At 60.4% G+C, this 57671-nt stretch carries 60 protein-coding genes and 1 pseudogene (1 of these 61 running past the window's edge); 1 reads left to right on the top strand and 60 read right to left on the bottom strand.

Annotated elements, in window-relative coordinates:
* From C6W55_RS04510 to codY, 60 genes are all read right to left on the bottom strand, one after another.
* Positions 1-287: the 5' portion of a polysaccharide deacetylase family protein gene (locus C6W55_RS04510; RefSeq protein ID WP_286891687.1), read on the bottom strand. The gene continues 721 nt to the left of window position 1, outside the view; only the first 287 of its 1008 coding nucleotides appear in the window; its start codon is at positions 285-287; its stop codon lies beyond the left edge, outside the window.
* 156 nt (positions 288-443) lie between these two features.
* Entirely contained in the window at positions 444-2543 is a 2100-nt protein-coding gene (pnp, locus tag C6W55_RS04505) for a polyribonucleotide nucleotidyltransferase (RefSeq protein ID WP_015254918.1), read from the bottom strand.
* A 124-nt stretch (positions 2544-2667) separates the two neighbouring features.
* The gene (rpsO, locus tag C6W55_RS04500) at positions 2668-2937 is read right to left on the bottom strand and encodes a 30S ribosomal protein S15 (RefSeq protein WP_015254919.1); all 270 of its coding nucleotides are present in this window, start codon (positions 2935-2937) and stop codon (positions 2668-2670) included.
* Positions 2938-3084: 147 nt separating this feature from the next.
* A complete protein-coding gene (locus tag C6W55_RS04495) occupies positions 3085-4041 on the bottom strand; it encodes a bifunctional riboflavin kinase/FAD synthetase (RefSeq protein ID WP_015254920.1) in 957 nt (318 codons plus the stop codon).
* Positions 4042-4104: 63 nt separating this feature from the next.
* Complete coding sequence (gene truB, locus C6W55_RS04490) at positions 4105-5025, bottom strand: tRNA pseudouridine(55) synthase TruB (protein ID WP_286891685.1); 921 nt, start codon at positions 5023-5025, stop codon at positions 4105-4107.
* A 26-nt stretch (positions 5026-5051) separates the two neighbouring features.
* Positions 5052-6041 carry a DHH family phosphoesterase gene (locus tag C6W55_RS04485; protein WP_015254922.1) on the bottom strand — a complete coding sequence of 330 codons (990 nt, stop codon included), beginning with the start codon at positions 6039-6041 and terminating at the stop codon, positions 5052-5054.
* A 1-nt stretch (position 6042) separates the two neighbouring features.
* Complete coding sequence (gene rbfA / locus C6W55_RS04480) at positions 6043-6396, bottom strand: 30S ribosome-binding factor RbfA (RefSeq protein WP_015254923.1); 354 nt, start codon at positions 6394-6396, stop codon at positions 6043-6045.
* Between the two features lie 6 nt (positions 6397-6402).
* Positions 6403-9012 carry a translation initiation factor IF-2 gene (gene infB, locus C6W55_RS04475; RefSeq protein WP_015254924.1) on the bottom strand — a complete coding sequence of 870 codons (2610 nt, stop codon included), beginning with the start codon at positions 9010-9012 and terminating at the stop codon, positions 6403-6405.
* Positions 9005-9337, bottom strand: coding sequence for a L7Ae/L30e/S12e/Gadd45 family ribosomal protein (locus tag C6W55_RS04470; protein WP_157373709.1), 333 nt, complete (start codon positions 9335-9337; stop codon positions 9005-9007). Before C6W55_RS04470 ends, infB begins: the two co-directional genes overlap by 8 nt.
* Positions 9330-9638: an RNase P modulator RnpM gene (rnpM, locus tag C6W55_RS04465; protein ID WP_015254926.1), complete on the bottom strand. Its 309-nt coding sequence runs from the start codon at positions 9636-9638 to the stop codon at positions 9330-9332. The genes C6W55_RS04470 and rnpM overlap by 8 nt, the downstream gene beginning before the upstream one ends.
* Before the next feature lie 39 nt (positions 9639-9677).
* Complete coding sequence (gene nusA / locus C6W55_RS04460) at positions 9678-10778, bottom strand: transcription termination factor NusA (RefSeq protein ID WP_015254927.1); 1101 nt, start codon at positions 10776-10778, stop codon at positions 9678-9680.
* A 35-nt stretch (positions 10779-10813) separates the two neighbouring features.
* Positions 10814-11284 (bottom strand): ribosome maturation factor RimP, encoded by a 471-nt coding sequence (gene rimP / locus C6W55_RS04455; protein WP_015254928.1) that lies wholly within the window; start codon positions 11282-11284, stop codon positions 10814-10816.
* Between the two features lie 161 nt (positions 11285-11445).
* Entirely contained in the window at positions 11446-15753 is a 4308-nt protein-coding gene (locus C6W55_RS04450) for a PolC-type DNA polymerase III (RefSeq protein WP_286891684.1), read from the bottom strand.
* Positions 15754-15850: 97 nt separating this feature from the next.
* Positions 15851-17299 carry a proline--tRNA ligase gene (proS, locus tag C6W55_RS04445; protein ID WP_015254930.1) on the bottom strand — a complete coding sequence of 483 codons (1449 nt, stop codon included), beginning with the start codon at positions 17297-17299 and terminating at the stop codon, positions 15851-15853.
* A gap of 31 nt (positions 17300-17330) precedes the next feature.
* Positions 17331-18608, bottom strand: coding sequence for an RIP metalloprotease RseP (gene rseP / locus C6W55_RS04440; protein WP_015254931.1), 1278 nt, complete (start codon positions 18606-18608; stop codon positions 17331-17333).
* A gap of 421 nt (positions 18609-19029) precedes the next feature.
* A complete protein-coding gene (locus C6W55_RS04435) occupies positions 19030-20172 on the bottom strand; it encodes a 1-deoxy-D-xylulose-5-phosphate reductoisomerase (RefSeq protein ID WP_286891680.1) in 1143 nt (380 codons plus the stop codon).
* Between the two features lie 46 nt (positions 20173-20218).
* A complete protein-coding gene (locus C6W55_RS04430) occupies positions 20219-21016 on the bottom strand; it encodes a phosphatidate cytidylyltransferase (protein ID WP_015254933.1) in 798 nt (265 codons plus the stop codon).
* A gap of 19 nt (positions 21017-21035) precedes the next feature.
* Positions 21036-21797 (bottom strand): undecaprenyl pyrophosphate synthase, encoded by a 762-nt coding sequence (locus C6W55_RS04425; RefSeq protein WP_015254934.1) that lies wholly within the window; start codon positions 21795-21797, stop codon positions 21036-21038.
* A 91-nt stretch (positions 21798-21888) separates the two neighbouring features.
* A complete protein-coding gene (gene frr, locus C6W55_RS04420; protein WP_015254935.1) occupies positions 21889-22443 on the bottom strand; it encodes a ribosome recycling factor in 555 nt (184 codons plus the stop codon).
* Positions 22443-23171: a UMP kinase gene (pyrH, locus tag C6W55_RS04415; protein ID WP_015254936.1), complete on the bottom strand. Its 729-nt coding sequence runs from the start codon at positions 23169-23171 to the stop codon at positions 22443-22445. Before pyrH ends, frr begins: the two co-directional genes overlap by 1 nt.
* Positions 23172-23270: 99 nt before the next feature.
* Positions 23271-23921 carry a translation elongation factor Ts gene (tsf, locus tag C6W55_RS04410; protein ID WP_015254937.1) on the bottom strand — a complete coding sequence of 217 codons (651 nt, stop codon included), beginning with the start codon at positions 23919-23921 and terminating at the stop codon, positions 23271-23273.
* Between the two features lie 226 nt (positions 23922-24147).
* Entirely contained in the window at positions 24148-24846 is a 699-nt protein-coding gene (gene rpsB / locus C6W55_RS04405; RefSeq protein WP_015254938.1) for a 30S ribosomal protein S2, read from the bottom strand.
* A 171-nt stretch (positions 24847-25017) separates the two neighbouring features.
* On the bottom strand, positions 25018-25632 hold the full coding sequence (locus C6W55_RS04400; protein WP_015254939.1) for a periplasmic solute-binding protein: 615 nt from the start codon (positions 25630-25632) through the stop codon (positions 25018-25020).
* Positions 25625-26185 (bottom strand): hypothetical protein, encoded by a 561-nt coding sequence (locus C6W55_RS04395; protein WP_286891677.1) that lies wholly within the window; start codon positions 26183-26185, stop codon positions 25625-25627. Before C6W55_RS04395 ends, C6W55_RS04400 begins: the two co-directional genes overlap by 8 nt.
* Positions 26186-26208: 23 nt before the next feature.
* A complete protein-coding gene (locus C6W55_RS04390) occupies positions 26209-26526 on the bottom strand; it encodes a hypothetical protein (RefSeq protein WP_015254941.1) in 318 nt (105 codons plus the stop codon).
* 56 nt (positions 26527-26582) lie between these two features.
* Positions 26583-27986, bottom strand: coding sequence for a flagellar assembly protein A (locus C6W55_RS04385; protein WP_015254942.1), 1404 nt, complete (start codon positions 27984-27986; stop codon positions 26583-26585).
* A 22-nt stretch (positions 27987-28008) separates the two neighbouring features.
* Positions 28009-28794, bottom strand: a complete 786-nt coding sequence (locus C6W55_RS04380; RefSeq protein WP_015254943.1) for a FliA/WhiG family RNA polymerase sigma factor — start codon at positions 28792-28794, stop codon at positions 28009-28011.
* Between the two features lie 188 nt (positions 28795-28982).
* Positions 28983-29417: a hypothetical protein gene (locus tag C6W55_RS04375; protein ID WP_015254944.1), complete on the bottom strand. Its 435-nt coding sequence runs from the start codon at positions 29415-29417 to the stop codon at positions 28983-28985.
* Position 29418: 1 nt separating this feature from the next.
* Positions 29419-29904, bottom strand: a complete 486-nt coding sequence (locus C6W55_RS04370; RefSeq protein WP_015254945.1) for a chemotaxis protein CheD — start codon at positions 29902-29904, stop codon at positions 29419-29421.
* Positions 29901-30521 carry a chemotaxis protein CheC gene (locus tag C6W55_RS04365; protein ID WP_015254946.1) on the bottom strand — a complete coding sequence of 207 codons (621 nt, stop codon included), beginning with the start codon at positions 30519-30521 and terminating at the stop codon, positions 29901-29903. The genes C6W55_RS04370 and C6W55_RS04365 overlap by 4 nt, the downstream gene beginning before the upstream one ends.
* A gap of 3 nt (positions 30522-30524) precedes the next feature.
* Positions 30525-30986, bottom strand: a complete 462-nt coding sequence (locus C6W55_RS04360) for a chemotaxis protein CheW (RefSeq protein ID WP_015254947.1) — start codon at positions 30984-30986, stop codon at positions 30525-30527.
* Between the two features lie 46 nt (positions 30987-31032).
* Positions 31033-33075, bottom strand: a complete 2043-nt coding sequence (locus tag C6W55_RS04355) for a chemotaxis protein CheA (protein WP_015254948.1) — start codon at positions 33073-33075, stop codon at positions 31033-31035.
* A gap of 51 nt (positions 33076-33126) precedes the next feature.
* A complete protein-coding gene (locus C6W55_RS04350) occupies positions 33127-34398 on the bottom strand; it encodes a protein-glutamate methylesterase/protein-glutamine glutaminase (protein WP_015254949.1) in 1272 nt (423 codons plus the stop codon).
* A gap of 28 nt (positions 34399-34426) precedes the next feature.
* A complete protein-coding gene (locus tag C6W55_RS04345) occupies positions 34427-35299 on the bottom strand; it encodes a MinD/ParA family protein (protein WP_286891673.1) in 873 nt (290 codons plus the stop codon).
* A complete protein-coding gene (flhF, locus tag C6W55_RS04340) occupies positions 35292-36605 on the bottom strand; it encodes a flagellar biosynthesis GTPase FlhF (protein ID WP_286891671.1) in 1314 nt (437 codons plus the stop codon). Before flhF ends, C6W55_RS04345 begins: the two co-directional genes overlap by 8 nt.
* Entirely contained in the window at positions 36602-38635 is a 2034-nt protein-coding gene (gene flhA / locus C6W55_RS04335) for a flagellar biosynthesis protein FlhA (RefSeq protein WP_286891670.1), read from the bottom strand. Before flhA ends, flhF begins: the two co-directional genes overlap by 4 nt.
* Positions 38636-38655: 20 nt before the next feature.
* Positions 38656-39753 (bottom strand): flagellar biosynthesis protein FlhB, encoded by a 1098-nt coding sequence (gene flhB / locus C6W55_RS04330; protein ID WP_286891669.1) that lies wholly within the window; start codon positions 39751-39753, stop codon positions 38656-38658.
* Positions 39754-39774: 21 nt separating this feature from the next.
* A complete protein-coding gene (gene fliR / locus C6W55_RS04325; RefSeq protein WP_286891667.1) occupies positions 39775-40554 on the bottom strand; it encodes a flagellar biosynthetic protein FliR in 780 nt (259 codons plus the stop codon).
* A gap of 12 nt (positions 40555-40566) precedes the next feature.
* Positions 40567-40836 carry a flagellar biosynthesis protein FliQ gene (fliQ, locus tag C6W55_RS04320; RefSeq protein WP_286891665.1) on the bottom strand — a complete coding sequence of 90 codons (270 nt, stop codon included), beginning with the start codon at positions 40834-40836 and terminating at the stop codon, positions 40567-40569.
* A gap of 26 nt (positions 40837-40862) precedes the next feature.
* Positions 40863-41615: a flagellar type III secretion system pore protein FliP gene (fliP, locus tag C6W55_RS04315; protein ID WP_286891664.1), complete on the bottom strand. Its 753-nt coding sequence runs from the start codon at positions 41613-41615 to the stop codon at positions 40863-40865.
* Positions 41612-42241: a flagellar biosynthetic protein FliO gene (locus C6W55_RS04310; protein ID WP_286891662.1), complete on the bottom strand. Its 630-nt coding sequence runs from the start codon at positions 42239-42241 to the stop codon at positions 41612-41614. Before C6W55_RS04310 ends, fliP begins: the two co-directional genes overlap by 4 nt.
* Positions 42242-42245: 4 nt before the next feature.
* Positions 42246-42608 carry a response regulator gene (locus C6W55_RS04305; protein ID WP_015254958.1) on the bottom strand — a complete coding sequence of 121 codons (363 nt, stop codon included), beginning with the start codon at positions 42606-42608 and terminating at the stop codon, positions 42246-42248.
* A gap of 25 nt (positions 42609-42633) precedes the next feature.
* A complete protein-coding gene (gene fliY / locus C6W55_RS04300; RefSeq protein ID WP_286891660.1) occupies positions 42634-43857 on the bottom strand; it encodes a flagellar motor switch phosphatase FliY in 1224 nt (407 codons plus the stop codon).
* The gene (gene fliM, locus C6W55_RS04295; protein WP_286891659.1) at positions 43847-44842 is read right to left on the bottom strand and encodes a flagellar motor switch protein FliM; all 996 of its coding nucleotides are present in this window, start codon (positions 44840-44842) and stop codon (positions 43847-43849) included. Before fliM ends, fliY begins: the two co-directional genes overlap by 11 nt.
* A gap of 44 nt (positions 44843-44886) precedes the next feature.
* Positions 44887-45363 (bottom strand): flagellar basal body-associated FliL family protein, encoded by a 477-nt coding sequence (locus C6W55_RS04290; RefSeq protein WP_286891657.1) that lies wholly within the window; start codon positions 45361-45363, stop codon positions 44887-44889.
* Complete coding sequence (locus tag C6W55_RS04285) at positions 45360-45587, bottom strand: flagellar FlbD family protein (protein WP_213483241.1); 228 nt, start codon at positions 45585-45587, stop codon at positions 45360-45362. Before C6W55_RS04285 ends, C6W55_RS04290 begins: the two co-directional genes overlap by 4 nt.
* Positions 45588-45660: 73 nt before the next feature.
* Positions 45661-46482 carry a flagellar basal body rod protein FlgG gene (flgG, locus tag C6W55_RS04280; protein WP_286891654.1) on the bottom strand — a complete coding sequence of 274 codons (822 nt, stop codon included), beginning with the start codon at positions 46480-46482 and terminating at the stop codon, positions 45661-45663.
* 89 nt (positions 46483-46571) lie between these two features.
* Positions 46572-46961, bottom strand: coding sequence for a TIGR02530 family flagellar biosynthesis protein (locus C6W55_RS04275; RefSeq protein WP_286891653.1), 390 nt, complete (start codon positions 46959-46961; stop codon positions 46572-46574).
* Positions 46954-47397 (bottom strand): flagellar hook capping FlgD N-terminal domain-containing protein, encoded by a 444-nt coding sequence (locus C6W55_RS04270; RefSeq protein ID WP_286891652.1) that lies wholly within the window; start codon positions 47395-47397, stop codon positions 46954-46956. The genes C6W55_RS04275 and C6W55_RS04270 overlap by 8 nt, the downstream gene beginning before the upstream one ends.
* 38 nt (positions 47398-47435) lie before the next feature.
* Positions 47436-48911 carry a flagellar hook-length control protein FliK gene (locus tag C6W55_RS04265; RefSeq protein WP_286891650.1) on the bottom strand — a complete coding sequence of 492 codons (1476 nt, stop codon included), beginning with the start codon at positions 48909-48911 and terminating at the stop codon, positions 47436-47438.
* A gap of 56 nt (positions 48912-48967) precedes the next feature.
* Positions 48968-49855 (bottom strand): MotE family protein, encoded by an 888-nt coding sequence (locus C6W55_RS04260; protein ID WP_232427800.1) that lies wholly within the window; start codon positions 49853-49855, stop codon positions 48968-48970.
* Positions 49856-49897: 42 nt separating this feature from the next.
* A complete protein-coding gene (gene fliJ / locus C6W55_RS04255; RefSeq protein ID WP_015254968.1) occupies positions 49898-50344 on the bottom strand; it encodes a flagellar export protein FliJ in 447 nt (148 codons plus the stop codon).
* A gap of 8 nt (positions 50345-50352) precedes the next feature.
* The gene (fliI, locus tag C6W55_RS04250) at positions 50353-51678 is read right to left on the bottom strand and encodes a flagellar protein export ATPase FliI (RefSeq protein ID WP_015254969.1); all 1326 of its coding nucleotides are present in this window, start codon (positions 51676-51678) and stop codon (positions 50353-50355) included.
* On the bottom strand, positions 51659-52492 hold the full coding sequence (gene fliH / locus C6W55_RS04245) for a flagellar assembly protein FliH (protein ID WP_015254970.1): 834 nt from the start codon (positions 52490-52492) through the stop codon (positions 51659-51661). The genes fliI and fliH overlap by 20 nt, the downstream gene beginning before the upstream one ends.
* Complete coding sequence (gene fliG / locus C6W55_RS04240) at positions 52485-53504, bottom strand: flagellar motor switch protein FliG (RefSeq protein WP_015254971.1); 1020 nt, start codon at positions 53502-53504, stop codon at positions 52485-52487. The genes fliH and fliG overlap by 8 nt, the downstream gene beginning before the upstream one ends.
* A 10-nt stretch (positions 53505-53514) precedes the next feature.
* Positions 53515-55092 (bottom strand): flagellar basal-body MS-ring/collar protein FliF, encoded by a 1578-nt coding sequence (fliF, locus tag C6W55_RS04235; protein WP_286891647.1) that lies wholly within the window; start codon positions 55090-55092, stop codon positions 53515-53517.
* A gap of 43 nt (positions 55093-55135) precedes the next feature.
* Positions 55136-55432 (bottom strand): flagellar hook-basal body complex protein FliE, encoded by a 297-nt coding sequence (fliE, locus tag C6W55_RS04230; RefSeq protein ID WP_015254973.1) that lies wholly within the window; start codon positions 55430-55432, stop codon positions 55136-55138.
* Between the two features lie 24 nt (positions 55433-55456).
* Complete coding sequence (gene flgC, locus C6W55_RS04225; protein ID WP_015254974.1) at positions 55457-55915, bottom strand: flagellar basal body rod protein FlgC; 459 nt, start codon at positions 55913-55915, stop codon at positions 55457-55459.
* Positions 55916-55920: 5 nt separating this feature from the next.
* On the bottom strand, positions 55921-56328 hold the full coding sequence (gene flgB / locus C6W55_RS04220; RefSeq protein WP_015254975.1) for a flagellar basal body rod protein FlgB: 408 nt from the start codon (positions 56326-56328) through the stop codon (positions 55921-55923).
* A 274-nt stretch (positions 56329-56602) separates the two neighbouring features.
* Positions 56603-57349: a GTP-sensing pleiotropic transcriptional regulator CodY gene (gene codY, locus C6W55_RS04215; RefSeq protein WP_483316349.1), complete on the bottom strand. Its 747-nt coding sequence runs from the start codon at positions 57347-57349 to the stop codon at positions 56603-56605.
* 179 nt (positions 57350-57528) lie between these two features.
* Between codY and C6W55_RS04210 the strand changes: the two are divergent.
* Positions 57529-57671 (top strand): annotated as a pseudogene (locus C6W55_RS04210) (ISNCY family transposase); the annotation flags it as partial.

Below are 57671 nucleotides of genomic sequence, written 5' to 3'. Positions count from 1 at the left end.
TCAATATCCAGTTCGACCCCATTGTATCCGGGGATCGCATGCCAAACGCGGTCGACGACCGCATCGACGGGCGGTTCCGCATACTGCGGCGCAGCCGCTTTGATCCGTTCAAGCAGCGCATCGGCCTTGCCATCCGCCGCCGCTTGCGGAGCGGCATACGTGCGCACGCCGGCCCCGGCCTGCGCCTTGACCGCCTGAACGTAGTCGGCCATCGCCCTGACCGAAGCCGCAAGTCCCCAGACGGCGGCCGCGCACAGGGCGGCAGCCGCCAGCTTCTTCCATTTCATGACCGCGCTCCTTCGCCTTTAGTCTCCACCATTGTATGTAAAGCGGGACAAGAATATAACGCGCGGCATTCCTCAGTCCCGGGCCCCTGTGCCGCATAACGGCATAAAAAAAGAGACAGACGGTAATCTGGCTCTTTCTTGGGGCTTTGCCTAAGCTCATCGTTTCGCGCCTTGCGCGACGAGCACCGCTTTGCGGGACAGGTTGATCCGGCCCATCTGGTCGATCTCGGTGACTTTGACCGTAATCTTGTCGCCGATCTTCACGACGTCTTCCGTCTTGGCGACCCGTTCGGTCGACAGCTGCGAGATGTGCACCAGCCCTTCCTTGTTCGGCAGAATCTCGACGAAGGCGCCGAATTTTTCGATCCGTCGGACTGTTCCGACGTAGATTTCGCCGACGACAACATCCTTGACGATCCCCTCGATGATCTGGCGTGCTTTTTCGTTCGCCGCTTCATCCGCCGAAGCGATGTACACCTTGCCGTCCTGCTCGATGTCGATCTTGACGCCGGTATCTTCGATGATCTTGTTGATAATTTTGCCGCCGGCCCCGATCACATCGCGGATCTTGTCCGGGTTGATCTGCATGATAATGATCTTCGGCGCGTAAGGCGACAGCTGCTTGCGCGGCTCCTTGATGACCTCGAGCATCTTGCCAAGGATGTACATCCGGCCTTCGCGGGCCTGCTCCAGCGCCTGGGACAGAATTTCGCGGTCTATGCCGTCGATCTTGATGTCCATCTGGATCGCGGTAACGCCCTTCGCCGTCCCGGCCACCTTGAAGTCCATGTCGCCGAGGTGGTCTTCCATGCCCTGGATGTCCGACAGGATGGAGAACTGGTCGCCGTCCTTGATAAGCCCCATTGCAATGCCGGCCACCGGGGCCTTGATCGGAACGCCCGCATCCATCATGGCCAGCGTGCTGGCGCAGATCGAAGCCTGCGACGTCGAACCGTTCGATTCCAGCACTTCGGACACGAGCCGGATCGTGTACGGGAACTCGGATTCCGGCGGAATGACCTTCGCCAGCGCCCGTTCGCCGAGCGCGCCGTGTCCGATTTCGCGCCGTCCCGGAGCCCGGAGCGGTCTCGCTTCCCCGACGCTGAATGGCGGGAAGTTGTAGTGGTGCATGAACCGCTTCGACTCTTCGAGATCGATGCCGTCGAGAATCTGGACATCGCCGAGCGCGCCGAGCGTGCAGATGCTGAGCGCCTGCGTCTGACCGCGCGTGAACAGTCCGGAGCCGTGGGTGCGCGGCAGCAGCCCGACCTCGCATTCGATCGGACGGATCTCGTTCAAGGCGCGTCCGTCCGGACGAATCTTCTCGTGGGTGATCAGCCGGCGAACTTCTTCCTTGACGATGTCATGGAGCACTTCTTTCACATCGGCCATTTTCTCCGGCGTCTCGGCATAGACCTCTTCAAAATAGGCAATGGCGTCGGCGTTCACGGCGTCGATCGCATCCTGCCGCGCCTGCTTCTCCGGCACGCGGATCGCTTCGATCAGCCGCGCGCTTGCGAATTCGCGGACGGCGCGATTGACTTCCTCGTCCACCGCGTGCAGCTGCACTTCCATCTTCGGCTTGCCGGCGACGCTCACCAGTTCTTCGATCATGTCGACGATTTTCTTGATTTCCTCGTGGCCGAACATGATCGCTTCGAGGATGACCTCTTCCGGCACTTCATCGGCTTCCGCTTCGACCATCATGATCGCGTCCCGCGTGCCGGCGACGACGACGTAAATGTCCGACCGTTCCTCCTGCTCGACCGTCGGGTTGATGACGAATTCACCGTCCACGCGGCCGACGATGACGCCGCCGATCGGACCGTTGAACGGAATGTCGGAGATGGAAAGTGCCGCGGATGTGCCGATCATCGCGGAAATCTCCGGCGAGCAGTCCTGGTCGACGCTCATGACGAGGTCAACGATCTGCACTTCATTCCGGAAGCCCTCCGGAAACAGCGGCCGGATCGGACGGTCGGTCAGCCGGCTTGCCAGAATCGCTTTCTCGCTCGGACGGCCTTCGCGCTTGATGAATCCGCCCGGAATTTTGCCGACGGAATAGAGCCGCTCTTCAAAGTTCACCGTGAGCGGAAAGAAACCCAGATCCTTCGGCTCCTTCGATGCGGTCGCCGTACACAGGACGACCGTGTCGCCGTAGCGTACCGTCACGGCGGCGTTCGCCTGTTTCGCCAGCCGGCCGGTCTCCAGCACGAGCGGACGACCGCCGAGCTGCATCTCGACTCGATGTACCATTTAACTCCTCCTTCATAGCCTTACAGCACAATGCGCCTGCCTGTCCAATGGCAAAAAGCAACCAGACGCCGACGTCCGTCCCGCGGGACGGCTCGGGCAGCCGGTTGCTTTCTTACCGCTTGCGTTATCGGCGCAAGCCGAGTTTTTCGATCAACGCGCTGTACCGATTGATATCCTTCTTCTTGAGATACGCAAGCAGCTTTCTGCGCTTGCCGACCATCTTGAGAAGTCCGCGACGGGAATGATGGTCTTTCTTGTGTACCCGAAGATGCTCGGTCAGATTCGCGATGTTCTCGGTCAGGATAGCGATCTGAACTTCCGGAGAACCGGTGTCGGAAGCGTGCGTCTTGTGCGCTTCGATCACTTCGTTCTTCCGTTCTTGCGTAATGGCCATCCCTGTTCACCTCCTTATGAAAATCGCCGACAGCCTCGCCGCCGATGGTGAGGTCGCACAGCCAAGCTGCGGTTCAACAAGTTGCGGCGCTCCGGCCGCAACGACAACAAGTATAGCATATGCGCAGGATGAAAGTAAACTGTCGGATTATTGCCGGACGAAGGCGAGAAGCCGCCGCGCCTGCTCCGCGTCTTCCCGGATCTGTGCGGTCAGTTCGGCGACGCCGTCAAACCGCAGCTCCGGCCGGATGAAGGCGACGAAGTCCACGGCGAGCCGCTCGCCGTACAGATCGCCGGAGAAGTCGAGCAGATGCGCCTCCAGCTTCGGCGTTCCGCCCGTGCCGTAGAACGTCGGCGCGACGCCGACATTCATGACGGCCGGATAAGATGCGTCGCCCCGGCGCACATTCACCGCATACACGCCATGCCGCGGCAGCACATAGCGGCCGTCGGGCTCGATGTTCGCCGTCGGGAAGCCGATCGTCCGGCCGCGGGCCGCGCCGTGCACGACCGCCCCGGAAATCCGGTAAGGCCGTCTGAGCAGGCCGGCGGCAAGCGCCACATCGCCCAGTTCCAGCGCTTCCCGGATGCGCGAGCTGCTGACTTTGGCTCCGGCCGCCGCCACCGGCTCGACCGTATGGACGGCGAGATCCGGCGCGCCGAGTTCCGCGAGGACGGCGGGATTGCCCGCGCCGCCGCGGCCGAACGTAAAGTCGAACCCGACGACCGCATCGGACACGTTCAGGCGTTCGATCAGCAGTCTGCGGACGAACGTTTCGGGCTCGAGGCTGGAAAATTCATGGTCAAATACGGCCACATACACGATGTCGACACCGAGCTCGCCGAGCAGCCGGATTTTCTCCGGCAGCGGTGTCAGCGATGCGGCATACGCCTCTCCGTGCCCGAAGAACGCGCGCGGGTGCGGATCGAAGGTCATGACGGAAGCCTGCTTCCCCGCCGCGCGCGCCAGTTCGACCGCTTTGCGGATGACGGCCTGATGGCCCGGGTGAACGCCGTCGAAGTAGCCGATGGCCATCGTCTTCGGCAGCCGGTCTTCCGGCGCCCCGGGCTCATCGGACGGGTAACGCAACGTGATCGTGATCAAGGCATTGCACCTGCATTTCCTCTCAATTTGCGGGTCGGAAGTTCACTTGAGCAGAATGCTTCGTCAGAATTCGTCCGCGGAAGCGAACACCTTCACCGGCCGAAGCACGCCCGCATCGCCATCCGCTTCGAACAGGCCGACGAATCGGCCCGCGCCGTACAATCGGACAAGCCCTTCTTGTTGCGGGGATGCCGGCTTGACCCGCTGCCCCCGCACCGCTCGGGCCGCCGCCGCCGCTCCCACATCGATGCGCGGGTAATGGCCCAGCGCCCGGTCGACCGGCAGCAGCGCATCGGCCAGTTCGCCGGATGCGGCCAGCGCTTCGATCCGCTCCATCGTCAGACAGTCGGATTCACCGAGTCCGGCGGACATCGTTCGCACGAGCGATTCCATCGCGGCGGGAACCCCCAGCGCGCGGCCGATGTCGACGCACAGCGTGCGGATGTAGGTGCCCTTGGAACAGACCGCCCCAAAGCCGATGCGCGGCCGCGGCACGCCGAGCTCGGCGAACCTGAGCTCCAGCGAATGAATCGTCACCTTGCGGGCCTTGCGCTCGACGGTCTTGCCTTCGCGGGCCAGCTCGTACAACTTGCGTCCGCCGACCTTCACGGCCGAATACATCGGCGGCACCTGTTCGATCTCGCCGATGAACCGCGCGAGCGCCTCCCGCAACATCGCCTCGGTCACATGCGACGCGTCCGACGTATCAAGCACCGTACCGGTCAAATCTTCGGTATCGGTCGCGACGCCGAGCTGCATGACCGTTTCATACGCTTTCGGCAGTTCCTGCATGTATTCGACGACGCGCGTCGCGCGGCCGAGACAAAGCGGAAGGACGCCGGTCACCTGCGGGTCCAGGGTGCCGGCGTGCCCGATGCGCCGCATGCGCGTCCATCGCCTCACCTTCGCCACGACGTCGTGCGACGTCCAGCCGGCCGGCTTCCATACGGCGAGAATACCTTCCAGTTCCTTAGATTGCTCCATTTGTTGTAGCCAACGCCTTTCCTGCATTACAACGAACGGCGCACCGTGTCCACGACGAGCGGCATCGCCTGATCCAGCGGCATGGACATCCGGCACCCGGCCGCCCGGATGTGGCCGCCGCCGCCGAACTGCTGCGCGATGGCAGCGACATCCGCCTTGCCGGCGGAGCGGAAGCTCACCTTCACGGAGCCGTCGTCCATCCCCTTGAACAGCATGCCGACTTCCACGCCGTCGATGTTTCGGGCGTAATTGACCAGCCCTTCCAGATCTTCGCTGGACGCCCCGGTCTCCTCAAGATCCTTCGGCTCGATGTACAGCCAGCCGACCCTCCCGTCTTCCGTGAACCGGAGGCGGGAAAGTCCCCGCTGGAGAATCTTCAGCTGCGGCATCGTCATCCGCTCGAGCAGCCGGTCCGCCAGCTGGTAGGCGTCCACGCCCGCGGTCAACAGCTTCGAGGCGGCGGTCATCACGTTCGGGCTCGTGTTCGAATAGCGAAAGCCCCCCGTATCCGTCAACAGGCCGGTGTAGATCACGGTTGCCGCATCCTTGTCGAACGCGAGGCCGGCATGTTCAATCAGTTCAAACAGAATTTCGGCCGTCGCCGCCGCATCCTGGCGAAGCAGATTCACGGTGCCGAAGCCGTCGTTCGTCGGATGATGATCGATATTGAGCAGTTCGCAAGGTTCTTCGAACAGTTCGCGGACAAGGCCGATCCGGGAGAAATCGGCGCAATCGACCGCGACGACGGCTCGGAATTTGCGGTCCGGCTTCCGTTCACCGTAATTGACGATTTCCCCGGCATGCGGCAGAAACTCCAGGCGGGACGGAATCCACCCTTCATTAATCATGAGCGACCGCTTGCCCAGACGGTCAAGCAGCCAGCGGACGGCGATGGTCGAACTGATCGCATCGCCGTCCGGCTGCACATGCGAAACAATCAGAAAGTCGTCGTGTTCACGCAGGAAGCGGAGCGCCTCGTCGAGCCGGGTTCTGTATTGATCGCCGACGGACGCCATCTTACGTCTCCTGCTCCCGGTTGAGCTGCTCCAGCAATTGTTCGATGCGGCTGCCGTATTCGATGCTGGAGTCGAACTTGAAGGCCAGTTCCGGCACATGGCGCAGCTGGATGCGCCGTCCGATTTCGGTGCGGATGAACCCGCGGGCTTTGCCGAGCGCCGCAAGCGTCGCTTCCTTCTGTTCGTCATTCCCGAGGACGCTCAGATAGACCGTTGCCTGCGACAGATCGTTCGTCACGTCGACACCGGTGACGGTTACGAAGCCGATGCGCGGATCCTTCAGCTCCTGCTGCAGAATCTGGCTCATCTCCTGTTTGATTCGTTCCGCGACGCGGCTGACGCGGACTCTGGCCATCTTCGATCACCTCTCAACGGTTTCCATCACGTACGCTTCGATCGTGTCGCCTTCCTGAATGTCGCTCACGCCGTCGATCATCAGGCCGCACTCGTACCCTTGCGCCACTTCGCGGACGTCGTCCTTGAACCGTTTGAGCGAGCCGATCTTGCCCTGGTGGACGACGATGCCGTCGCGGATAAGCCGCGCTTCGGCCGTCCGGGTGATCTTGCCCGACGTCACCATGCAGCCTGCAATCGTGCCGACCTTGCTGACCCGGAACACGTTCCGCACTTCCGCGTGGCCGATGACAACTTCGCGGACGACCGGATCGAGCATGCCTTTCATGGCCTGTTCGATCTCGTCCGTCACGTTGTAGATGATGTTATGCAGCCGGATGTCGACGCCTTCCTGTTCGGCGGTCGCTTTCGCCTGCGTCTCAGGCCGGACGTTGAAGCCGATGATGATCGCGTTCGACGCGGATGCGAGCGCGACGTCCGATTCGGTTATGGCGCCGACGCCGGAGTGAATGATCTTCACCCGCACGCCTTCGACGTCGATCTTGAGCAGCGAGCCTTTGAGCGCCTCGACGGAGCCCTGAACATCCGCTTTGATGATGACGTTCAGATCCTTGATCTCGCCTTCCTTGATCTGCTTGTACAGATCATCCAGCGTTACGCGGGCGTTCGCGCCGCGTTCGGACTCGCGCGCCTTGGCGGCGCGGCGCTCCGCGATGGCGCGCGCCTTGCGCTCGTCTTCGAACACCATGAACGGATCGCCGGCTTGCGGCACTTCCGTCAGACCCGTGATCTCGACCGGCGTCGACGGCCCCGCTTCCTTGAGCCGGCGGCCGCGGTCGTTCACCATCGCCCGGACGCGGCCGAAGCAGTTGCCCGCCACGAAGGCGTCGCCGACATGGAGCGTGCCGTGCTGGACGAGCACCCGCGCGACCGGACCTTTGCCCTTGTCGAGTTCCGCCTCGATGACGGTGCCGCGCGCCCGTTTGTCCGGGTTGGCCTTGTAGTCGTTCACTTCCGCGACGAGCAGGATCATCTCGAGCAGCTCTTCCAGGTTGATCCGCTGTTTCGCCGAAATGTTGACGTAGATCGTGTCGCCGCCCCATGCTTCCGGCACCAGGCCGTACTCGGTCAGCTCCTGCATGATCCGGTCCGGGTTGGCGGTCGGCTTGTCGATCTTGTTCACCGCGACGATGATCGGCACGTTCGCCGCTTTCGCGTGGTTGATCGCTTCGACCGTCTGCGGCATGACGCCGTCGTCCGCAGCGACGACGAGCACGGTGATGTCGGTCACCTGCGCGCCGCGGGCGCGCATCGTCGTGAACGCTTCGTGGCCCGGCGTGTCGAGGAAGGTGATCTTCTTGCCATTCACTTCCACCTGATAAGCGCCGATGTGCTGCGTAATGCCGCCCGCTTCGCCGCTCGTCACGTTCGTATGGCGGATTGCGTCAAGCAGCGTCGTCTTCCCGTGGTCGACGTGGCCCATGATCGTGACGACCGGAGGACGCGGTTTCAGATCCGCCGGGTCGTCCTGTTCTTCAACCGTCTCGAAGGCGTCTTCGTCCACCGGCAGCTTGATCTCGACTTCGACGCCGTATTCGCCGGCGACGAGCTGGATGGCGTCGAGATCGAGCACCTGGTTGATCGTCGCGAGCACGCCGAGGAACATCAGCTTCTTGATAACGTCGGAGACGTCCTTGTGCAACAGTTTCGCCAGTTCGCCGACGGTCATTTCGCCGCGGACGATGATCTTTTTCGGCGTGTTGTCGACCTTCTCGCGGCGTTCCTGACCTTTCTTGCCGCCCTTGCCGGCATTCAGCTTGCCCTTGAAGCCGCCGCGCGGCTCTTCGAATTTCCGGCTGTTCTCGCCGTTCTTGTTGCGGCGATCCTTGTCCTTGTCTTTGCCCGAGCCCTTCTTCCGGTCGGGTTGCGGCGGTGCCGCCGGTGCCAGCGCCGCGCCGCGGAAACCGCCGCCCGCGCCGCCGCGCATGCCGCCACCGCCTTGCGGACGGCCGCCCTGCGGACGATCGCCCCGGCCGCCTTGCGGACGGTCGTTCCGGCCGCCTTGCGGACGGTCGTTCCGGCCTCCGCCATGAGCCTGGCCGCTCTGCGGGCGGTCGCCGCGGCGATCACCCTGCCCGCCTTGCGGACGACCTCCTTGCGGGCGATCGTTCCGTCCCCCCTGCGGACGGTCGCCCCGTCGTTCACCCTGACCGGCTTGCGGACGGTCGCTCCGGCCGCCGCCCTGAGCGTTCTGGCCGCTCTGCGGGCGGTCGCCGCGGCGCTGCGCGCCGGCCGCATTCGTCTGCGGCGCCGCGTTCACCGTCGCCGGCCGGTTCGCGGACGGCGCACCTTGCTGCCGCGGCGCTTCCTGCGCCTTCGCCTGCCGCTGCTGAGCAGCCTGCAGTTCCTGCTGCGCCCGCTTCGCCGCCGCGTTCTCCTTGATGCTGCGGAAGAAACCTTCCACTTTCTCCACCATGTGGTCTTCCATGACGCTCATATGATTGTTGACTTGCAGGCCGAGCCGTTTCAATATGGTCAGGATCTCCTTGCTGCTCATGTTTTGGGATTTGGCATATTCATATACGCGAAGTTTGTCCTTGTTCTCCTGTTTACTCAATATCTTCCACCTCCGATAGTTCGCCGAGCCGGTCCGCGACGAGCGCCGCCAGCCCCGCATCCAGCACGGCAACGACGACGCGTTCCGCCTTGCCGATGGCGGCGCCAAGCGTCCGGCGGTCGAACGCCTCGATGCGCCTCACACCGTAAGCCCTGCATTTGTCCCCGTACTTCTTCTTCGCCTTGTCCGACGCGTCGGCCGCCACGACGACGAGCTTCGCTTTCCCGCTGCGGATTGCGCGCAGCACCGTCTCGTCGCCCGAAGCCAGCTTGCCCGCCCGCGCGGCCATGCCGAGCGCGTTCAGCGCCCGGGCCGGATCACGCATCTTCTTCACGGGCGCCGGCTGCCTGGAATTCATCTTCCACCCGGATGAAATCCTGTTCGAGACGGTCATAGATCTCCGGGTCGACGGAGACGGCGAGCGCCCGATCGAATGCCTTGCTCTTCTTCGCCAGTCTGAAGCACGACGTTTGTCCGCAAAGGTAAGCGCCGCGTCCCGATTTCTTGCCGGTCAGATCAATCGAAACTTCGCCTTCCGGAGAACGCACGATGCGGATCAGACTCCGCTTCGGCTTCATTTCCTGGCAGGCGACGCATTTGCGAAGCGGCACTTTGCGCTGCTTCATGTTCGGTAACCCCCTCCATGCCCTTCAGGCGATGCCTGCTCAACCGTCGTAGGATACGGAATCCTGGTGCATGGCCTCGCCTTGCGATCTCGGACGGTCGAATTCAACTTCTGCCTGCGACTCGCTCTTGATGTCGATCTTCCAGCCGGTCAGCTTCGCCGCCAGCCGCGCGTTCTGGCCCTTGATGCCGATCGCGAGCGAAAGCTGGTAATCCGGCACGATCACCCGCGCAACCCGCTCCTGCTCGTAGACGATCACTTCGAGCACTTTGGACGGGCTGAGCGCGTTGGCGACGAACTCCTCCACATTTTCCGACCAGCGGACGATGTCGATTTTCTCGCCTTTCAGCTCGTTCACGATCGTCTGGACGCGCATGCCCTTCGGTCCGACGCACGCGCCGACCGGATCGACCTCCGGATTGCGCGAATGGACCGCGATCTTCGAACGGAACCCGGCCTCCCGCGCGACGGAGCGGATCTCGACGATACCGTCGTAGATCTCGGGCACTTCCAGTTCGAACAGCCGCTTGAGCAGCCCGGGATGCGTCCGCGACAGGATGATCTGCGGACCTTTCGTCGTGTTTTCGACCCTCGTGATGTACGATTTGACCCGGTCGCCGTGCTTGAATTTGTCGTTCGGCATCAGCTCGGTCAGCGGCAGCACCGCTTCCACCTTGCCGAGATCGACGTACAGGTTGCGCGCGTCCTGGCGCTGCACGATGCCGTTGACGATGTCTTCTTCCTTGTCGATGTAAGCATCATAGATAAGACCGCGTTCAGCCTCGCGAATGCGCTGCGTGACGACCTGCTTCGCCGTCTGGGCCGCGATGCGGCCGAAATCCCGCGGCGTCACTTCGATCTCCGCGATGTCGTCGAGCTGGTAATGCGGATTGATCTCCCGGGCGGCGTCGAGCGAGATCTCGAGCCGCGGGTCCAGCACCTCCTCGACGACCGTCTTGCGCGCGTACACCTTGATGACGCCGGTATTGCGGTTGATGTCGACGCGCACGTTCTGCGCCGTGTTGAAATTGCGCTTGTAGCTCGAAATGAGCGCAGCCTCGATCGCCTCGAGCAGCACATCCTTCGAGATGCCCTTCTCCCGCTCGATCTCCGCCAACGCTTCGATAAAATCGATGTTCATGGGAACTGGATTCCTCCTCTCGACTGATTGCGGGATTATTCGAATACGATGGCCAGGCGCGCCGAGGCGATTTTCGCCCAGGGCAGCGCGTGGCGCTTCTTGCCGATTTCGACGACGGCCGTGCCGTCCTCGAACGAGACGAGCCGCCCTTCGAATTCCTTCATGCCGTCGATCGGCTCGTAGGTCGTCACGAACACGTGCCGGCCCACCGCTTTCGCCATGTCTTCCGGCTTCTTCAGCGGCCGCTCGGCTCCGGGCGACGAAACCTCCAGGAAATAGGCTTCCGGAATCGGATCGAGTTCGTCGAGCCGCGCGCTGAGCCACTCGCTGATCCGCCCGCAATCGTCGATGTCGATGCCGCCTTCCTTGTCCGCGAAGACGCGCAGAAACCGGCTGCCGCCTTCTTTCACATATTCGATGTCGACAAGCTCGAAACCGTTCTCTTCCAGATACGGCTTCACCAGTTGCTCGACAACGGATTCAATCTGGGCACGATTTGCCGCCACCTCTCGATTCCTCCCGGTACGCTTCAATATCCGCAGACAAAACGTAAAGAGTGGGTTTCCCCACTCTTTGTCGTCGGCGAACCTTCAGTTACAACATTACCGGAAAAATTATAGCACAGTCGGATGAGCATGACAACTGTCTGCGCAAATGCAGATTCGCCTCAGAACAACGACAACTGGTTCGTCTCCGGCAGTCCGCGGAAGCATCCCATGGCGGCAAGCTGTTCGACAATCGTCTTCGTCGCGCGCGAACGCGTCTGGAAGTCCTCGATCGAGAGGAACGGCCCCTCGTCGCGCGCGGCCGCGATGTTGCGCGCCGCGTTCTCGCCGATGCCGCTGATGGCTGCGAACGGCGGGATGAGGGCGTTGCCGTCGATCTTGAATTTCACCGCGTCCGAGCGGTACAGATCGATCGGCTTGAAGACGAAGCCGCGGGCCGTCATCTCGAGCGCCATCTCGAGAATCGAGACGCTGTTCTTCTCCTTCGTCGTCGCGTTCATGCCCTTCTCCTCGATTTCGTTCAGCCTGCGAAAGATGGCGTCATAGCCCTGGCACAGCGTCTCGAGCTCGAAATCTTCGGCCCGGACCGAGAAGTAGGCGGCGTAGAACTCGATCGGATGGTAAAGCTTGAAGTACGCGGTCCGCACGGCCGAGATGACGTAAGCGGCGGCGTGCGCCTTCGGGAACATGTACTCGATCTTGAGACAGGAATCGATGTACCATTCGGGGACGCCGCACTTGCGCATTTCCTCGATCCATTCCGGCGTGAGCCCCTTGCCCTTCCGCACGCTTTCGGTAATCTTGAACGCCAGCCCGGCATCCATGCCCGCCTTGTAGATCAGGTACAGCATGATGTCGTCGCGGCAGCCGATGACCGTCTTGATCGTACAGGTGCCGCTCTTGATCAGTTCCTGCGCATTGCCGAGCCAGACGCCGGTGCCGTGCGACAGGCCGGAAATCTGGAGCAGGTCGGCGAACGACGTCGGCTTCGCCTCGCTCAGCATCTGCCGGACGAACTTCGTCCCCATCTCGGGCACGCCGTAGGTCGCAACCGGCGTCTTGATCTGCTCCGGCGTGACGCCCAACGCTTCCGTCGAGCTGAACAGGCTCATCACCTTCGGATCGTTCATCGGAATCGTCGTCGGATCGATGCCCGTCAGATCCTGCAGCATCCGCATCATCGTCGGATCGTCGTGGCCGAGAATGTCGAGCTTGAGCAGATTCGCCTCGAAGGCGTGGTAGTCGAAATGGGTCGTCTGCCATTCGGCGCTCGTGTCATCGGCCGGATACTGGACCGGCGTCACGTCTTCGACTTCGATGTAGTCCGGGACGACGACGATGCCGCCGGGGTGCTGGCCGGTCGAGCGCTTGACGCCGGTACAGCCCATCGCCAGCCGCTTCAATTCGGCGCTGCGCCATTTCTTCCCGTGGTCTTCCTCGTATTTCTTCGCGAATCCGTACGCCGTCTTCTCCGCCACCGTGCTGATCGTGCCGGCGCGGAACACGTTTTTCTCACCGAACATGACCTTCGTGAAGTTGTGCGCGTGCGGCTGGTATTCGCCGGAGAAGTTCAGGTCGATATCCGGCACCTTGTCGCCCTTGAAGCCGAGGAACGTTTCGAACGGAATGTCCTGTCCCTCGCCCTTCATCGGCTGTCCGCACTTCGGGCAGTTCTTGTCCGGCAGGTCGAAGCCGCTCGGCACGCTGCCGTCAAGGAACCATTCGCTGTGCTTGCACGCCTTGTTCTTGCATATGTAATGCGCCGGCAGCGGGTTGACCTCGGAAATGCCGAGGAACGTCGCGACGACCGACGAACCGACAGAGCCGCGGGAACCGACCAGATAGCCGTCCTCGTTCGACTTCTTCACGAGCGCGGCCGAGATCAGGTAGTTCGCCGAGAAGCCGTACTTGATGATCGGGTTTAGTTCTTTCTCCAGCCGGTCGACGACCACCTGCGGCAGCGGATCGCCGTACATGTCCTTGGCGAAGGCGTAGCATTTCTCCCGGATTTCCTGGTCGGCGCCTTCGATGATCGGCGTGAACAGCTTGTCCGGGAACATGTCGTACGTCTCGAACCGTTCCGCCAGCTCCACCGTATTCTTCACGACGACTTCGTACGCCTTCTCCTCGCCGAGGAACGCGAATTCCTGCAACATCTCGTCCGTCGTGCGGAAGTGGGCGTCCGGCTTGCGCTGCTCTTTGAGCGGGCTGTAGCCCGTGATGCCGTGGATCGTAATGTCGCGGAAAATTTTGTCGCGCGGGTGCAGGTAATGGACGTTACCCGTCGCGATGACCGGTTTGCCCAGCCGCTCCCCGATCTCGCAGACGCGCCGGATCGCCTGTTCGATTTCAGCACGGCTCTGTACGAGCCCTTTTTCCACCAGGTGCATGTAAAAATCGATCGGCTGGATCTCCAGCACGTCGTAAAATTGCGCGACTTCCTCCGCCTCTTCCACCGTCTTGTTGAGCACCGTCTCGAAAAACTCGCCCTTCTCGCATCCGGACAGGATGAGCAGCCCGTCGCGCATCTCGTTCAGCTTCGACTTCGGCATGCAGGCTACCTTGTTGAAATATTCGGTATGCGAGAGGGAGATGAGCTTGAACAGGTTCTTCTTGCCCTTCGCATTCAGCGCGTAGACCCCGCAATGGAACGGGCGGGCGTTCGACAGGTCTTTGCCGGCGTGGTCGTTCAGCTGATGGAGCCCTTCGATGCCCCGCTGTTTCGCGTCGGCGATCAGGCCGAACAGGATGCCGCCGAGCGCCGCCGCGTCGTCCACCGCGCGGTGGTGGTTCTCGAGGCTGACCTTGTATTTCTCAGCCAGCGTATTGAGCCGGTGGTTCTTCAGCGTCGGATGAAGCATCCGCGCCATCTCCAGCGTATCGAGCACCGGATTCGGCAGTTCCGGCAGGCCGATCGCCTTGCAGTTTGCCTGGATGAAGCCGATGTCGAACCGCGCATTGTGGGCCACGAGCACCGCGTCGCCGACGAACTCGACGAATTCGCGCAGCTTCGGTTCCAGCTCGGGCGCGTCCTTCACCATGTCATCCGTAATGTTGGTGAGCTGCTGGATATTGTACGGAATCGGCTCATGCGGATTGATGAACGTCTCGAACTTGCCCGTCACCTTGCCGTCCCGCATCTTGACGCCCGCAAGCTCGATGATCTTGCTGTTCAAGATCGAAAGACCGGTCGTCTCGATGTCGAACACGACGTATTCCGCCGAAGCGAGGGGCTCCTCCCGCGGATTGAGGACGATCTCCACCTGGTCGTCCACGACGTTCGCCTCGACGCCGAAGATGACCTTCATATTGTGCTTCTTCGCCGCCTTGAACGCCTCCGGATAACAATGCACGTTCGCATGGTCCGAGATGGCGATCGCCGGATGGCCCCATTTCGCGGCCGTCTTGATGTAAGCGTCAACCGGCGTCACGGCGTCCATCTGGCTCATCGTCGTATGCAGGTGGAATTCGACGCGCTTCTGCTCCGCCGTATCCATCCGCTCCGGAGGAGCCGGCACTTCGTGCAGGTCGTTCGGCATCATGACGAGCTCCGGCTCGGCCATGAACTTGTCGTACTCGACGCGGCCGCGGGCGCGGATCCACATGCCGTCCTTGAGCAGACTGAGCACGGCGGCATCGTCCTTCGACTTCGCGAACACCTTCATCATGATCGAGTCGGTGTAGTCCGTGACGTTGAACGTGTACAGCGTATTGCCGTTCCGCAGTTCCCGCGTCTCGAGGCCGAATACGGTCCCCTGTACCGTGATTCTCTTCTCTTCTTCCGTGATGTTCGAGATGGGCACCGGCTCATCGCGGACTTCGTAACCGTACACCAGCCGTTCCGCCGCCGGACGTTCCGGCGGAGCGGCCGCGGCGGCGCTCTGCATCAACGCCTGCACGAGCTCGCGGTCGGCCTGCTCGCGTTCCTGCAGGAACCGCTCGTATTCGCCGCGGCCCGAGTCGCCGGCCATCAGTTTGACCTTGCAGGAGCGCCTGAACCTCCGCTCGAAGAACCGTACGGCCGCCTCGTCGATTTTCCGTTTGCGCGCCAGCTCCAGCCCCATCTCGTCAAGCAGGACGACCGTCAGCCGCCCGCCGTCCGTCTCGATGCCGGCCTTGCCAAGCCAGCCGTTGACGGAGACGTTCTCGCTCGCCGCCCATTCCACGAAATTGTCCCAATGGGCGCGCAGCACCTGATCCGTATCCGTCTCCGGATCATATTCGAGCACAAATTCGACGTCGGCTATCGGGCCGAACGTTTCGCGCGCACGGCTGACCAGCAGGCTGTACTGCCTGGCCGGCAGCACGGACTTTTTCCGGATGAAGAACGTCCACAGTCTGCTGGCGGCGGACACTTCCACGCGGTCGAGCAGGCCGTCGGCGAAATCCGAAGCGGCTTCCTCGCCGGTCAAGCCGATTTTCTCAAGCAGAAGCCCGAGTTTCTCGCGTCTGCCGTCGGTACGGTTCATTCCCCATCCTCTCCCGTTCCTTAAGAAAAACAGATGGCGCCATCCTCCCGGAAGGCGCGTCCGCTCAGCTGTTGAAGAAATGCCGGTTCGCCGGCGATCAGTACGCGCGTGCGAACACGACGGTATGCACCGCTTCTTCGCCGCATACCAGACATTTCGTCTTGCGCGACGACGGTTCGAACGGAATGTTCCGGCTCGTCGCGCCCGTCTCGTCCTTCACCTGACGTTCGCAAGCTTCGGAGCCGCACCAGCCGGCTTCGACGAATCCGCGCGACTCTTCCATGAATGCCTTGAGCTCGTCCAGTGTATCCGCCGAACGCGAGTGCTCTTCCCGGAACTTCTTCGCCAGCTCGAACATCGTGTTGTGGATCTCGTCAAGCGCCTTGATGACTTCCTCGACGAGCTTGTCCTGCGGCACCGTCCGCTTCTCGCCGCCGACCCGCGGAGCGAGCACGACGACGCCGTTCTCCATGTCCCGCGGTCCGAGCTCGATGCGAAGCGGCACGCCGCGCATTTCGTACTCGTTGAACTTCCAGCCCGGGCTGACGTCGTCGCGGTCGTCGACGCGCACGCGCACGCCCGCAGCTTTCAGCTGCGCGTACAGCTCGTCCACTTTCGCGATGACCTGCTCGCGCGTCTTCGGCGGACCCACCGGCACCATGATGACCTGGGTCGGCGCGACCTTCGGCGGCAGCACGAGCCCGCGGTCGTCGCCGTGGACCATGATCAGGCTGCCGATGAGACGCGTTGATACACCCCACGACGTCGTATGAACGTACTGAAGCTGATTGTTCCGGTCCAGATATTGAATGTCGAACGCTTCCGCGAATTTCGTGCCGAGGTAGTGGGAGGTGCCGGCCTGCACCGCGCGGCCGTCCTTCGTCATCGCCTCGACCGAATAGGTGTTGACGGCGCCCGCGAATTTCTCGGAAGGCGTCTTCTGGCCGGCGATGACCGGAATCGCCAGGAAGTTCTCGATGAAGTCGCGGTAAATTTCGAGCATGCGCATCGTCTCTGCGCGCGCGTCTTCTTCATTCTCGTGCGCCGTATGGCCTTCCTGCCACAGAAACTCGCTCGTGCGGAGGAAAGGCAGCGTTCTTTTCTCCCACCGGACGACGTTCGCCCACTGGTTGATCAGCACCGGCAGGTCACGGTACGACTTGATCCACTTGGCGTACATGTGGCCGAACATCGTCTCCGACGTCGGACGGATCGCCAGCCGCTCCTCCAGCTTCTCGCCGCCCGCTTCCGTCACCCACGGCAGCTCGGGATTGAAGCCTTCGACGTGCTCCTTCTCCTTCTGGAAGAAACTTTCCGGGATGAATACGGGGAAATACGCGTTCCGGTGGCCGGTTTCCTTGAACCGGCGGTCCAGCTCGCGTTGAATGTTCTCCCACAGTTCATAGCCGTCCGGCCGGAAGACGATGCAGCCCCTGACCGGCGAATAATCCATCAGTTCCGCTTTCCGGATGACGTCGATGTACCAGCGCGAGAAATCTTCGCTCTGGGGGGTAATCTCGGTTACGAACCCTTTCTCCTTCGACATAAGCGCCTCCTGCCATGAACCTTGATCCGCTTCAGCCGCGGATCAGATTCAGAATGTCGTTGTACGTGACGGCCAGCATGAGCAGCATCAGCATCGCGAACCCGATGAAATGCACCATGCTCTCCCGATTCGGATCAATCGGCCGTCCGCGGACCGCCTCAAGTCCGAGGAAGATGAGGCGGCTGCCGTCGAGCGCCGGAATCGGCAGCAGGTTGAAAATACCGAGATAGAGGCTCAGGATCGCCGTCCAGCTCGTCAGCTGCTCGATGCCCCGCGCCGCAATCTGGCCAGTCACCTGCGCGGTCCGGACCGGTCCGCCGAGGTCGTCCAGATTGAATTTGCCGGTCACCAGCATTTTGAATCCTTCGAAAATGTTGATCGTCATGTTCTTCATCGCGGAGACGCCGAATTTCACCGTCTCAACCACCGTCGCGCGCCGCATCGGATAGCCGGTCAAAATGCCGACCTTGCCGGTGCCGCTCTCTTCGTCGTACGCGGGGGTTACCGTAATGGTCATCGGCTTGCCGTCGCGCACGATCTCCCAGGTCATCGGTTTGTCCACGGACGAGCCGATGAGCTGCAGCATTTTCTCCGAATCGGTGCCGATCGTCTCGCCGTTGATCTTGATGATTTCGTCACCGGCTTTCAGGCCAGCCTTGGCTGCGGGCGCTTCATCGCTGATCACTTCGCCCACGATGAGCCGGTCGGGGTTCTCCTTCGGGACGCCGACCATCTGCACATACGCCATGAACAGCACGAACGCCAGGATCATGTTCATCATCGGGCCGGCGAAAATCGCCATCGCCCGCTGTCCGACCGTCTTGCCGCCGAACTGCCGGTCAATCGGCGCGATCTGCGTCTCCTGCCCGCGCGCGATGACGAGCGCCTGCGGGTGAACCGCATAGGATTCCCGCACACCGTCCGCGTTCAGGACGATCTTCAGTTCGCGCTCGAGATCGATCGCGTCGATCTCGCCGCGCACGACATTCGTCCGCTGCTCAAGCCGGTCGAGATAGATCCGGTCGATGACGCCGTCCTTGAGGCTCACCGCGATCGTCTGGCCCGGCCGGGCTTCGATCACTTCCGGATCCTCGCCCGCCATGCGGACGAAACCGCCCGCAGGGATCAGCCGCAGCGTATAGCGGGTCTCTCCCCTTTTGAACGACAACAGTTTCGGCCCGAAGCCGATTGCGAACTCGCGCACGAGTATGCCCGCCCGCTTGGCGAAAAAAAAGTGTCCCCATTCGTGGATCGAGACGATCACGAAGAAGACGAGAACGGTCATCAGCACGACCTGAACCATTTCCATGCAAGGAGCCTCCGTTCGTTACGGCCTGTACATAGATTATCATTATTCCGCCGCACGAAACAAGAGAACTTGACGGTCGCTCGGCCTGTACGGATGTGGCTGAGCCTGCAAAGCCACATCCGTGCAGAATGCGGCCGGTAAGCGGCGGCAGATCGCTCGAGCGGCGCCGATCAGAGCAGCTTGCGGCACCCCGCTGGCGGAGCTACCGGAACACGGCTCAAGTAACGCTGTAACGCGGTATTCACGTTACAGCCGCTTCAGCGCAGCTCCGGGCAACGTTGTAACGTGGTATTCACATTACCGACGCTATCGCAGCGCCGTTACCGGACCCGGCGCCGGACCGCTATCCAAGATCAATCGCGGTTAACGGTACGCCGTTATCCGGTTCCGGCGCCGATCTGCGATCAGAGATCGATCGCAGTTATCGGAACGCCGTTACCTCTCGCCGCACCCGTGCATCCAATTCCGCAATCGCCTCGTATGTATCCACCGGTTCCGGCGGAAAACGGTCGAGCATCGCCGCGATCGTATCCTCGATCTCGAGAAACGCGATCTCGCCGCGCAGAAACCGTTCAACCGCCGCCTCATTCGCGGCGTTGAAGACAATCGGCGCCGAGCCGCCGGCACGTCCCGCTTCGTACGCCATCCGCAGGCACGGATAGCGCTCGAGATCCATCGGCCTGAAATGCAGCCGTCCGATTGCCGCCAGATCGAGGGCGGGCGCAGGCGAAGGCCGCCGCTCCGGCCAGGTGAGCGCATACTGGATCGGAATGCGCATATCCGGCACGCCCAGCTGGGCGATCACGCTGTTGTCCGTGAATTCGACCATGGAGTGGATGATGCTCTCCGGATGGAGCAGCACGTCAATCTGCTCATATGGCATGGAATAAAGCCAGTGGGCTTCGATGACTTCGAGTCCCTTGTTCGCCATCGTAGCCGAATCGACCGTTATTTTCGCTCCCATCGCCCAATTCGGATGGGCCAGCGCCTGTTCGACCGTCACATCCTTCAGTTCCGCGCGCGTCCGGTCGCGGAATGCGCCGCCGGATGCGGTGAGCGTAATCTTCTTTACATCCGCGCGCCGCTCACCGTTTAAACATTGGAAAATGGCGGAGTGTTCGCTGTCCACCGGCAGGATCGATACGCCTCGCGCTTCCGCAAGCTTCGTGACGAGATGCCCCGCCGCCACGAGCGTTTCCTTGTTGGCAAGGCCGACGGCCGCTCCCGCTTCGATGGCGGCGATCGTCGAACGGATGCCGCGGCTGCCGACAAGCGCCGTTACGACCAGTTCGGCACCTGCGCCTGCCGCCGCTTCGATCAGCCCTTCCTCGCCATGCAGCACCCGGATGCCGTCCGGCAGCATCGACGCCGCCCGTTCCGCCGCCTCCTTCGTCGCCAGGCTGACGACCGAGGGGCGGAATTCAAGCGCCTGCTGCACGAGCAGCTCGACGTTCCCGCCCGCCGCGAGCGCCGCCACGCGGTATCGCTCGGGGTCATGACGGATGACGTCGAGCGTCTGGGTGCCGATCGAACCGGTCGATCCGAGTATCGAGATCGTCTTCATCCTGTCCTCCAAATCCGATTGTCCGATGTGGGATCAACAAGCCATGCTATGCCAGGGGAATGAGACCGGTCAGGACGAGCAGCGGAAAGACGATCAGCCAGCTGTCGCAGCGGTCGAGCACGCCGCCGTGTCCGGGGAGAAGGCGGCCGGTATCTTTCACACCCCGCAGCCTTTTGTACGCGGACTGGATCAGATCGCCGAGCTGGCCGGCGACCGATGCAGCGAGGCCGATGGCAAGGGCTCGGCCGACGGACAGCCATTCCGGTGCGGCCAGCGCGAAGACGGCCGCGACAGCCAGCGCGGCCAGCACGCCGCCGGCGGCGCCTTCGACGGTCTTGTTCGGACTGATGGCAGGCCACAGCTTCGTCCGGCCGAGCCATCTGCCCGCGAAATACGCGCCGGTGTCCGACGCCCAGATGCAGCCGAACGCCAACGCCGTCCAGAACAAGCCGTTCGGTTCGGTATCCCGCACATCGATCATGGCGGCGAAGCCGAAGCCGATGTAGACGGCGCCCATCAGGAGCAGCGCCGCTCCGTCGAGCGTCGCCTTGTTCTTCGTCAACACGGTGATCGCGAGGAGCAGCGCCGCCAGCGGCCAGATAACATTCTGGTTCGGGAAGGCGGAAAGCCCGGCCTGCTCCCACGGGAAGACGATGACGACCAGACCGGCGTAAGCGCAAAGAACGAGCGGATGGCCGAGCTTCATGTCGTTCAGCCGTACGTATTCGTAAAAACCGATGAGTGCAAGCAGCAACAGCAGGACGTTATAGTACCATCCGCCGAGCACGGCTGCCGCGGCAAACAGCAGACCGGCCAAGAGACCGGTGGCGATCCGTTGTTTCATTCCCGCTTACGCCTCCATCCTACAATCCGCCGTAGCGGCGCGTGCGGCGCTGGTATTCGCCGACCGCTTCGTAGAAATGCGCTTCCGTAAACTCAGGCCAATAGATGTCGGTGAACCACAGTTCACTGTAGGCGAGCTGCCACATCATGAAGTTGCTGATCCTCAGCTCTCCGCTCGTCCGGATGAGCAGATCCGGTTCCGGCATGCCGCAGGTCTGCAGGCGCGATTCGAAATCGGACTCGGTGATCGCTTCGGGATCGAGCCGGCCTTCCGCCGCCTCGCGGGCAAGCGCGCGGACAGCTTCCAGCATCTCCTTGCGGCTGCCGTAGTTGAGGGCGAAATTGAGCACCAGGCCGGCGTTGCCGGCCGTCCGCCGGATCGCTTCATCGATCGCTTCGAGCGTATGGGCCGGCAGACCTTCGCGCTGGCCGATCATTCTGACCTGGACGTTGTTCTCGATCAGTTCATCCAGCTCGATCGCGAGGAATTCCTGCGGGAGTCGCATGAGGAAATCGACCTCCGCTTTCGGCCGCTTCCAATTCTCGGTGGAGAACGCGTACAGCGTCAGAAAACGTATGCCCAGCCGGTTCGCCGCGCGAACCGCACGCTTGACCGCTTTCATGCCGGAGCGGTGCCCCGCCGCGCGCGGCAATCCCCGCTCTTTGGCCCATCGCCCGTTCCCGTCCATAATGATCGCCACATGCTGCGGCAGATTGTCCGGACACAGCGCTTCCGGCCCCACCGAACGCGATCCAATCCGTCCGCGAATTCGCTCGAACATGCGCACCCTCCCCACAGGCTGTCTTCGGCCCGCCGCAAGGCCGCCCATAACTTCAGCAGCCCCGCCTGCCGGAGGGGCTGCTTAAGCCGCACTACACTTCCATGATTTCTTTCTCTTTGGCCGCGATGATGCGATCCACTTCCGCAATGAACCGGTCCGTCAGCTTCTGGATGTCTTCCTGGTGGCGGCGCGATTCGTCTTCCGACAGTTCGCCTTTCTCCAGTTTCTTGATGTCGTCATTCGCATCCCGGCGGACGTTGCGAATCGCCACTTTCGCCTCTTCGCCGAATTTCTTCGTCTGCTTCACCAGATCGGTCCGGCGTTCTTCCGTCAGCGGCGGCACGCTGAGCCGGATGATCGAGCCGTCGTTTGCCGGCGTCAGGCCGAGCTCGGACTTCATGATCGCCTTCTCGATCTCGCCCAGCACCGATTTGTCCCACGGCTGGATGACCAGCGTACGCGCATCGGGCGTATTGATCGTCGCCAGCTGGTTGACCGGAGTGGGAGCACCATAGTAGTCCACCAGAATGCGGTCAAGCATGGCAGGCGTAGCCCGTCCCGCGCGCAACGTCGCAAGATCCCGGCGCAGCGCGGCGATCGCCTTGTCCATTCGTTCTTCGGCATTCTTCTTGATCGTTTGCGGCATTATTTCACACTCCCTTTCACGATCGTTCCGATTTTCTCGCCCATGACAACCCGCTTGATGTTTCCTTTCTCCGTAATCGAGAAGACGATGAGCGGAATATTGTTATCCATGCAGAGCGACGATGCCGTCGAATCCATGACGCCCAGATTCTGGTTCAGCACATCCAGATACGTAAGCTCGTCGTACTTCCGGGCGTTCGCATCTTTGAACGGATCGGCCGAATAAACGCCGTCAACCTTGTTCTTGGCCATCAGGATGACTTCCGCCTCGATCTCCGCCGCACGCAGCGCGGCCGTCGTGTCGGTGGAGAAGAACGGGTTCCCCGTCCCGGCCGCGAAGATGACGACGCGTCCTTTCTCCAGGTGGCGGATCGCCCGGCGCCGAATGTAAGGCTCCGCGATCTGCTGCATCGCGATCGAAGTCTGCACGCGCGTCGGGACGCCGATTTGTTCGAGCGCATCCTGAAGGGCAAGCGAATTCATCACGGTTGCAAGCATGCCCATGTAGTCCGCGGTTGCGCGGTCAATTCCCTTCGCCGAACCCGCGATGCCGCGCCAGATGTTGCCTCCGCCGACGACGATCGCGACTTCCACGTTCATCTCGACGACTTCCTTGACCTGTTCCGCGATCGACGAGACCATGCCGGCATCGATGCCGTATCCTGTCTGTCCGGCGAGCGATTCTCCGCTTACCTTCAGCACGATCCGTTTAAATCTCGGTCGCTCCAATGGGATTACCTCCATCTTGCACCTCTGGCTGAGGCTGTCTGTGTTGGGAATAGAGCGACGGCGGAGCGGACCGTCCGCCCCGCCGTCGCTTGAAAAGAATTACTTCTTCACCTGAGCCATGACTTCTTCGACGAAATTGTCTTGTTTCTTCTCAAGACCTTCGCCGAGTTCGAAGCGGGCGAAGCGGCGGATCGAAATATTTTCGCCGATCGTGCTGATCTTCTCGTTCAGCAGTTCCTGCACCGTCTTGTCCGGATCTTTCACGAACGGCTGCTCCAGCAGGCAGTTCTCTTCGAAGTACTTGCTGATCCGGCCTTCAACGATCTTCTCGACGACTTTCTCCGGTTTCCCTTCATTGAGCGCCTGCGTGCGCAGGATTTCGCGTTCCTTGTCCAGTTCTTCCTGCGGCACTTCCTCGCGGCGCACATACTTCGGATTGGAAGCCGCGATGTGCATCGCGATGTCGCGTACGAATTCGCGGAATTGTTCCGTCTTGCCGACGAAGTCCGTCTCGCAGTTCACCTCGACGAGCACGCCGATCCGGCCGCCGCCGTGGATGTACGATTCGACAACGCCTTCCGTCGCGATCCGGCCAGCTTTCTTCGCCGCTGCGGCCAGACCTTTCTCGCGCAGAATTTCCGCGGCGCGGGTCATGTCGCCGTTCGCTTCTTCCAGCGCCTTCTTGCAATCCAGCATGCCTGCGCCCGTCTTTTCGCGCAGTTCTTTCACTTCTGCTGCAGATATCGCCATATGGTGAACCCTCCCGATTTTCGATGCTTCATGAAGCGCCGTGTCGGCGCCGAAATTTGGTTGCAAGCAAAACGGACGCGCCTGCCCGGGAGGACGGCGCAAGCCGTGTTGCGGTGGATAAGCCGATTACAAGCTTACGCTTATAAACGCTTATGTTCTTACAAAAAGGGCGGCGAGAGGTTTGCACCTTCCAACCGCCCTTGCTGCCGGGTCCATGGCCTCGACGTCAAGCGGACGTCTCTTCCCCTTGATTCGCTTCCACGATCGCATCCGCCATCTTCGAGGTCAGCAGTTTGACCGCGCGGATCGCGTCGTCGTTGCCCGGGATGACATAATCGATCTCATCCGGATCGCAGTTCGTGTCGACGATGCCGACAATCGGAATGCCGAGCTTGCGCGCTTCGGCTACCGCGATGCGCTCCTTGCGCGGATCGATGACGAACAACGCGCTCGGAAGGCTGCGCATGCCCTTGATCCCGCCGAGGAACTTCTCAAGCCGCTCCTTCTCCTTGCGGAGCAGGATGACTTCCTTCTTCGGCAACACTTCGAATGTGCCGTCCTCTTCCATCTTCTCAAGCTCGCGCAGACGGTCAATCCGCTTCTGGATCGTCTGGAAGTTCGTCAGCGTGCCGCCGAGCCAACGTTGGTTGACGTAGAAATGGCCGCAGCGTTCCGCTTCTTCCCGAACCGAATCCTGCGCCTGCTTCTTCGTGCCGACGAACAGAATCTTGCCGCCGCTTGCCGCGACTTCACGGACGAAGTTGTAGGCTTCCTCGACTTTCTTGACCGTCTTCTGCAGGTCGATGATGTAAATCCCGTTCCGTTCCGTGAAGATGTATTTCTCCATCTTCGGGTTCCACCGGCGCGTCTGGTGGCCGAAGTGAACCCCGGCTTCAAGAAGCTGCTTCATGGAGATAACCGCCATCTTCACAACACCTCCTCTGTGGTTGAATATCCTCCGCCAATCGCATCTTCCGCCAAAACTTCCCGCCGGGAAGCACCATTGACGGAATTGATCGACGTGTGTTCTGGACACCGTCAAATACTATACCATATCTTGTGCGGGGGTGCAAGGCAAAGGCCAGCGCAGCCGGCGTCAATCCGAAGGCCGGCTCGTGATGATCGTCCGCACCTCTTCCAGCGTCTCGTTGCCGGTAAACGTATAATAGCCGGCCCTGATCCTGGTGCTCATGCGGGCCATCAATTCCATCAGCGCATCCGCGTCGTCAATGACGCCCTTCGATTCCAATAGACCGGCCGTCTCCGTGAGCGTCATGCCCGGCTTGATGCGAATCTTAATGTTAGCGTTCACACCTTCGTCCGTATTCCCGGCCTCCGCTTCACCGGTCTGCTCTCCGACATTCGCGGACGGTTCGCCGCTTTCGGCCGAGGGCGATTCGCCGCTTTCGCCCGCGGATGAAGCACCGCTGTCGTTCGTTCCGTCGGCCGCCGGGGTGTCATCCGTTATTCCCGCATCCGCTTCTCCGGCGACGACCGCCGCCTGCTCGTATTCCCGCCGCACCCGCGCTTCCGCTTCCGCAATGCGCGCGTCGAGTTCGGACTGCGTGTAGAGCGCGTCTTCTCCGGTGAGCCTGCCGATATCCGCCAGCCGTTCGGACTGCTCCCTTCCGGCCAGCATGAGCTGCAGCAGCACAGCGCCTGCGATGAGTCCGATCCCGAGTCCGAGGAGCAAGGACCGCTTGTCAACCATGCCGTTCTTCCTCCTGCTTCGCGAGCTGCAGAATCAGCATCACTTCGCCTTTGTTCATGCCGGTCTGCCGGGCGATGGCGTCAACGGACTTGCCTTGATCATGCAGGGCGAACAGTTCGGCGTACCGGCTGCGGATCGTCGGTTCGTCCCGGTCTTGCTGCTCCTCGCCGCCGCCTTCCGGCTCCGTGGCCTGCGCGTCAGCCGCCGGCGCCGTCTCAGCCGGGGCGCCATGCCGGAGGCCTTCGATCCGTTCTTCCAGCCTGCGCTCGGTCAGGCTCACCCGTTCCTCCAGTTCGGCCGCGCGTCGTTCAAGCGCGGCGATCCGCTCGTCCCGGTTCGCGTTCTCTTCCCGGTTGCGCTTCTGCATGCCGGCGATCGATTCGGCAATCTCCCGGTTGTCCGCTTCCATCGTCTCCATGAATTGCTCAAGCGCCGTCTGCAACTGCACGGCGCTTGCTTCGTCGGGCCTGGAGCCGGCATTGCGGCGCGGCATCAGGAACGCGGCCGCCGCGATGACGGCCCCGAGCAGCACAATCAGCTGCCATGGATCCACATTCAATCCCCCGCAATCATCGTTCAGAACGAAATATCGATATGCTTTCCTTTGTACGGATGCGGAGCATCCTTCGGCGGGCGAGGTTCATCCGGCCTGCTCTTCCCCTGCTGCTGCCGCCGGCTGCCTCCCTGCTGCCTGGGCTGGCCGTCACGGATCGGACGGTTCTCGGTTTCTTCCGGCGCGGCGCTTGTCTGCCGCATCCGTTCCGTCTCTTTTTCACTTTGCGCTGCCAGCATCTGCTGTTCGGCCGCCGGCCTTGCAAGCTGATTGCCGTAATAGCCCGAAACCTCGGGTGTGCGCGGGATTGCGATTTGAAAGTCGATCGGTTTGAACGGCATCGCTATGCCCTCCATTCATCCGGATCGTCCTTGCCACAAGTGCAGCCGGCCTTGCATCAGTACAGCGGCAGCATGGTGATTTCGCCGTCTGCGAACTTGAAATAGACGCGCGAACAAGGCTCTTTCACGAAACGGGTGTACCGGCCGATGACAATCTTCGTGCCGCCGTAAATGGTGTTGATGACTTCAACGCGCGCGTTCTCCGTATCTTCCAGCAGTTTCTCGATTTCGAGAATCCGCTCTTTCACGATTTCGATCTCTTCCATCGTCTGACGCTTCGTCATCGCGAGCTTCGACCGCATGAGCAGTTTCTCGCCGGTGAGCTGTCCGGCGGCCGCCATCTGGTCAAGCAGGGCGAGCGCCTTGTTGGTCTTGTCGAGATTTTCGCTTTGCTGGCGCTGCTGCGTCCGCAGCTGATTCAGCTCGTACCGAAGTTCCGGCGCGACTCCGACTTCGATCGTCGTTGCCGTGGACAGCGTATTGCCGATCGTTCTGGCTCTCACTTTCTCGCCGGCCTGAATCGATCCGCCGACGATCAGCCCTTTGGCTCCATAGCAGATGACGCTGCGCGCCGCCCGGATGTTGGAGTGCATGATGCTCTGCGATACGATGATGTCTTCGCCGGCGAACACATTGCCGTCCTGGATGAAGGAACATCTCACATTTCTGCCGGCTTTGACGGCCCCCTTGTTACCGGCCATGATGCCGCCCGTAATCTCGACGGAACCTTCCGCTTCGATCTCGGCGCCTTCCACGCCGCCGTTGATGCGGATGTCGCCTCCCGCCTTGACGCGAAAACCGGTCAGTACGTTGCCGCGGATGACAACGGTGCCGACAAAATCGATGTTGCCCGTCTTGTAGTCCACGTCGCCGTTCACTTCGTAGACAGGAAAGACGTTGATCTTCTCCCGCTCCGTCTTGGCCACCATGCCGTCGATGGCGGCGTACATCGCGGTCTGTTCGGCATTGACCACGACGTTCTTCCCTACGCGAAAGCGGGCTTCCTTGCCGTTCTTCGCCGGGATCGCTTCGCCGTTCACCGCTTTGCCCGGAATTCCCGGTTCCGCCGGCACGCGTTCGGCAATGAGCTGGCCTTTCTTCACGTTCCGGATCTTCGTCAGTTCCTTGAAATCGACGGTGCCGTCCTCGAGTTCGGCGGGCTTGCGCTCATCCTCGTCCAGATCGATGACGAGCCGGATCATGCCGTCCTTGCCGTCAATCGGCGGATGCCCGGCAGCAACGACGGTCTGGCTGTAAAAATAGGCTTTCGGATTGCATGCGATGCTCTCGAGAACATCGCGCCGAATGCCTAATACAATGCCGCGGCTGCGCAGATATTCATCCAATTGTTCAGCTGTGCACCTGAAGTTGTCCACCGCCTTGTGAAAGTAAAGGACGGCGGACAGGTTGTCCGGCGAGATCGTCACGCCGATCGCCGATTCCAGGTCGGACGGCTCCATAATGATCACTCCCATCTGAAGATCAGTTCTCGAGCAGCTGCTTCTTCTGCTTGTCGAGCGCCCCCCGCAGACGCAAAATGGCTTTCGAATGCAGCTGGGATATGCGTGAAGGCGAAAGCGACATCACTTCGGCGATTTCGCTCAGCGAAAGCTCTTCATAATAAAACAGCGAGATGACGATGCGCTCCTTCTCCGTCAACCGTTCGATGCCTTTGATGAGCGTCTCCTTCAGGAAATGTTCTTGCACTTTGTAGTCCGGATTTTTCGCCTTCTCATCCACCAGCATGGACAGCCGCGTCTCCGACTCTTCTTCGCGGATCGGATCTTCGAGCGAACAGACCGTCGTCACCGCAATCTCCTGCAGCATCTGCTGAAACTCCCGTTCCGACACGTTCAGGTAGGCGCTCACTTCCGCGTCGGTGACGGAACGAAGAAGCTGCTGCTCCAGATGCGCGTACGCCTCTTCGATTTTCTTGGCTTTCTCGCGGACGGACCGGGGCACCCAGTCTCCCTGGCGGAGGCCGTCAATCATGGCGCCCCGAATCCGCCAGGAAGCATAGGTCTCGAATTGCAGCCCCCGCCGGTGATCGAATTTCTCGATGGCATCGATCAGCCCCATGACGCCGTTGCTGGTGAGATCGTCCTTGGATACATTCTTCGGCAGGCCGATCGCCATCCGGTTCGACACATATTCCACGAGCGGCAAATAGTATTCGATCAACTGCTTCTTCGCTTCGATATCGCGGTGCTCTTTCCACTGCTGCCACAGTTCGACGTTGGACAGACGGGACGTCTTCGGTTGAATCATCGTCCTCTCACCCCTTCCTGCTTTCCTCAAGTAAAACGGCTCGCGCCATCCACCTCCGGCGGCTCGCGCCGTCCTGATCAAGCGAGCGCATCCGATTTGCGTCGGGAGATAAGCCGATTGATAAGCGGGCAGCTTGTCCGGATGATCGCGTTTTGCTTAAGGAAAGCGTTCCTGGCATCCGCATGCGGTCAATGATCGCCTTCATGCGCCAGATGGCGCACGGCTTGCGCCAGCTCTTCCGGGTCTTTGCCTTCAATGGAGAAAACGCGTTTCGGCTCGAGCGGACGGAATTCCGCGGCCGCCGCGTTGCCTGACTGGCCGGATTCCCGCTGTGCCTTGAGCATCTCGCTTAGTTCGGACTCGTCGTCCGGCGTCTTGAGATCGACGTGCGCGCCGACTTCCTGCGGATCCGCCGTCGGGCCGAATCCCCGCTCGGCATCAGCCGAAGCGACGATCAGCTGCAAAGCACCGCGCAACAGGTAACCGGCAGCGAAAAATGCGGCGAATGCGTACAGTGCGCGCAGACACGAGACGGCAAAACCGTTGTTGCCCAGCGAGAAGAAAAACGTGAGCAGCATGCCCGCCAATCCCAACACGAGATTCCAGCGAATGGATCCCAGCATCTCAAAGCTCCTTTGTTCCGTACTGTATGCTCCGTATGGTCAAAACCCCGGTCGTGCTGTCCAGTTCGATCGTCCGGCCGTAATTGGCGCCGGTGTCTTCGGCAACCAGCGGAATGTCCAGCGATTCAAGCATCATCTTGCATGTTTCGACATTTCGCGGCCCGATGCGCATCGTATCCTGTCCGGCGAAAGCGAACATCTGGGCGCCGCCGGCCAGTTTGGCGACCAGCCTCCTGCGTGAAGCGCCGGCCGCGATCATCGCTTGCAGCATGTCCGGCAGCGCGGTGTCTGCATATTTCGCGCGGTTGAACTGCTCTTCGCGCGCGATTTCTGAGGATGGCAGCATGATATGGGCCATGCCGGCGATCTTTGCGGCACCGTCGTAAAGGGTAAGACCGACGCAGGAACCGAGCCCGGTCGTCTTGAGCACATCGCCCGACGAGGCAATTTTCCAGTCGGCCATGCCGACCTTGATCAGTTCTGTCATGAGCCCGGCACTCCCAGCGCGCGGAAGATCTTCTCGAACGACTCCGGATCCGGGATCAGGAAGAACTGACCTTCCACGGTGTCGCGGTCCTCGAGGAACTTCGTCTCGATCAGCAGGGCGGCGTCGCCCATCTGACCGAATTGCAGCAATCCGTAGCTCAGGATGGCTCCCGCCATATCGATGGCCAGCGAAGGCACGGTGGGCGTCATGGCCAATTTGGTGAAATCCGCCAGCGACGACAGGTAGGATCCTGCCAGAATATTGCCGATTTCATTGAGCGCGGACAATTCCATATCCGAATAGGCGCCTTCTTCCGTGTCGATGGACAGCAGATTCCGGAGAAGCCGTTTTGCCGAGTCTTCCCGGATGATGAAGAACATGTTGCCCGGCGCGTCGCCTTCGACGCGGAGAAAAACGGCGATGACGACCTGTTCGGCGCCGCCGACGCGGTCCGCGATTTCTTCGAACGGCACCAGACTGACCGTCGGCACGGACATGTCGACCGGATGGTTCAGGATGCGGGACAATGCGGTCGCCGCATGCCCCGCCCCGATGTTGCCGACTTCCTTGAGCACATCAAGCTTGAACTCGTCCTTGAACTCGTTCCAGAGACTCACGCTTCAGCCCTCGAACTGTTCAAGCTGGATGATTTCATCCTTGTTCAAAACTTCAACCAGGTTCAGCATGATGAGCAGGCGGTTGTCGTCCATTTTGGCGACGCCGCGCAAATATTTCGCCTTGATGCCGCCGACGACTTCCGGAGGCGAATCGATGCGGTCGCTGTCGATGTCGATGACGTCGTTCGCGGCATCGACGATGAACCCGACCTCGAGGTCACCCACCTGCACGATGATGATCCGCGACGTCTCCGTCGGCTCGGTCTCCGGCAGACCGAAGCGGCCGCGCAGATCGATCACCGGAATGACGACGCCGCGCAGGTTGATGACCCCCTTGACGAATGCCGGCGTCTTCGGTACGCGCGTAATGGGCATCATCCGCTCGATCGTCCGTACCTTGTCCACCTCGATGCCGTACTGCTCGTCCGCCAGCGCGAAAACGATGACTTTCAGTTCTTCACCCATGGGAAGACCTCCTTGATATGGTATCAGGCAGAATCGGCGGTGTATTTTACTTGATCAGCGCGTTGGGATCGATGATCAGCGCCACCTGACCGTCGCCCAGAATTGTCGCTCCGGAAATGACGCTGTATCCGGACAGATATTTGCCAAGCGGTTTCAGCACGATATCGCTCTGGCCGATGAAATCGTCGACGAGAACGGCGGCCCATTTGTCGCCCTTCCGGATGATGACCGCTTCGCACTCCTCTTCCCGGCTGTCGTCGTAGTCCGGCGAATCGATCAGTTCCGCCAGCGAGACGACCGGGATGATCGCCCCGCGGAACTCGGTCATCGCGCTGCCGTGAATGTTGTGAATCTGGCTGCGTTTCACGATCGTCGTCTCCATGATGGAAGAAAGCGGAATCGCATACTTCTCGGAGCCGAGCTTCAGCAGCATGGCCGAAATGATCGACAGCGTCAGCGGCAGCTGGATCGAGAAGACCGTTCCTTTGCCGAGTTCCGAAGTGACGGTCACCGAACCGCCGAGGGCATTGATCTTCGACTTGACGACGTCAAGTCCGACGCCGCGGCCGGAAATGTCGGACACTTGCTCGGCCGTGCTGAAGCCCGGCGCGAAGATCAGCATGTACACTTCCTCGTCGCTCATCGTCTTGCCTTGCTCTTCGGTGATGATGCCCCGTTTCACCGCCGTTGCCAGCACCTTGTCCCGGCGGATGCCGCCGCCGTCGTCTTCGATTTCAATGAAGACGTTGTTGCCGCTGTGGAAGGCGCGCAGGTGCACGGTGCCCGTCTCCGGCTTGCCGGCTTCGAGTCGTTTCTCGACCGGTTCAATGCCGTGGTCGACCGAGTTGCGGAGCAGATGGACGAGCGGGTCGCCGATCTCGTCGATGACCGTCCGGTCCAGTTCGGTCTCCGCGCCGGTGATGATCAGGTCGACTTTCTTGTCCAGCGACTTCGCAAGGTCCCGGACCATCCGGGGGAACCGGTTGAAGACGGTCTCGACGGGAACCATCCGGAGCTTCATCACGATATTCTGCAGATCGGCGCTGATCCGGCTCATGTGTTCGACCGTTTCGGTCAGTTCGTTGCTCCGGATTTCGCTGGCCAGCTGTTCAAGCCGCACGCGGTCGATCAGCAGTTCGCTGAACAGGTTCATCAGCACGTCCAGCCGCTCGATATCGACGCGGATCGTCTTCGCCACGGCGCCTCCGGCCGCCGGCGGACGCTTCTCGGCCGAACCAGCGACTGCGCCGGCCTGCGGCTTGTCCGCCTTCCACTCCGGTTCGGACGGCCGCGAGGGGCGGGACAGCGCGGCCAGGGCATCGGCGTCCAGCTCCGTCACTTCGACCGATTCAATCTCCGAGATGCCGCCGATCTGCTGCTTCAACTCGTCGCTTGTCCATTGCGAGATCAGGAAGACGGTGATGGAGCGGTCGAACTTCTCCTGCTCGATGTCCTGAACCGACGGCCGGGATTTCACCACTTCGCCGGCCTGCTCCAGCACATTGAACACCATGTAGGCCCGGGCGGACTTGAGCACGCAGTCTTCCCGGATCGTTACGACCGTCTTTAATACACGGTGTCCGGAACCGATCGACTGCTGCAGGACGGAGAACTGATACTGATCCAGTTCAACCTCTCCCGCCTGCTGCGCCGGCGCCTGCGCCGATGCGGCCGCCGAAGCGGCGGCGACTTCGGAATCGGCCGTCATCTCGCCGCTCACGATCTTCTTGAGCACGCCGACAAGCTCCGAGACATCGGCGCTGCCCGTTCCGCCGCCTACGATGTCCTGCACCATCGACTCGAGCGCGTCCAATCCCTTGAAGAGCGTGTCGAAGATGAAACTGTTCATGCGCAGCTTCCCGTTGCGCACCAGGTCGAGCACGTTCTCCATTTCGTGCGTCAGATGGGCCAGGTCTTCGAATCCCATCGTCGCGGACATCCCTTTGAGCGTATGCGCGGAGCGGAAGATGTCCTGCACGATCGACAGATCATCCGGCGAACTTTCCAGTCTGAGCAAGTTCTCGTTCAAAGATTGCAGGTGGTCGTTCGATTCGTCGATAAACATCGACAGGTACGCGTTCATATCCATGGCCTTGCACCTCCTGGTTGAACTCGGTTCACAGCGGAAATCGGGTTAACGCTATCGCCTGACGGCCTCGGTCAGCCGAGCCGGTATGTCGTGCAGCGGCAGCACGATCGAGGCGGCGCCTTCTTCGATTGCGGAGCGCGGCATGCCGAATACGACGCATGTCTCCTCCGCTTCGGCTATTGTCGTGACGGCGCCGTGATCCGCAAGTGCCCGCATGCCTTTGGCTCCGTCGCTGCCCATGCCCGTCAAGATGACGGCGTGACGGGCTAGTTCGGTGAAAGGTACAAGCGATTCGAACAACACATCAACCGACGGGCGGTGACCGTTCCGCTGCGGCCCGTCCGTCAGTCGAATGACATACTGACGGCCGCTTGCCGCGAGCTCCATATGGCGCCCGCCGGGCGCGATATATGCGAAGCCCGGCCGAACCGGTTCGCCGTCTTCCGCTTCCTTGACCGTCAGGGCGGAATGGCTGTTCAGCCGCTGCGCAAGCGAGTAGGTGAACTTCGGCGGCATATGCTGCACGATCAGAAGCGGTGCGGGCAGGTCGCCCGGCAGCTCGCTGAGCAGACGATGCAGCGCCCTTGGGCCGCCGGTCGACGTTCCGATCGCGATGATATGCCGGAACGCGCCCGCCGTTTCCGCGGCAACCGGCTTCGCAGGCGCAGGAGGCGCAGGCCGGACGGCTTCCGGCCGGATTCCGGAATCCGGAATCCGCGGAGATTCCGATGCGGGCGACGGAGACGGTGCCGCGCTCTCCCGCTTCGCCGGCGGCTGCTCCGGCCGCTTCGGCTGCTTCAGCTCCTTTGGCTGCTTCGGCTCCTTTGGCTGCTTCGGCACGGGTGCCGCCCGGGCAGCGCCTTTCGTCTTCGCGGCCGGACGGCTGGCCTCCGGACGTTCTTTCGCTTCGGGAGCCGCCTGCCGGCGGATCGCTGCCGCCGCTTTCAGCCGAAGCATGAGCTCTTCAGCCGTCTTGCGAATATCCGCGCCCGGTCCGGAAGGTTTGCGGATAAAATCGAACGCGCCGAGTGCGAGCGCCGCGATCGTCTCCCGGGTATGCTCCTCGCTGATGCCGGACAGCATGATGACGGGCGTGCTTGCTTCGGCCATAATGTGCTTCAGCGCTTCGATCCCGTTCATCTCCGGCATTTCCAGGTCGATCGTAATGGCGTCCGGCTTCAGATCTCGATGAAGCTCCACCGCCTCCCTGCCGTTCTTCCCGACGGCGATGACGGTGAACGCCGGATCGGATTCAATGATGTCCGAGAACAGTTTCCTCATGAAGGCCGAGTCGTCTACGACGATGATCCGGTAACGCTTCATCGATGTTCACCCCACTGGCGCTGGATCGTTAACGCTGCCTGAACATGCGTTCAAAAAATCCCCGGATGCCGCCGGACTTCTTCGCGGACGGTGTGGATATGAACGCCCTCGCGATTTCCTCGACCGCCCTGGACGCGCTGCCGCCCGGGTAGGCGATTGTGAACGGCACCTGCCGCTTGACCGCCTTCGGCACGTGCGCGTCGTCCGGGATGATGCCGAGCAAGGGCAGATCGAGCGACAGAAACTGCTTGGCGACGAGACTGATCTTGTCGGCCGTCTGCCGGCCTTCGCGGTGGTCTGCCGCGCGGTTGACGACCAGTTTGAAATCGACGTCGTGGTTCATGGACCGGACCATTTTGATGAGCGCATACGCATCCGTGATCGAAGTCGGCTCCGGCGTCGTCACGACGACCGTCTCCTGCGCCGCCGTGATGAACCGGACGGTTTCCTTCGACAGGCCGGCCCCGGTATCAAACAGGATCAGATCGTAGTGGCCGTGCAGCTTGCTGATCTGTTCGCCGAAATAGTCCAGTTCGCGGTCCGAAAGATTGAGCAGGTCATTGAAACCGGAACCGCCGGCAATGAAATGAAGGCCGAGCGGCCCTTCATGGACGATCTCCCGGATGGCTTTCTCGCGTCTGAGCAGATGCACCAGATTGTAGGGGGCCGATGTCCCCATGAGCACATCGATGTTGGCCATGCCTATATCCGCATCGAACACGAGCACGCGCTTTCCGAGCTTCTGCAGCGACAAGGCGAAATTCAGGCTGAAATTCGATTTGCCGACTCCCCCTTTGCCGCTGGTGACCGTGACGACCCGCGTCTGAAGGGGCTCTTGCTCCCCGTTGTGAAATTGGCGAAATTGCATCAGACTGCGCAACGCATCCGCTTGATCAGTCATCTCCTTGCGCCCCCAACAACTGCGCCACATAACGGTCGGAGCGGAAAGGCTCGATGTCGTCCGGCACGTTCTGACCGGTCGTCACGTAGGCCGCTTTCAGATGGTGCTGCATGGCAAGGTTCAATACGGACCCGATCGCGTCCGTCTCATCCCGCTTCGTATAGATGACTTTCGTCACCCCGTAGGCCACGAACCGGGATGCAACCGCCTCCAGATCCCGCGTCTTGCCGGTCAGGCTGAGCACAAGGAACGTGTCGCAGTCTTCATCCCGCTGGATCAGACTGTTGACTTCGGACACGTACAGATCGTTGCGGAAATTCCGGCCGGCCGTATCCATGAAAATGATGTCGCGGTCTTCCAGCTGCTTGAAGGCGCGCGCCAGTTCAAGCGGCGAGAATACGACTTCCATCGGCACATTCAAAATATTGGCGTATGTACGGAGTTGATCAACGGCGGCGATGCGGTACGTATCCGATGTAATGAAGCCGACTTTGCGCTTGGAGCGAAGCACTTGCTCAGCCGCCAGCTTCGCAATTGTGGTGGTTTTACCGACACCCGTCGGTCCGACGACGTGAACGACGCGGGTACCGTCGCGGATGCCTGCCGGCTCGCCCGGATTCACCCACTCCCGAAGCAGCTCGGCCGCGATCTCCCAGATGGCTTCCTCTCCCGTTTCGGGGTTGTAGCCGGGGTGCGCCTTGATCTTGTCAACGAGCAGCTCGATCCATTCCTGTTCGACATCCTGCTCGGCCAGCCTTTGCCGCAATTTTCCGAGCGCGGCCGGCTCCGCATCCAGTTCGCTGCTCCGCGCCAGCTTGGCCATCATCGCCTTCATCTGCCGGATTTCTTCCAATACGGCATCCTGGTCGACGGTGAATCGGGCTGACGAACGGGCCGCGGATTCACGGACGGGTGCGGCTTGCGCATGGTCCCGGGACGGCTGATCGGCCGGCGACACTTCTTCCGGATCGGCCGGGACGGCGGCTGCCGCGGACCGTGCAACCTGCTGCCGCTGCATGCCTGCGGCTTGCGGAAGCGGAGGCGGAGGCGCCGCCTCCGCAACCGCGGCGGCCGCTCCGGGCGGTTTGGCCAACACCGGAAGCGGGTTCTGCGGGACGTTCCGGACGCCCGGCGCATTCGTCTCGACGGCGGCGATCACTTCCATCTTCTTCTTGCGGAACAGGCCGAGAAACCCGCCCACGTAGATTTCCTTCGTGTTCAGAATCACCGCGTCCTTGCCCAGCTCGCTGCGAATGATCGGCAGCGCCTCCGGCACTTCGTCCACGACGTAGCGTTTGACCCTCACAGATTCACCACCCCGACACTTTGAACTTCAACGCTCGGTTCAAGTTCGCTGTATGACAGCACCGGCACATCCTGCATCGTGCGTTCCACGATCTGCCGCAGGTACATGCGAATCGTCGGCGACGCGAGGACAATCGGTTGCTGTCCGGATTGAATCTGGCGGGTGACTTGCTCGTTCAGCTTCTGATAAATCTGCTGCGTCGAGACGGGATCAAGCGCAAGATAGCTGCCATGCTCCGTCTGCTGCACGGATTCGGCAATCTTCTTCTCTAGCTGCGGACCGACCGTAATGACCTTGAGCGTCTCGCCGGGATGCGCGAACTGGTTCGTGATCTGGCGCGACAATGCCTGACGGACGTACTCGGTCAATATATCGGGATCTTTCGTGTATGTACCATGATCGGCCAGCGTCTCGAAGATCGTCACCAGATCGCGGATCGACACCTTTTCTTTCAGCAACTTGACCAGCACTTTCTGCACGTCGCCGATCGACAGTACCGACGGAATCAATTCGTCGACCAGAGCCGGGTATTGCTCTTTCAGGTTGTCGATCAGCGCTTTCGTCTCCTGGCGGCCGATCAGTTCATGCGCATGGCGCTTGATCACTTCGGTCAGGTGGGTGGCCACGACGGAAGGCGGATCGACGACGGTATATCCGGCGAGCTCGGCCCGCTCCTTCACGGAATGGTCGATCCAGAGCGCCGGCAGCCCGAAGGCCGGTTCCTTCGTCTCGATGCCAACGACGGATTCGTCGTCGATGCCGGGGCTCATCGCAAGGTAATGGTTGAGCAGCAGCTCTCCCCGTGCCACCGTGTTGCCCTTGATCTTGATGACGTATTCATTCGGCTTGAGCTGGATGTTGTCGCGGATCCGGATGACCGGAACGATGAGTCCGAGCTCCAGCGCGCATTGCCGGCGAATCATGATGATGCGGTCCAGCAGGTCCCCGCCCTGCTGCGTGTCCGCGAGCGGAATGAGGCCGTAGCCGAATTCGAACTCGATCGGATCGACCTGCAGCAGGCCGATGACGCTCTCGGGACTTCGCACTTCCTCGATCTGCTGCTCCTCGACCATGAGCTCTTCCTCCTGCTTCTGCCGCTCCATGTTCTTGCTCATCCGGTAACCGGCGATGGCAAGCACGGCGGCGAAAGGCAGCGTCGTGATCCAGCCGATCGGCGTGAACAGGCCGAGCAACGTCACGGTACCGGCGACGATATAGAGCAGCCGCGGGAACTTGAACAGCTGGTTCGTCAGATCGAATGCAAGATTGCCTTCCGAAGCCGCCCTTGTCACCACGAGGCCGGCGGAAGTCGAGATGAGGAGCGCCGGAATCTGACTGACGAGACCGTCGCCGATCGTCAGAACGGAATAGGTCTCCAGCGCTTCGCCGAACGACATGCCGTGCACGGCCATCCCGACGACGAATCCGCCGATCAGGTTGATGAACAGAATGACGATGGCGGCGATGGCGTCGCCTTTGACGAATTTGCTCGCGCCGTCCATCGCGCCGTAGAAGTCGGCTTCCTTCTCGATCTTCTCGCGCCGTTCGCGCGCCTGCTGCTCGTTGATGAGTCCGGAGTTCAGGTCGGCGTCAATGCTCATCTGCTTGCCGGGCATCGCGTCGAGGGTGAAGCGCGCCGCCACCTCGGCAACCCGTTCCGAACCCTTCGTGATGACGATGAACTGCACGACGACCAGGATGAGAAAGACGATGAAGCCGATGGCGATTTCATTGCCGGCCACGAATCTTCCGAACGTCTCGATGACGTGTCCGCCCTCGCCCTTCGACAGAATGTTCCGGGTCGCCGAAATGTTGAGCGCAAGCCTGAACAGCGTCGTAATCAGCAGGAGCGAGGGGAAAATGCTGAAATTGAGCGCATCGTTCGTGTTCATGGCGATCAGCAGAATCATGAGCGCCAGCGAAATGTTGACGACGAGCAGGAAGTCGAGAAGCCCGAGCGGGACGGGAATGACCATCATGAGCACGATGCCGATGATGCCGATCAGAATGACCAGATCTTTTGATTTCATGCGGCTTCCCACCTCCCCGGTCAGGATGTTTTGACGCGTCCTTTCAATCTATATATGTAAGCCAGAACTTCCGCCACAGCCTGGAACAGGTCGACCGGGATCGTCCGGCCGATCTCCGTCCGCTCGTAGAGCGCTCTGGCGAGCGGCTTGTTCTCCATGATCGTGACATCATGTTCCTTCGCTATCTCACGGATGCGGAGGGCCAGATAATCGACGCCTTTGGCCACGACAATCGGCGCGTCCATCTCCGCCGCGTCATATCGAAGCGCGACCGCATAGTGTGTCGGGTTGGTGATGACCACGTCCGCTTTCGGCACTTCCTGCATCATCCGCTGGATCGCCATGCGGCGCTGCTTCTCGCGGATTCTGCCCTTGATGAGCGGGTCGCCCTCCACTTTCTTGTGCTCGTCCTTGATGTCCTGTTTGGACATGCGGAGGCTTTTCTCGTGCATGTATTTGCGGTACATGAAATCAAGCAATGCCAGCACGACAAGCAATACCGCGATCTGGATGCCGAGCGAAAGCGTCAGCGATGCGGCGAAAGCCAGAATCTGTTCGGGCATTGCATGGTCCAGCAGCACGATCGATTCCAGTTCGCCCCAGATGGTCATGTAGACCATAAGCCCCACAATCAACAGCTTCAGAATGCTCTTGACGAACTCGACCAGCGACCGGCTCGAGAACAAATGCTTCACGCCTTGAATCGGGTCGATTTTCTTGAGCGACGGCTTGATCGGCTCGAAGGTGAACAGCCATCCGAACTGAAAATAGTGGCTGGCCAGGCCGACCACCAGGGCGATGGCGAAGATCGGCAACAGCAGAAGCGCAACTTCGGTCATCCATTTCGACACGAGCCAGCCCAGCGATTCCGCCGTGAGCTCCACCGTCATCCCGCTTTCGAAGGCGTCGCCGAATATGCGGTACAGCCGGTCTTTGTAGTAGCCGCCGAGCGCCATGAAGCTGAGAAAGACGAACAGCAGAATGAATGCCGCCGGTATCTCCTGGCTGGACGCGACCTGGCCTTTGCGCCGGGCTTCCTGCCTTCTGCGCGGCGTTGCCGGCTCGGTCTTCTCCTGGTTGAACAGCTGCAGGTCAAGGGTGAGCCGATACCGATGCATGCATGTCCACCTTTCCCGGATTCAGCCTGTCATGACGGCCATCAACTGCCGGAGATGATCGAACAGGACGGACATCAGATACGAGCAGAAAGATGCAAATCCCGCAAGGCAAGCCATCATGACGAGCAGACCGACCAAAATCTTGAGCGGCAGCCCGATCACGAACACGTTGAACTGCGGCGCCGTCTTGGCGAGAAAGCCGAGCCCCGTATCGGTCAGAAACATCGCGACCATGAGCGGAGCGGCCAGCTGAAACCCGAGGATGAACGTCGTCGCGACCGTCCGGGCGAGCAGCTCCGTTACGCTTCCCGACCCGATCGCCGCGTATAGTTCTCCCGCGAGCGGCAGCCATTCGTAGCTGTCCATCAGCGCGGCCAACATGTAATGGTGCCCGTTCATGGCCAGGAACACGGCGAGCAGCAGATAGTACTTGAAATTGCCCGTGAGCGGAGCCGAAGCCCCGGTCATCGGATCGATGATGTTCGCCATCCCGAAGCCCATCTGCAGATCGACGAAAGCGCCGGATATCTGGGCAACCGCGAAAAACAGGTAAAATATGTATCCGAGCAACAGGCCGGCCAGCACTTCATGGATGACATACAGCAGGTAGCCCGCATCCGTCGGTACCGCATATTGAAACCCGCTTGCCAGAAAGACGATCAGCGAGACGAAAAATCCGAGTCCGATCTTGAACGGCGCCGGCACCTGCCTGATGGAGAACAGAGGCGAAACGACGAAAAACGAAGTAATTCGACAAAACATCAGCAAAAAAACAGAAAAACCTTGAAGAAAGCCGTCCATGATCCGCTAGCCCTAACCGATATATTTATACAGGCTGTTCAGCAGATTGTAGGTAAAATCGACGACCGTGTTCAGTATCCATGGGCCGAATACGAGGAGCGCCAGCAGCACCGCCGCAATTTTCGGAATGAAGGCCATCGTCTGCTCCTGGATATGCGTCGTTGCCTGAAATATGCTGACGATCAGGCCGACGGACAGGGCGATGACAAGCAGCGGCGCGGACGCCTTGAGCACCGTATAGATGGCCTGACCCGCCAGGCCGATGATAAAGTCCTCGCTCACCGCTATCGTCCTCTCCTTCTATCGGCTTATGGATTGAAACTGAGCAGCGCCGATTTGACTACCAGGTACCAACCGTCCACCAGGACGAAGAGCAAAATTTTGAACGGCAGCGAAATCATCATGGGCGGCAGCATCATCATCCCCATCGCCATGAGCGTGCTTGCGACAATCATGTCGATGATCAGGAACGGAATGAAGATCATGAAGCCCATCTGGAACGCCGTTTTCAGTTCGCTTATCGCGAACGCCGGCACAAGCACGGTGAGCGGGATATCCTCGACGGATGCCGGCCGTTCCATTTGCGAATAGCGCATGAACAGCAGCAGATCTTTCTCCCGCGTATGCTTGGCCATGAATTCTTTCATCGGTACGGCTGCCGTTTCGAGCGCTTCGGTCTGCGTCATCTCGCCTCGCAGGTAAGGCTGCAGCGCGGTGCTGTTCACTTCGGACAGCGTGGGCGCCATGATGAACAAGGTCAGGAACAGCGCAAGACCGATAATGACCTGGTTCGGCGGGCTCGTCTGCGTACCGAGCGACATGCGGACAAATCCCAGCACGACGACGATTCGGGTGAAACTCGTCATGAGCACCAGAATCGCCGGCGCAATGCTCAGCACCGTGATGAGCAGCAGAAGCGACAGCGCGGAAGTATTCGGCTCCTCCGATTCTCCGCCGATCGATATATCAATGTTCGGCAGAACGGCTGCGGATGCCTGATCGCCGAACAAGAAGATCGATGCCATCAACAGGAACGCGGCCAGCCACAATTTGCTTCTCATTCGTCCATCAACCGATCTTTCGACTGCGAGTCGTTCGCAAGCGACTCGAATTGTTGTTTTCTGCCGGCTTGCCGCTCCAGATTGTTGCGCAGCATGGCCTCGAATTCTGAGACATTCCAGCTGTTGTCCGATCCCGAAGTCCGACGGCCGCCGCGCATCCGGTTCAGCCAATCACCGAGCAACGGGATGCTGATCGGCTGCGATGCCGGGTTTTCCAGGACGGCGATCAATCGACCGGCTTCCTCCGCGTCGTCAATCCGGTCAATGAGCGTCACATTTTCGCCGACACCGAGGAGATACAGCTTTCCGCCGACCTCGACGACCTGAAGTGATTTGTTCTGCCCCAGCGCGATTCCGCCCAGTGAGCGAAGCGACCGGTTTTGTCCCCATGTGCGGGTCCGGGAAGACAGGAATCGCAGCGTGAACACAATGAGCACGATGACGATGACTAGTGCGACGATAACCCACACTGCGCTGCCGATGGCGTCCATGCCGTCAGGGATGTCCGGCGGAGCGTTCTCCTCGCCCGGCAGCCCGTCTTCCAGGCTTGCCCCGAACGCGGCCGCAGGATGCAGAATCGCCGCAGCTGCCGGCGACAACGCGGCGAAATACGGGCGGATACGCATTGCATCACCCGAGCGTCTTCTTGATCGCTTCGATGACACGGTCCGCCTGGAACGGCTTGACGATAAAGTCTTTTGCCCCCGCTTGAATGGCGTCGATGACCATCGCTTGCTGGCCCATGGCCGAACACATGATCACCTTGGCGCCGGCGTCAATTTTCTTGATCTCCTTGAGCGCCGCAATGCCGTCCATTTCCGGCATCGTAATGTCCATTGTGACCAGATCCGGCTTCAGTTCCTTGTAACGCTCAACCGCCTGCGCACCGTCCTGCGCCTCGCCGACGACTTCGTAGCCGTTCTTCGTCAGAATGTCGCGGATCATCATTCTCATGAATGCTGCGTCGTCAACAATCAGAATGCGGTTTGCCATCGTACATTTCCTCCCGGGGTGATTGTTATTGTAATTTTTGGATCCGATCCCATTGGCTGACGATTTCGGTTACGCGTACGCCAAAGTTTTCGTCAATGACGACAACCTCGCCTTTCGCGATCAACTTGTTGTTGACGAGAATATCCACCGGTTCGCCTGCCAGCTTGTCCAGCTCGATGACCGATCCTTGGGACAGTTCGAGAATTTCCTTAATTTGCTTCGACGTCCTTCCCAATTCTACCGTCACTTTGAGAGGAATGTCGAGAAGCAAATTCAAGTTCGTACCATCAGCCTGCACATACGGCGCACCCCCGATGTTCGGGAATTGAACCGGCTGAACGTTTACGCCGCGTGTCGGAACGGAACCGTAGGTCTGGGGTCCGGGCGGCGGCGCAATCGGCGGCTGCATGTACGGCTGCTGCTGTTGCGGCGGCTGCATATACGGTTGCTGCGGAGGCTGCTCCTGCGCATAGCCTTGATGGGATGCCGCCTGCGGCTCCGCATGGGACGGTTCCTGGGAAGCCGACGGGGCCGGTGCTGCGGCGGGTTGCGACGTCTGCGCTGCCGGGTCTCCGCCGATCAAGTTCCGGACGAGCTCCTTGACGAACGGAACCGGAAGCAGCTGCATGATGGTCGAGTCGATCAGATCGCCGATTGTCAGACGGAACGAAATCTTGACGAACACGTCGACCGGAGGCAGGCTGCTAACGCCGTCGCCTTTCATCACGTCCAGAATATTGACGGACGGCGGCGATATGTTGACCAGACGGTTAAAGATGGTCGACATGGACGTGGCGGACGAACCCATCATCTGGTTCATCGCTTCCTGCACGGCGCTGACGTGAATCTCGTTCAGCTCTTCCTCGTCCTTGACTTCCCCGTTGCCGCCGAGCATCAGGTCGGCGATAATCCGCGCGTCCTTCGTCTTGATGACCAGCGAATTGATGCCCTGGAATCCTTCGACGTATTGCACGTGAACGGCCACGTGGGGCTTCGGAAATTCGGTTTCCAGATCTTCGCGGCGGATGATCGACACCTTCGGCGTCGTGATGTCCACCTTCTTGCCGAGCAGCGTGGAAAGCGCCGTCGCCGCGCTGCCGAACGTTATGTTGCCGATTTCCCCGATCGCATCCTCTTCTACCGGATCAAGCGTTTCTTCCTGCGCGTCCTTCGAGGCCGGCTCCGCTTCACTTGCCTGCCGCAGCAAAGCGTCGATCTCTTCCTGCGACAAGTAATCTTTACTCGTCATTTTCCTCCGCTCCTTCCACGATCTCGTCGATTTGCACGGCCATGCGGTCCCGGATCGTACCGGGCGAGCCGATAAACTTCAGCTTCTCGCCGACCCTGATGTGCAGCCCGTCATTGGTACGCGTGTTCAGCGTAATGACATCGCCAGGCTGCAGGCTCAAGAATTCACGGATCGTGATCGTCGAACTGCCGAGTTCGGCAATGATCGGCAATTTGGCCTTGCTGACCCGGCTGTTCAGAATGTCGATCTCTTCAGGCGCGCGGGTTTTCTTCTGCGCGACGAACCAGTGATGCACCGAGAGCCTGTGCATGATCGGTTCGATGACCACGTGCGGTATGCAAAGGTTGATCATCCCCGTCGTATCGCCGATCTTCGTGCTGAGCGAGATGAGCGCGATCGTCTCGTTCGGCGACACGATCTGCATGAACTGCGGATTGGTCTCCAATCCTTCGAGCCGCGGGTTGATGTCCAGCACCGTCTTCCACGCTTCCGCCAGGCTGTCCAGCGCCCGGTTGAAGATGCGCTCCATGATGCTGTTCTCGATATCCGTCAGCGCATTGATCTTGGTCGGAGCGTTGCCTTGCCCGCCCAGCATGCGGTCAAGCATGGCGTATGCGACGTTCGGGTGTACTTCGAGCACCATCCGGCCTTCCAGCGGATCGGCTTCGAATATGTTCAGGATCGTCATCTTCGGGATGGACCGAATGAATTCGTCGTACGGCAGCTGTTCGACCTGCACCACGTTGATCTGGACGAACGTTCTCAGCTGTGCGGAGAAATAGGTGGTCAAGTAACGCGCAAAGTTCTCGTGAATGCGCGTCAAGCTGCGCAGATGGTCTTTCGAAAAGCGGACGGCGCGCTTGAAGTCGTAGTTGCGAATCCGCTTTTGCGTTTCTTCTTTCTTCAATTCTTCCGCGTCCATCTCGCCGGATGACAGCGCCGCCAGCAGCGCGTCTATCTCATTCTGCGAAAGTACATCCACCACAATGCTCACCCCCTGGAAGGAACCGGTGCGGCCGTCCGCCGCGATCAGATTCGCGTAATGATGAAGTTGGTGATCTCGACCTTGGTCAGTCTGCCCTGCGTCAGTTCGGGGTTGATCAGATTGAACAGCCTGGCGTTCAATTCATCCTTGCCCTTGGAACCGCGCAGTTCTTCCTCCGTCATGTCGGACAACGTGCGGATGACGATCGGCTTGATGGAAATATCCTTGATCTTCTCGAATTCTTCCTTGGCTTTCTTGCTGTCAAGCCGGAAGGCGAGACTCATGACGACGACATAATTGGTATCCAGCAGATTGGTGCGGATGTCCTGGATTTCTGCGGTCATGGCAACCCGTTCATCGGCCGTCAGCTTCTCCGGTTCCACCTGTTCGACGATTCTGTCGATTTCGCCGGAATCGCTGCCCGAATCGTTGAACAGCCGGTCATAGATGAAGAAGGCCGCAACGACGATCAGCGTAATGGCGAGCAGAATGGTGATCAACCAAGGCAACAGTCTCTTCATGTCTCAGGCCCCTCCAATTGTTCGCTGCGAATGACGGACGCCACCAGGCCGATTCCGCGCAAGTATTCCTGCGTTCTCGCGATGAGTTCGGCCGCGGGTTCCGAAGCCATCACTTTCTTTCCGGTCAAAAGCGTGATAATGGTATCCGGAACTTCTTCGATCGTTTCGATCAGAAGCGCATTGATGACAACCTTCGTCCCGTTCAGGCGCGTCACCTCGATCATGAGTTTCCCCCTTCGCCGCCGCCGTACGGGGAGGCGGATGCCCCGCCTCCCGCCCGGCCTATTGAACGAGAGATTAACGTTTCAGATTGACGACTTCCTGCAGCACTTCGTCGGATGTCGTAATGATGCGGGAGTTCGCCTGGAATCCGCGCTGCGCAACGATCATTTCGGTAAATTCCGTCGTCAGATCGACGTTCGACATTTCAAGCTGCCCGGCGATAATGACGCCCGTGCCGGCTTCCGCGTCGCCCGGCGCCGTGAACTCGATCTCGCCTTCCGGGTTGGCGTTCGGCGTCACGCGATACAGATTGCCGCCGATTTTCTCGAGGCCGGCGGGATTCGCCACCCGGACGACCGCAATCTGAATGCCGGTATCTTCCATCGTGCCGTCCGCGGCGACGGAAATGATCGAGCCGTCTTGTCCGATCGTGAAGGCGGTAATCTCCGGATCAAGGACGATCGGCTCGCCGTCAACGCTCAGCACGAACATGCCGTCCGCGTTCACGAGCTGTCCCGCCGCATCGAGCATGAAGTTGCCCGCGCGGGTCAGATACGGCACTTCCTGGTCTTCCGACGCGAAGACGGCGAAGAATCCGTCACCGTCAATGCGCAGGTCCGTCGCGACGTTCGTCGTCATCGCGCTGCCGGGCGTGTGAATCGTGTCGATCGCCGAGATCGCGACGCCGAGTCCGACTTGCTTCGGATTGACGCCCCCGGTCACGCCTTCCTCCGGCGGCGTGACGCCCGCAACCGTCTGGCTCAGAATATCCTTGAACATGACGCGTCCGGCCTTGAAGCCGACGGTATTGACATTGGCGATGTTGTTGCCGATGACGTCAAGCTTCGTCTGAAAACCGCGCATGCCGGATACGCCGGAATACATGGATCTCAACATGGGATTCGTTCAACCTCCCGTTTCATCATGGTCAGGTCAGCCGCTTCCATCGATCCGCGGCTGAAGGGCCTCCTGTCAGGTCCAGCCCGTTAGGTGATGACTACCGCACTGTCGATCTGGGTAAAGACGTTTCCTTCCGCAGATCCGCCGTCGATCGCGGTAACGACCGTCTTAGACGGCACGTTGACGATCATCGCAATGTCCCGGTACAGAATGAGGGAATCCTTCGCGCCTTTCGCCTCGGCCGCTTCGACCGCCGTGACGATCTTGCTCAGCTGTTCGGGTTTCAGGCTGATGCCTCTCTGCTGCATGCGCATTTCCGCATGCCGGCTGAATTTCAGCTCGCCCGCCTTGAGCAGCGTCTGGAACAGGACGCCTTCATCCGTTTCGGTATGTTGCGTGCGGGGCTGCACCGGTTTGCCGATGCCGATCGGCTGCTTCGCCGGATACAACTGCCCGATCCGGATGCCGTCAGCCATCGGTGCCGCCTCCTCCCGGCAGCGACATCGACGTGATGGCACTCAGGCTGATCTCCTGGTCGCCGACTTTGGCCAGTGGTTCGCCTTCGCGGACGACAATGGAGTCGACGATGCCTTGCCGCGTCACCGGCTGGCCGGTCTGCGGATCCATCTCGGTCCATTCCACGCTCTTGCCGATCAGGCTGGAAGCGATGCCGAGATTGTGTCTGAGCGCCGACATCTCGCCCACCAGGTTCATCAGCTGCTCAACCGATGTGAACTGCGCCATCTGGGCGATATATTCGGTATTCGACAACGGTTCGAGCGGGTTCTGGTTCCGCAGCTGGGTGACGAGCAGATGCAGAAAATCGTCCTTGCCCAGCACGTTTCTGTCCTTGTCGGCTGCGGCCGCTCTTACGTTAGTGGGATGATAGGACGGCCAGACAACGCCTGCCATTCGTTCTCACCTCCGCCTGGAGCTTTCGGGAGTATCCGTCAAGCCTTCACATTGATGGCGCGTCCGTAACCGAGTTCACGGATTGCGGCCTGTTCGAGCAGCTCCGCCTCAAAGACGGGAAGCGCATCATCCGGACGATTTCCTCTGCCGCCTTCCTGCCGTTCCTGTCCGCCGCGCTGACGCTGCTCCTGGAACAGCTGGCTCTGCGCCGCCGCGCTGCCGTAGGTCACTTCCAGTCTGTCAACCTGGATGCCCTGGCTCTGGAGGGCGCCGCGAAGCACAACGAACTGGTTCTCGATCAGGTCTTTCGCAACCGCGCTCTCCGTCATGAACTGCGCCGTCAGCTGTCCGTTCTGCAGGGTGATGCGGACGGCCACCTCGCCGAGATGCTCCGGCACGAGCAGGATGCGGGCTTCCGACACCCCGTTCGAAGCGCTCAGGTTCATCTGTCTGACCGCCATGCCCGAGATGACTTCATGGAACCGTTCCACCGGAACAGTGTGCACGGGCTGGCGAACAGCCGCCTCCGTCCGGGCGGTCTCAGCCGCTGCACTTGCGGACTGCGGCCCGACGGCCTGCGTGATCGGCGTCAGATCGGCCGTTTCGGCTGCGGCAGCCTGAACCGCGTCCTTAGCGGCAATGGTCTGCAGCTGTGCGTTCGCTGCCGGACCGTTGACGTTTGCTCCCGTCAGCGCCGCGGTCTGAACCGTTCCGGTCTGCACGCCGCTCTGCCGCTGCGCCTCCGTCACGACCGCTGCAACCGATGCCTGCATCGGCCGGGCAAGCCGCGCCAGCAAAGCCTCCGCCGAAGAGCGGGTTTCCGTTCCCGTCGTCTTGATGTCTACGGTCTGCCGGGCTTCGGCTGCCGCGTCCCGGTTCGCTTCATCCGCCGCGGTGAGCGCTTGTTGCAGCCGATCGATCAGCGCTTCAAACCTCGCGCTCTCCTGCCTGGTGAGCGGTCGGAACGCCCCTTCCGCGAGGAAGGCCCGCACGAAGGCAATCGTCTCATGCAGCCCTCCGCGGAATGCAACGCCGTCCGCGGTGTCCGCTTCCGCCGCCATGTCCGCCGGCTGTACCGGCGCTTCTTCCGCCTGGCCGGCATTCGGCAGCGGCAGCGGGATGCCGAACATCGCCATCATGACCGCCTGCAGCTCTTCCAAAGCGGCGTCAATTTCCGCTTTCTGCTCTTCCGTCAGCGGTTCCGCGCCGTTCTCCGTCAACTGAAGAAGCGCGTCCAGCTGGTCGAACAGCGATTTGCCCGTCGCCCCGCCCAGCAGGTCCGCCCATTCTCCGCTTGACAGTTGGCAAGCGATCCGTTGGGCGGCTTGCGTCTGGCTATCCTGACGGACGGCGCCGCCGGCGTCCGAAACCTGCGCCACGAGCATGCGGCCGAACGCGCCGCCGTTCTGTCCGGACTGCGGATTGGCTTCCGCCGTCTGACCCGTTGCTGCCAGTTGCTGCGCCGATGCTCCCGCAACCGAAGCGGCAATTATCATAGCCGTATTCATCGACATCTGTTTTCACCTCCTTTCAAGGTCTTCACCGCGGCCGGCTGCCGGTCAACCGAAGATCAGCGGTCGACCAGCTTGTTGACCAGCTGCGCGGTATATTTCGCATTCTTCTTTTGCATGGCTTCCAGAATGTCCGCCCGCGAAGCCGCCGGGAGCGAACCCAGCAGATCGAGCACTTTGCCCGGATTCAGATCGGCCATTTGCAGCAGGATTTCCGCCGCGCTGTCCGGACTCATCGAACTGAACGTCGCGCTGATCTGGCTCTCATCCAGGCTGGTCGAGCTTTCGGCCCGCACCGTTTCATATTCCTCCAGCCTTGCCTGCAGCGCGGCGATCTGCCGGTCTTTCGCCGTAACCGTATCCTTGAGGCGCACCGTCGCTTCCGCGGCCACCTTCGGCGTCATTTTCTCCATCACGGTGACGCGGATCTCCGGACGCATCGCATCCATGATCAGCACCATTTCTTCCATCGTCATGCTCTCGAGAATCGGCGCTGCCTTGCTCGGCGAGATTTGTCCGAACATCGCGGCCAGCTCGCCGATGCGCGCCTGATATTCTTCGTCGGACAACTGTCTCTCCGCGCTCGCCTGCGTCAATTCCTCAATCCGGGCCTCAAGCTGCACCACCGTCTGTTCCAATTCGGCACGAATGCCGGCGAGCTCGGCCAGTTCGGCTTCCTTCTCCGCGAGCTGCGATTCCAGCTCCGCAATTTTCGCTCCCTGATTCCTTTCACGGATCGCGTTCTCATTCAGCGTCTCTTTGCCGGCGGGCGCATCGGGCACGATCCGCTCAAGCACCGGCACCCGGTTCGCCGTTTCGAGCATCCGGTTGCGCAAATCGGGATTGAACAACGTGAGCAGCACCCCGACGAGCACCAGCGTGAACAGGATCGGCGTCAGGAAGAACATGAATCGTTCCAGTCCGCTGTATGTTTTCTCCGCCTCCACTTCAGCCAAGCGCGTCCCCTCCTTACCTGCCGACGGCGGCCGTCAGTTCGTTGTGAAGACGAACCGTACGGCTGCGATCTCATCCAGTTCGTTCTGTTCCGATCGTTGCTGCATGCGCATGAAGTGTTGGAACGCCTTCTCCTTCGCTTTGAGCCATACTTTTTCATCGACCATCCGGTCGGCCAGAACCGCCCGGCACCGTTCTTTCTCGGCAGCGGCGCGCTGCACATTCTCCTGCTGTTTCCGGATGGCGGCATTCAGATATTCAACATAGGATTGCATCATCTGCAGTTCGGCCAGACTGGCGCCGGACTCGGCTTCGGTCTGCAGCCGCCCGAGCCATGCGGCGAGTTCCTCCTGCAGCTGCCCGAGCGTTCTTTCTTCCTGTTCCAGCTTGCCGACGGCGGCGGCCAGCATCCATTCCGCCTGCGTCTTCTCGCTTGATTTCAGGTCGACGATCTTCTGATACGGGTACCGGTATCTCGCCATCGCACCGCTCAACCTCCCAGGAACTCGCTGAGCAACCGCTGCTGCGACTCCTCGAAACTGACTTTCTCATCCGTCCGCTGCATGGCGTAACTGCGGATGCGATCGTAATATTCGATCGCGCGATCAATTTCTGCATTGGATCCCCGCTGATACGCCCCTATATTGATGAGGTCCTCCGAATCTCTATAAATGGAAAGCAGGCGTTTGAACTGATTGGCCGCTTCCAGCTGCTCCGCAGGCACGATGTCGTTCATGACGCGGCTGACGGAAGCCAGAATGTCGATTGCCGGATAATGCCCCTTGTTCGCCAGGCTGCGGCTGAGCACGATGTGGCCGTCGAGGATGCCGCGTACGGCATCGGCAATCGGTTCATTCATGTCGTCCCCGTCCACGAGCACCGTGTAGAACGCCGTGATCGAACCGGTCTTGCCGGTTCCCGAGCGCTCGAGCAGCTTCGGCAGCATGGCGAAAACCGACGGCGTGTACCCGCGCGTGGCCGGCGGCTCCCCGATGGCGAGGCCGACTTCGCGCTGGGCCATCGCGAACCGCGTGACCGAATCCATCATGAGCATGACGTCCAGGCCGCGGTCGCGGAAATATTCCGCAATCGTCGTGGCAATCAGCGCGCCTTTGATCCGGATGAGTGCCGGCTGGTCGCTTGTCGCGACGACGACGACAGAACGCGCAAGCCCTTCCGGGCCGAGATCTCTCTCGATGAATTCGAGTACTTCGCGGCCCCGCTCCCCGATGAGCGCGATGACGTTCACATCGGCGGACGTGTTGCGGGCGACCATGCCGAGCAGCGTGCTCTTCCCGACGCCGGAGCCGGCGAAAATGCCGACCCGCTGTCCGCGTCCCACGGTGAGCAACCCGTCAATCGCGCGCACGCCGATGCCGAGCGGTTCGGTCACCCGCGGGCGGAACAACGGATTGGAAGGGACATTGTGCGTCGAGTAATGCGTCATGCGCGCCGGTATGCGCGAACCGTCGAGCGGCTGTCCGAGCCCGTCAAGCACTTTACCGAGCAGCTCGCTGCCGACCGGCACGGTCAGCGGTTTGCAGGTGCTGACGACATCGCAGCCCGGACCGACGGCATGCAGTTCGCCGAGCGGCATCAACAAAACCTTGTTGTTGCGGAAGCCCACGACCTCCGCCTTGATCGGCTTGCCCGATTTGGCGGGATAGATGAGGCAGACATCGCCGATGCTCGCATCCGGTCCCTCCGATTCGACGGTCAGGCCGATGACCTGCGTCACCTTGCCGTTCATCCGCACCGGATCGACGGAACGGAGCACTTCGAGATAGGGCTCACTGTCAAGCCGATACGCCTTCATCCGCGTGCCCCCGCTCTCCGGCCTCCGCCGCAGCCTGCAGCAGCGCCCGTTTGATCTCTTCCAGCTGGGTGTCGATGCGCGCGTCAATGCTGCCGAAAGAAGTGCGGATGACGCATCCGCGGTCCGTCACGGTCGGATCCGGCACAATCTGCAGCTCGGCCTGCGAATCGACGGCCATCTCCAGCTCGTCGCGCGCCGCCATGACGAACGACAGTTGATCCGGAGCCACGCACAGCGTAACAAGGCCCTGTTCCCGCCGCCGCGCCAGCGACTTGCGGATCAGTTCAATCGTCCATTCGGGCGAGCGTTCCAGTTCGCGGTCGATGATCTTGCCCGCGATGGCGACGCTGAGTTCGACCAGGAACGGTTCCGCTTCCTGGATGATTTGCTCTTTGATACGATAAGCTTCTTCGAGCAGCGCCTTCGCTTCGGCGATTCTGCCCGTCCATTCCTGCCGGACGGCTTCCTCGGCTTCGGCGCGGCCTTCCGCGTACCCTTGCTCGTAGCCGTCCCGGCGGGCGGTCTCCGTAATCTCGAGATCTTGCGCGCGCCGTTCCTGCCACCACTGCTCGATCTGTTCTTCGGCGCTGCGCCTCGCCTGCTCGGCCTGTTCCGCCGCCTGGCGGATGCGCTCTTCGGCCTCGGCTTCGGCGTCGCGCAGAATCTGTTCCCTTAAAGCCGCCGTCTGGGGGTCCGGCCCGTTCGGATCGGCGCCTTCCTGCGGCTTCGCGGGAGGCTGGTACTTCCGGATCAATTCCAGCCGCCTCAGGTCATCGAGCGAGACGACGTGGGACGATTTGATCAGGTTAGACAATGATGTCGTCACCTCCGCCGCGCGCAATGATGATCTCGCCGGCTTCTTCCAGCCTGCGGATCGTCGCTACGATGCGCGTCTGCGCTTCTTCGACGTCACGCAGCCGGACGGGTCCCATATATTCCATTTCTTCCTTGAAGGTTTCGGCCATCCGCTTCGACATGTTGCGGAAGATGACCTCGCGGACTTCTTCGCTGGCCACCTTGAGCGCAAGCTGCAGGTCCGAGTTCTCGATGTCGCGGATGATGCGCTGGATCGAACGGTTGTCGAGGTTGACGATGTCCTCGAACACGAACATCCGTTTCTTGATCTCTTCCGCAAGCTCCGGGTCCTGGATCTCGAGCGAGTCGAGAATGGTCCGTTCCGTGCCGCGGTCTACGCCGTTCAGGATCTGCACGATCGATTCGATGCCGCCCGCCATCGTATAGTCCTGGGTAACGGTCGACGACAGCTTCTGCTCGAGAATCCGTTCGATCTGCGTGATCACTTCCGGCGATGTGCTGTCCATCAAGGCGATGCGCCTCGCCACATCGGCCTGTTTGTCCTGCGGCAGTGCCGACAGGATTGCCGCGGCCTGCTCCGGCTGCAGGTACGACAGCACCAGCGCGATGGTCTGTGAGTTCTCGTTCTGAATGAAGTTGAAAATTTGCGCCGGATCGGCTTTCCGCGCGAAATCGAAGGGCCGGACCTGAAGCGTCGCGGTCAGCCGGTTGATGACTTCCATTGCCTTGTGTTCGCCGAGCGCTTTCTCCAGGATCGTCTTCGCATACTGGATGCCGCCCTGCGATATGTATTCCTGGGCCATGCAGATCTGGTGAAACTCGGTCAGGATCGCCTGTTTCTCGGCGCTGTCGACCTTGCGGACATTCGCGATTTCCAGCGTCAGCTGCTCAATCTCTTCGTCACGCAAATGCTTGAAGATGTGTGCCGACACCTCCGGACCGAGCGTGATCAGCAGAATGGCCGCTTTCTGTCTGCCCGTCAATGCTTGCGGTGTCGCTGCCCTTGCCATCGTTCCACCTCTATTCATCCACTAGCCACGTGCGGAGCAGATTGACGAAATCGTCCGGTTTGCGTTTCGCGAAATGTTCCAGTTGTCTGCGCATTTGCGTCTCGGTCGTCACCTGATCGAGATCGATCGTCGGCAGTTCCACCTTCGGCTGCTCGGCTTCAAGCGCAGCCGCTTCCTCTTCCGCCGCAATCCGGTCAAGTCTCCGCTTGCGCAGGTAGAGGAACAGCGCGACGAGCAGGATGGCAGCGAGCGCGCCCGCGATGGCGAGAATCGTCGGAAGCGGCACTCCGGACGAACCGCCGGCGGTGTCCTGGACGAACGGCTGCGAGATGAGGGAAACCTTGCTCACGACCACATCGTCGTTCGACAGGTCGAGTCCCGATTGCGCCAATTGCGTGCGGACCAGCCGGGTCAGATAATCCATGACGAAGGCGCGGTTCTCTTCGGTAAACACGCCTTCCTGGATGCCGATGCCGATCGACAGATCCTTGACGACGAACGGAGCCGACACGATCTGGTTCTGGATCCGGCTGACTTCATAGTTCGAAATGCGGGAAGTCTCTTCCGAGCTGCTCGTGCTGGACCCGTCAATGGCATCATAGCCGGGAATGTCGGTTTCGCCGGTACCGGCTACGCCTCCTGGTCCCGTCGTGCCCGTGGTCGTTCTGTTGTGAATCTCTTCGCTGATCACGACGCCGGTCGTGCTGCCTTCCTGCGGCTGAACGAGATTCTCCACCGATGTCTTCTGGTCAAAGTTGAGCGTGCTGTTCACGCTGATCGCGAGATTCTCGATACCCACCATCTGGCCAAGGAACTGCTGGATCTCCCGCTTCAGGTCGGACTCATACTTGCGCTGGATTCTGAATTGCGCTTCCGCCGCCGTCGAGGCGAAATTGACGCCGCCTCCCGCTTTCTCGGAAGCGATCAGTTCCCCCTGCGGGCTGGAGATCGTAATGTTCTCGACGCTCAAGTTGGGGACCGCCGTCTTCACCAGGTTGTAATAAGCATCAATCTGTTCCTGCGTGGGGCGGAATCCCCGTTTGAACTCGATCGTGATCGACGCCGAAGCCTCGTCCCTCTCGTCGTTCAGGAACACGGACTCTTCCGGAAGATTGATGAGCACGTTGGAGCGCTGAACGCCTTCCATCGAATTCAGCAGCCGCTGCACTTCCCCGTTCAGAGCGTCGCGGTAGCGAACGTTGAACTCGTTGTCGGTCATCCCGAATTGCGACCCGGAATTCCTGAACGATTCAAAGCCGATCGAGCCGTTGCGGACAATGCCCATGGAGCCGATTTCCACTTTCACCCGCGAAGCGACGGAGGCGGGCACCGAGATGCTCGTGCCGTCGTTGCCGAGCTTGTACGGAATTCCTTCGGCGTTCAGATGTTCCATGATGGCCGCGGCGTCCGTTGCATCCAGATTCTGAAATGCCAGCTCGTATTCGGTCCTGGAGAACAGGTAGATCAGAACGATTGTCAGCAGGATGAGGCCGCCCGCTGTCGCGGCAAGATAGATCCGCTGTTTCTTGCCGAATTGCTGCCAATATTGCGCGACGCGTTCGCGATATTGGGCAAGTCTCTCGTTCACGTTTTCACCTCACCCGGTTTCTGTGCTATGACTTTTGGTGCGATCAGACCTGCATTCTCATGATCTCTTGATACGCTTCGATGACTTTGTTGCGTATCTGAGCGGTGAGCTGAAGACTGAGCTTGGCCTGCTCGGAGACAATCATCATTTCCGACACATCCGCTTCGCCGACAATGAACCGTTCGGTCGTCTGCCGGACGGCGTCTTCCTGCTGCGCCACACTGTCAATCGCCTGTTTCAGATAGTCGCTGAATTGTTCCACCGATTCGGCGGGCGACTGTCTGTTCACCCCGCCGGCGGTATTCAGCAGCGATCCGGCGCCGGTCAATCCCTGAATCATACGCGATTAGCCCTCCCTTTCAGATCAGGTCTGTCTGCCGATTTCCAGCGCTTTGGTGAACATGGCTTTCGATGCGTTGAGCGCCGTCACGTTGGCTTCATACGAACGGGTCGCGGAGATCATGTCCACCATTTCCTTCAGAATGTCGACGTTCGGCATCCGGACATACCCGTTCTCATCCGCATCGGGATGGGACGGGTTGTACGCCAGTTTGGCCGGCGTGGAATCTTCCACGATGCGCGCCACCTTGACGCCGGACATCCGGCGCTCGCCGCCGGACAATTTCGCGTTCAGCATGTTCGAGAACGAATTCCGGATCGGTTCAAGGACGACCATCTTGCGCGCGTAGGGCTCCCAACGGCCGTTCACGAACCGTCCGCGGCTTGTCTCCGCGTTCGCGATGTTCGACGAGATGATGTCCATCCTGAGCCGCTGTGCGGTCAGCGCGGAAGCGCTGGCTTCAAATCCGTCATTCAGTCTCAAGGCGGTTATCTCCCTTCAATTCCGATCCGAAGCATCGAGATCTCATGATTGAGCTGTTGGACCAGGGCGTTGTAGCGCAGCTGGTTCTTGGCGAGCAGCGCCATTTCGCGATCAATGTCGACATTGTTCGCGCTGTTGTGCATCGACGTGCTGTCATCCGTCACCAGCCGCGGTTTGACAACGCTTCCTGAGCCGCCGAACGGAATATGCTTCTCATGCGTCCGCCTGGCGACCAGCTTGGGCGCCTGACGGCCCAACCGGCTGGCCAGCAGCTCTTCAAACAGTACTCCAGACCGTTTGAATCCGGGGGTGTCGACGTTGGCGATGTTGTCGGCGATAACCTGCTGCCGCAGTTCCGCTGCCGATATGGCCCCCTTGAGCCTGGCCATATCGGCCCCGCCCAGCACATTCATCAATAATCCCCGCCTTTCTGCATGGTTTTTTCCGGCTAATCTTTGGTACCTAATTCAACAAATAATGGGTAATTCCTGCTTCATATCGACAAATCCCTATAAAAATCAACAGTAGTCTTGTCGATATAGAAAAGATTGCGACAGCCGGTATCCAAAACTTGCCGACATTTCTAATGATGATTTTTTTTTAATCTTGTCACAATACGAAAAAAGCACTATCTTCGCATCCGAAGAAAGTGCTTTTTATAGCCGATGCGGTTATCTTACAAATGTCTTACGACCTCATTTTGTCGAGTTCTTGCAGCAATTGAGGATTAAGAATCTTAATATATGTGCCTTTCATCCCAAGTGAACGTGTCTCAATGACGCCCGCGCTTTCCAGCTTGCGCAGCGCATTGACGATGACCGAACGCGTAATGCCCACCCGATCTGCGACTTTGGAAGCAACCAGCAGTCCTTCCTGCCCATCCAGTTCTTCGAAAATATGTTCGACTGCTTCCAGCTCGCTGAAGGACAGGGAATTGACCGCCACCAGGACGGCCGCTCTGCTTCTCGCCTCCATTTCAATTTCCTCTGCCCGTTCGCGCAGAATCTCCATGCCGACAATTGTCGAACCGTATTCCGCCAGAATGAGATCGTCCTCTCCGAAAGAACCGGAGTCTCTGGTCAGGACGAGGGTTCCGAGCCGGTCGCCTCCGCCGATGATCGGAACGACCGTCATGACCCGGTGTTCGGACATCTCGGGAAACGTGACGGCAATGCCGGGATCTGGCTCGGTATTTGTCACCGTCTCCTGCATGTTCATGAACCGTTCGTTCGTCTCCGGCGGAAAATAGATCTCGCCGGATGATGATACAGCGCGTATATGATCATTTTCCCAAGGGCGCGCGGCCGCGCAGCCGAGCAATTTCCCCCTTCGGCTGACGACGAATACATGGGCTTGAATGGTCGAGCCCAGCACCTCGGCCATCTCCCGAAAATTAAGCGGTTTGCCGGCTGCGCGCTGCAACAGCCGGTTCAACGCCCTGGTCTTAGCTAGTTTCCCCTGAAAAAGTCGGCTGTTTTAAGCAAAATAAAAGGAATTCATCTCCTCCATGTGGAAATAGGAAGTTGCCGAGACAACCTATCCCAAGAGGCGAATTCCTTTGTCTTAATAGTTCAACATCGCCCCTTGGGAATCCTTCCTTGAGGTGAAGAAAATTGTTGAAACTTCGCGACGAACAATTAACCCTGTGGGATACGATTCTTCCAGAAGAAATACGGAAACTGCCTGCCGAATTGGCGATCATCGATGAACTGTTGGACGACGAAAGCTTCCTGCAGCCGTTTATGGAAAAGCATCC

Origin of the sequence: Thermobacillus sp. (assembly GCF_003390775.1) — a bacterium.
GTDB classification, from domain to species: domain Bacteria; phylum Bacillota; class Bacilli; order Paenibacillales; family Paenibacillaceae; genus Thermobacillus; species Thermobacillus xylanilyticus.
The sequence above is the reverse complement of the archived record's forward strand: the minus strand, read 5'-3'. Positions and strand labels throughout refer to the sequence as shown.

Excerpts from the sequence above, each read along its gene's own strand:
- C6W55_RS04385 (WP_015254942.1), bottom strand. The coding sequence starts at position 27,986 with ATGGAGCCGTCCGACCTGGAATCGGCGATCGGCGTGACGATCTCGCCG.
- fliR (WP_286891667.1), bottom strand. The coding sequence starts at position 40,554 with ATGGACGGCTTTCTTCAAGGTTTTTCTGTTTTTTTGCTGATGTTTTGT.
- C6W55_RS04485 (WP_015254922.1), bottom strand. The coding sequence starts at position 6,041 with ATGGCGTCCGTCGGCGATCAATACAGAACCCGGCTCGACGAGGCGCTC.
- flhB (WP_286891669.1), bottom strand. The coding sequence starts at position 39,753 with ATGCATCGGTATCGGCTCACCCTTGACCTGCAGCTGTTCAACCAGGAG.
- nusA (WP_015254927.1), bottom strand. The coding sequence starts at position 10,778 with ATGAACATCGATTTTATCGAAGCGTTGGCGGAGATCGAGCGGGAGAAG.
- fliG (WP_015254971.1), bottom strand. The coding sequence starts at position 53,504 with ATGGCAAGGGCAGCGACACCGCAAGCATTGACGGGCAGACAGAAAGCG.
- fliP (WP_286891664.1), bottom strand. The coding sequence starts at position 41,615 with ATGAGAAGCAAATTGTGGCTGGCCGCGTTCCTGTTGATGGCATCGATC.
- rpsO (WP_015254919.1), bottom strand. The coding sequence starts at position 2,937 with ATGGCCATTACGCAAGAACGGAAGAACGAAGTGATCGAAGCGCACAAG.
- fliE (WP_015254973.1), bottom strand. The coding sequence starts at position 55,432 with ATGATTCAGGGATTGACCGGCGCCGGATCGCTGCTGAATACCGCCGGC.
- C6W55_RS04430 (WP_015254933.1), bottom strand. The coding sequence starts at position 21,016 with ATGAAACAACGGATCGCCACCGGTCTCTTGGCCGGTCTGCTGTTTGCC.
- C6W55_RS04290 (WP_286891657.1), bottom strand. The coding sequence starts at position 45,363 with ATGAAGAGACTGTTGCCTTGGTTGATCACCATTCTGCTCGCCATTACG.
- C6W55_RS04270 (WP_286891652.1), bottom strand. The coding sequence starts at position 47,397 with ATGGCAGGCGTTGTCTGGCCGTCCTATCATCCCACTAACGTAAGAGCG.
- C6W55_RS04380 (WP_015254943.1), bottom strand. The coding sequence starts at position 28,794 with ATGATTCAACCGAAGACGTCCCGTCTGTCCAACGTCGAACTGTGGCAG.
- C6W55_RS04350 (WP_015254949.1), bottom strand. The coding sequence starts at position 34,398 with ATGAAGCGTTACCGGATCATCGTCGTAGACGACTCGGCCTTCATGAGG.
- fliY (WP_286891660.1), bottom strand. The coding sequence starts at position 43,857 with ATGACGAGTAAAGATTACTTGTCGCAGGAAGAGATCGACGCTTTGCTG.
- C6W55_RS04285 (WP_213483241.1), bottom strand. The coding sequence starts at position 45,587 with ATGATCGAGGTGACGCGCCTGAACGGGACGAAGGTTGTCATCAATGCG.
- C6W55_RS04435 (WP_286891680.1), bottom strand. The coding sequence starts at position 20,172 with ATGAAGACGATCTCGATACTCGGATCGACCGGTTCGATCGGCACCCAG.
- proS (WP_015254930.1), bottom strand. The coding sequence starts at position 17,299 with ATGTCGAAGGAGAAAGGGTTCGTAACCGAGATTACCCCCCAGAGCGAA.
- rbfA (WP_015254923.1), bottom strand. The coding sequence starts at position 6,396 with ATGGCCAGAGTCCGCGTCAGCCGCGTCGCGGAACGAATCAAACAGGAG.
- fliI (WP_015254969.1), bottom strand. The coding sequence starts at position 51,678 with ATGAAGGCGTATCGGCTTGACAGTGAGCCCTATCTCGAAGTGCTCCGT.
- tsf (WP_015254937.1), bottom strand. The coding sequence starts at position 23,921 with ATGGCGATATCTGCAGCAGAAGTGAAAGAACTGCGCGAAAAGACGGGC.
- fliJ (WP_015254968.1), bottom strand. The coding sequence starts at position 50,344 with ATGGCGAGATACCGGTACCCGTATCAGAAGATCGTCGACCTGAAATCA.
- C6W55_RS04400 (WP_015254939.1), bottom strand. The coding sequence starts at position 25,632 with ATGGTTGACAAGCGGTCCTTGCTCCTCGGACTCGGGATCGGACTCATC.
- frr (WP_015254935.1), bottom strand. The coding sequence starts at position 22,443 with ATGCCGCAAACGATCAAGAAGAATGCCGAAGAACGAATGGACAAGGCG.
- C6W55_RS04450 (WP_286891684.1), bottom strand. The coding sequence starts at position 15,753 with ATGAACCGTACCGACGGCAGACGCGAGAAACTCGGGCTTCTGCTTGAG.
- pnp (WP_015254918.1), bottom strand. The coding sequence starts at position 2,543 with ATGGTACATCGAGTCGAGATGCAGCTCGGCGGTCGTCCGCTCGTGCTG.
- rnpM (WP_015254926.1), bottom strand. The coding sequence starts at position 9,638 with ATGAAGCAGCGCAAAGTGCCGCTTCGCAAATGCGTCGCCTGCCAGGAA.
- C6W55_RS04425 (WP_015254934.1), bottom strand. The coding sequence starts at position 21,797 with ATGTTCGAGCGAATTCGCGGACGGATTGGATCGCGTTCGGTGGGGCCG.
- C6W55_RS04360 (WP_015254947.1), bottom strand. The coding sequence starts at position 30,986 with ATGGGTGAAGAACTGAAAGTCATCGTTTTCGCGCTGGCGGACGAGCAG.
- flhA (WP_286891670.1), bottom strand. The coding sequence starts at position 38,635 with ATGAAATCAAAAGATCTGGTCATTCTGATCGGCATCATCGGCATCGTG.
- C6W55_RS04310 (WP_286891662.1), bottom strand. The coding sequence starts at position 42,241 with ATGCGTATCCGCCCGTATTTCGCCGCGTTGTCGCCGGCAGCTGCGGCG.
- C6W55_RS04345 (WP_286891673.1), bottom strand. The coding sequence starts at position 35,299 with ATGACTGATCAAGCGGATGCGTTGCGCAGTCTGATGCAATTTCGCCAA.
- rpsB (WP_015254938.1), bottom strand. The coding sequence starts at position 24,846 with ATGGCGGTTATCTCCATGAAGCAGCTTCTTGAAGCCGGGGTTCACTTC.
- flgG (WP_286891654.1), bottom strand. The coding sequence starts at position 46,482 with ATGTTGAGATCCATGTATTCCGGCGTATCCGGCATGCGCGGTTTTCAG.
- C6W55_RS04265 (WP_286891650.1), bottom strand. The coding sequence starts at position 48,911 with ATGTCGATGAATACGGCTATGATAATTGCCGCTTCGGTTGCGGGAGCA.
- flgB (WP_015254975.1), bottom strand. The coding sequence starts at position 56,328 with ATGAATGTGCTGGGCGGGGCCGATATGGCCAGGCTCAAGGGGGCCATA.
- rseP (WP_015254931.1), bottom strand. The coding sequence starts at position 18,608 with ATGGAAATGGTTCAGGTCGTGCTGATGACCGTTCTCGTCTTCTTCGTG.
- C6W55_RS04370 (WP_015254945.1), bottom strand. The coding sequence starts at position 29,904 with ATGACAGAACTGATCAAGGTCGGCATGGCCGACTGGAAAATTGCCTCG.
- C6W55_RS04275 (WP_286891653.1), bottom strand. The coding sequence starts at position 46,961 with ATGGCTGACGGCATCCGGATCGGGCAGTTGTATCCGGCGAAGCAGCCG.
- C6W55_RS04305 (WP_015254958.1), bottom strand. The coding sequence starts at position 42,608 with ATGGCAAACCGCATTCTGATTGTTGACGACGCAGCATTCATGAGAATG.
- C6W55_RS04355 (WP_015254948.1), bottom strand. The coding sequence starts at position 33,075 with ATGGATATGAACGCGTACCTGTCGATGTTTATCGACGAATCGAACGAC.
- C6W55_RS04375 (WP_015254944.1), bottom strand. The coding sequence starts at position 29,417 with ATGCTGGGATCCATTCGCTGGAATCTCGTGTTGGGATTGGCGGGCATG.
- truB (WP_286891685.1), bottom strand. The coding sequence starts at position 5,025 with ATGGAGCAATCTAAGGAACTGGAAGGTATTCTCGCCGTATGGAAGCCG.
- C6W55_RS04470 (WP_157373709.1), bottom strand. The coding sequence starts at position 9,337 with ATGCGTGATCCGGCCCGGGCGCTGAACGCGCTCGGCATGGCCGCGCGG.
- C6W55_RS04390 (WP_015254941.1), bottom strand. The coding sequence starts at position 26,526 with ATGCCGTTCAAACCGATCGACTTTCAAATCGCAATCCCGCGCACACCC.